The sequence below is a fragment of the Atopobium sp. ICM42b genome, assembly GCA_000564995.1.
Taxonomy (GTDB): domain Bacteria; phylum Actinomycetota; class Coriobacteriia; order Coriobacteriales; family Atopobiaceae; genus Lancefieldella.
Map to the genome: position 1 here is coordinate 57672 of JDFH01000014.1, position 57671 is coordinate 115342.

Consider the following 57671-nt stretch of genomic DNA (forward strand, 5'->3'; position numbering starts at 1 on the left):
GTATTTGGCTCAGCAGTACTTTATTGATCAGACCATAGATCAGATGGAGTTCTTTAAAAAGTTTGCTATTGCTGCGCTTGCGCCACTGCTTCTTATTTTGGCCCAGCCAGACAAGGGCTCCACACTGATTATTGTGGGAACACTTTTGGTCATTGGCTACCTCGCCGATGTTGACCGAAGGGTTCTGGCAACTATTGCTGTTGCTGGCTTTATTGGCTTTGCCTTCTTATCTCTTAAAGATGATTATTCTCGTGCTCGCGTTGTGACTATGTTCAACCCTTGGGCTGATTATTACGGTGCAGGTTATCAGCTTGCACAGGGCTTTTATGCCTTTGGCTCTGGCGGTATTTTTGGTGTTGGCTTTGGTTTTTCTCGCCAGAAATATTCCTATCTTCCTATGGCTCACAATGACTTTATTTTTGCGGTCATTGGAGAAGAGCTGGGCTTTATTGGCGTTTTGGGCCTTTTGGCTGTATTTGGCGCACTGGTGTGGGCAGGCTTTAAGATTGCTCGCTATGCACCAGATTTGACCGGTAGGCTTATTGCTGCAGGTTGTACCTCTATGTTTATCATCCAGGCCTTTGTTAACATCGGTGGTGTTTTGGGCCTTTTGCCTCTTTCTGGTAAGCCTCTGCCGTTTATCTCATACGGCGGTTCAACCATCATGTCTAGTATCTTGATGGTTGGTCTTTTGATGTCTGTTTCAAGGCAGTCAAGGCTTCCAGAAACCGAGTACGATAGGCAGCGTGCTTCTTGGAGCATAGCTGAAGAGCAGGATACCTTTGATGCTCCAGGTTTTGCTGGTCTTACCATGGTTGATGGTGGAGTAGGAGTAGGCATGCCACTCCCACGTTCTTCTCGCCCTAAGAGCAGTGCACAAAGCTCCGCGCGTCCATCACGAGGCGTTTTGCGCTCAAGAGATGACGACGCTCCTCAAGGCCGTATTACGACAGATGCCTCCGGAAGGCGCAGGATTGATTTGGGACCTTCTGCATCGGACAGGCTTCGTGGAAACAACAGGGCTCGCCGATAGCTGATTTCTAGGAGATGGATTGCATGGCAGAACAGAAGAAACTCTCTGTTGCAATTGCTGCAGGTGGAACCGCTGGTCACATTAACCCAGCTCTGGCTCTAGCTGAGGAGCTTCGTGAGCGCGGCCACCAGGTTACGTTTTACGGTCAGCCCAACAAGCTTGAAGGTACGCTGGTACCTGAGGCAGGATTTGAGCTGGTATCTATCCATGTAAATGGCTTTGATCGCAGACGTCCTTGGACGCTCATAAGTGCGGCATACAATCTTGAGCGCGCAAAGATGCAGCTGCACAAGCGCTTTAAAGAGCATGGTGCCCCCGATGTTGCTATTGGCTTTGGTGCCTACGTAGAGCTGCCTTTGCTTCAGCTTTGTGCAAAGCTACACATCCCCTATTTGATTCACGAACAGAACTCAGTAACCGGTCTTGCTAACCGTGTATCTGCTGGTAAAGCATCTAAGGTGTGCATTGCGTTCCCAGAGGCTCGTAAGGCTTTTGAGGGTCACGTAAAGGCTCAAGACACCATTGTGGTTACCGGTAATCCTGTACGTAAGAGTGTTCTTTCTGCTGACAGAGCCGCCTCGAGGCAGGAGTTGGGTATTGCAGACAACCAGACATTGCTGCTCATCTTTGGCGGTAGTTTGGGCGCTCGTAGTATCAACGAGACGTTTGCTGCGCTTAAGCAGGAGCTTCTTGCCCGTCCTAACCTGCGCATCATCCAGTCAACAGGTCAGAAGCTCTACGACGAGGTTGTCTCGCTTATGAAGCTTTCTGACGAGGAGGCTGCTCGCTGGGAGGTTAAGCCCTACATTTCCAACATGGGTGCCACCCTTGCTGCGGCTGACCTGGTGGTTTCTCGATCCGGAGCATCTTCTGTAGCCGAGATTGCAGCGCTTGAGCTCCCCAGCATTTTGGTGCCGTACCCTCTGGCAACAGCAGATCATCAGACTACTAACGCACACCTGTTGTCGGACGCGGGAGCAGCTATTCTGGTGCCAGATAACCAGGTGGGCACCACGACCTTCTCGACAGCTCTGTTTGAGCTGGTAGATAACGCGGACCAGCGCAAAAAGCTTTCCGAGGCAGCCGCTACACTTGACCAGCGCAGTGCCGCATCTCTTGTGGCTGACGCTGTGGAAAGTGCCGTTTGTGGCGCATAAAACATTCGGTTTTGCGTTAGAGTAAACATGTCTTGGAATGTCCAAGACTCAAACGATAACAATACTTGGAAAGGCTCTCTTATGGCAGATTCCATGGGCGAGAAGACCATCTCGCGTGCACATTTTATTGGAATTGGTGGCGCAGGTATGAGCGGAATTGCGCTTGTTCTGCACGAGCGCGGCTGCACCGTTACCGGCTCCGATCTAAAGAGCTCGCATTATGTTAGAGAGCTTGAAGATGCAGGTATTCAGGTAAGCATCGGCCACACCGCAGCCACTATTGACGCTGTGATGCCTGATGTCATTGTTACCTCTACCGCAATCCCAGAGACAAACCCAGAGGTCATTCGCGCACGTGAGCTTTCCATTCCTATTTGGCCTCGCGCTAAGATGCTCTCGTATTTGTCGCGCGGCCGCAAGACCATTGCTGTTGCGGGCACTCACGGCAAGACCACCACATCTTCTATGGTTGCTACCATGCTGGACAAGCTTGGCGCTGATCCATCATTTTTGATAGGTGGCGTTGTTGAGGGCTACGACACCAACGGTAAAAACGGTAATGGCCAGTATTTTGTCTGCGAAGCGGACGAGTCTGACGGTTCGTTTATGTTCCTTAACCCTAACGTGGTTGTTGTCACCAATATTGAGGCAGATCACCTTGACCACTACGGCTCTCTAGAGAATATCGAGAAGACCTTCTGTGAGTTTATGAGCTTGCTTGATAAGGAAGAAACTGTTGTTATCAACGGCGATAATCCTCATTACGTTGAACTTGCTCAGTCAACTGGTAGGCACGTAGTAACCTACGGCTTTGATTCAAGCTGCGATTTTGTTTGCACACAGGAGGAGAGAAAAGCTGGTATTGAGAATCCTCTTACCATCAAGACTCCTTCTGGTCAGACTATCTCTGTGGTACTTCCAGCTAATCCTGGTAAGCACAATGTTGCAAACGCAACCGCTGCAATTGCTGTTGCTGATGCTCTTGGCTTTGATCTTGACCAGGCCGCAGCAGCGCTTTCCCAGTTCAAGGGCGCACGCCGTCGCTTTACACACGTAGGCGACATCAACGGTATTACCGTCGTAGACGATTACGGCCATCATCCAACCGAGATTGCAGCAACCATGTCTGCAGCTCTTCCTCTTGGCTTTAAGCGTGTTGTTGTTGTTTTCCAGCCACACCGCTACAGCAGAACGCAGGATTTGGCGGATTCGTTTGCCCATGCGTTTGACGGCATTGACGTTTTGCGCGTCATGGATGTCTTCTCAGCAGGTGAGCTGCCTATTCCAGGTGTCTCGGGCAAGACTGTCTCTTCAAGGGTTGAGGCTGCTCATACTGTTTCTGACGTGCGCTACATTCCTTCTCGCCGCGATCTTATCGCAGACCTTCTTGATACGGTTAAACCAGGAGATCTGTTGATTACTCAAGGCGCAGGTGACGTCACTCAGATTGGACCAATGTTTATCCGCGCACTCAAAGAGCGTCTTCAGAACCACTAGGACCTCTGTCGTGAGCTTGTTTAACGCCTATGTAAGCCTTTCTGGGGCCCTTGATGCAACAATCAAGCAAGATGAGCCGCTGAGCCACCATACCTCCTTTAGGATTGGTGGTAAGGCGTCGCTTTTTGCTGCTGTTCACAGCCACGTGGCGCTGGTGCGTGTGCTTGAGGTGCTTGCAGCTAATCGAGTTGATTGGGTGCTTTTGGGCAAGGGTTCAAACATCCTTGTCTCTGATAAGGGCTACAACGGCTGCGTTATTGTGCTCGACGATGAGCTTTCTACCATTTCAGTTGGCGAAAATAACCTCATTACTGCAGGTGCCGGTGCGCTTATGGCGCGCGTTTGCAATGAGGCCATGAAAGCAGGTCTTTCTGGTCTTGAGATGTGTGCTGGTATCCCCGGAACTATCGGCGGCGCTCTTTCGATGAACGCAGGTACCAGGCATGATTGGATTGGTAAAGCCGTCCGTGATTGCGTGGTACTTAAGCCTGGCAAGGGTCTTGTACGCTACGATGCCTCCGAGATTGAATGGGGTTATCGCTACACTACGTTTGCACCAGATGAGATCATTCTTGAGGCAACGTTTGCGCTGACAGCATCTAATCGTCCTAAAGTTGCTCTTGGCATGGATACACTCTTGCAGCGTAGAAGAAATACTCAGCCAACTGGTCAGCTTTGCTGCGGTTCTGTTTTTAAGAACCCAGGCAGTAGGTCTGCTGGTGCACTTATTGAAGAATGTGGTCTTAAGGGAGTTACTGAAGGCGGCGCACAGATTTCTGATGTTCATGCCAACTTTATTGTGAATACCGGTAACGCCACCGCCTCAGATGTCATTGCACTTATGCGCAGAGCACACGATGCGGTCCAAGAAAAGTTTGACATTGATCTTCAGCCAGAGGTTAAACTTCTGGGTTTTGGGGCATAGGGAAGATATGGCAGAAGATACTTCAAAGCAAACAACGCGCCGTAAGGGCACAAAAAGGGAACCTTTATCGTCTGGTGCTGCTCAGACGGCAGGGGCTACTAAGCCTTCTTTTATGAGTAAGGCCTTTAAGCCTAAGCTAAAGGTTGAGGCTACAGCTTCTGATGCCAAACCTTCTGCTAAAAAGATTTCTGCCAAAAAGCCAAATAACGCTACAAAAACTGCTGCTCAGGCTCGTGCCGAGCGTATTAAACACAGCAGAAAAGTATCGTTTAAGACAGTTAGAACAGTTCTCATTGTTTTGATGAGTCTGGCTATTCTTGCTGGCATCGCTTTTCTCGTCCTACGCTCTTCCTCAGTCTTTGCCATTACCAACATTCAGGTTGAGCCAACGGAGCACGTTACTAACGAGCAAATCCAAAAGCTCATTGCAGTAGAAGAGGGAACAACGCTGCTCAATATGGACGAGTCCCTTATCACTGAAGAACTCCAGAAAGATCCTTGGGTGGCGTCCGCAACGTACGAGAGACAGTTCCCTAATACGCTGCGCATCACCATCACAGAACGTAAGGTCACAGCCATAGTGGCGCTTTCTTCTGGCCCTGTTGCATGGTATTTGGGCGAGAATAACGTCTGGCTTGAGGCAGATCAGCTCAACGTTCCAGAAGGAAAAACTACCGCTACTGTTGCGCTTGAGAAGGCAACCTCAGAGGGCGAGCTGCTTATTACCGATGTTCCTGCAACGGTTTCTCCGGTAGCAGGTACCACGGCAACAGACGCAGAAATTCAAGCGGTTATGCAGTATCAGTCTACGTTCTCGTCAGAGCTTACCTCACAGATTGTGAGCTACTCGGCTAGTAGCGTTGATGCAATTTCTGTCACCCTCACTAATGGCGTACAAGTTGCCCTTGGTTCTCCAACACAGATTGCAGACAAAGAAAAAGTGATTCTGGCAATGCTTAAGCAGTTCCCAGGAGAGCTTACGTACTTGAACGTAAGAACACCTGCAAGCCCAACCTATAGGCGAGTTTCTACCGGAAATGTTCAGTCTGGCTCTGGTGTTTCGTAGGGAAACGCGGTACTACCACGCGCCGTTAGGCTATTTTTTCCTACCGTTTACCAGGTTTCTTCACAATTTCTACATATTATTTGACTTGCATGGGTGAGTTGTGCAAATATACCCCGCTTTGCATGAAGCGTAAGCCTTAACTTGAGGTTTAGGGTTTTATACAGCGGTTCTGCGAGCGCATAAACGTAGCCTAAGCGCAGTCGCGCTCCGGGACAAACGGGCACAAGCGTGCCTCAAGGAGGAAGACATGATTAAGGACACCGATACCCTTAACAACTATCTTGCTGTTATCAAGGTTGTTGGCGTTGGTGGCGGCGGAACTAACGCTGTCAACCGCATGATTGAAGAAGGCATCCGTGGCGTTGAGTTTGTTGCTGTAAACACCGATGCACAGGCTCTTGCAATCTCCGATGCTGACATTAAGGTTCACATCGGTACTGACATTACCAAGGGTCTTGGTGCTGGCGCTAACCCTGAGGTTGGTAAAGAGGCAGCAGAGGATAGCCGCGACGAGATCAAGGCTGCACTTGCTGGCGCTGATATGGTCTTCATCACTGCTGGCGAGGGTGGCGGTACTGGTACCGGCGCTGCTCCAGTTGTTGCTGATATTGCAAAGAATGACGTTGGCGCACTGACCGTTGGCGTTGTTACTAAGCCATTCTCCTTCGAGGGCCGTCGTCGTTATGGTTCTGCAGCTGACGGTATCAAGACTCTTTCCGAGAATGTTGATACGCTCATTGTTATTCCAAACGATCGTCTGCTTGATCTTTCTGAGAAGAAGACCACCATGCTTGAGGCATTCCGCATGGCTGACGACGTTCTATGCCAGGGCACCCAGGGTATTACCGACCTCATCACTGTTCCTGGCCTGATCAACCTCGACTTTGCAGATGTCTGCACCATCATGAAGGGCGCAGGTAGCGCAATGATGGGCATTGGTATTGCTGCTGGTGATAACCGCGCTGCTGATGCTGCAACCGAGGCAATTTCTAGCCGCCTGCTTGAGAGCTCCATCGAGGGTGCAACCCGCGTTCTTCTCTCTATTGCTGGTAATAAAGACCTTGGTATTCAGGAGATTAATGAGGCAGCTGACCTGGTTGCTAAGAACGTTGATCCTGACGCAAACATCATCTTTGGTACTGTTGTTGATGAGTCCCTGGGCGATCAGGTTCGCGTAACCGTTATCGCAACCGGCTTCAATGACTCTAACGTTCAGCAGCAGCTTCCAACCCTGAACACCCAGAGCGCAAGCCGTCCAAGCCGTCCTGCTCAGCCACAGCCAACTCGTCCTGTAGCTGCTCAGCCACAGCCTGCTCGCACCAACAACTCTTCTAATGAGAAAGAGTTTGATATTCCAGACTTCCTTAAACGTAGCCGCATCTAAACATGTGCGCGCTGAATAGACAGTGCTTACACGGCGTGACCCTGCTCATGGATCCTGAGGTTCCATGCGGGGTCACGCTCGCATTTACTGAGCGTACTGGCGGTTTTTCAGAAGGGGAGTTTGCATCCCTCAATCTGGGCAGCAGGTGCGGAGACAATCTGCAACAGGTGCAAAAGAATCGCCAGCTAGTCTTAGAGGCTCTTGGAGCAGGCGAGCACTTCTCGCGACTCCTTATTCCTCATCAGGTGCATGGAAGCAAGGTAGTTTGCCTGACTTCTGATACACCTGAGGCTTTTGAGCAGGCTCAAACTGAGGCAGAGGCTGGTGCGGACGCTATCGTGTGTACCGTTCAAAATACGCCTGTGATGTTGGCTTTTGCTGATTGTGTGCCGGTAATTCTTGTGGCTCCCGGTGGATTTGCGGTAGCGCATTCTGGCTGGAAAGGCACAATTGCTCGCATTTCTGCACGAGCAACAGAGGCGCTTTGCCAGGCAACTGGCTCCACACCCTCCGAGGTCAAAGCCTATATTGGCCCGCATATTGGCAGTGCTGATTACGAGGTTTCTCCTGAGCTTATTCAGATGTTCTCAAAAGAGTTCGGTTCAGGCGTTGTAGACCGCGCATCTGGCGAGAGGTACTTAGATCTTGGATATGCTGTCAGAGCTGCACTGGTAGATGCTGGTGTACGAGAGTCTGCTATTGAAGAGGTTACTGACTCGACGGCCTCTACAACTGAGAGATTCTTCTCGTACCGTGCAGAGCATGGTAAGTGCGGAAGGCATGCAGCTGTTGCTTACATGGCTGCAAAGTAGGGTAGAAGACGTTTAGCGCTATCGGAGAGGGCGTTTAGCACTACAGAGAAGCGTTTAGGTTTATAGAGAAGTGTTTATCGTTACGTAAGATATTGATGTATTCACCGCAAGAGATGATGGCTATGACGTACGATTCAGACGAATATCTTGAGTTTATAAAGGCTCGTAGAGCTCAGATTGAGTCGCTTGTAGCGGATGCTGCAGAAAAGTCCGGCAGAAGCGCCTCTGAGATTGAAATTGTGGCCGTCTCTAAAACAGTACCTGTTGAAGCTGTTCTTGCGGCTTACAAGGCAGGCTATAGGGTTTTTGGCGAGAATCGCCCACAAGAGCTGACACACAAACTGACAAGTTTATCTGAAACTCCTTTTGCGTCTGAAATAACGTTCGACATGATTGGTAATCTTCAGAAGAACAAGATTAACCAGGTAGTTGGCAAGGTTCGCTACATTCATTCAATTTCTTCTGAGCATCTTGCAGAGGCGGTTTCAAAGCGTGCTGAGGTAAAGGGTACTGAGGAGTCTGTTCTACTTGAGGTAAACGTCTCCGCTGAAGCCTCAAAATCGGGTTTCTCGCCAGAAGAAGTGTCTGAGTCTATTCAAAAGATTGTTGAGCTTCCGCACATTTCTGTTGTGGGTCTGATGACTATGGCACCAAAAGATGATCCAGAGCGCGCCAAGAGAACATTCTCAGGACTTCGAGAATTGCGTGATCGCTTGAGCCAACAAGTTGGTTTGAAGTTAGATGTTCTTTCTTGTGGCATGAGTGATGACTTTACGTATGCCATTGAAGAGGGTTCTACGACTATTCGCCTGGGTCGAGTATTGTTTGACCCAGCCTATACGTTGAGTGGGCACTAAAATAGTTGCAAGTTTTTGATACAGTAGTAAGAAGTTACGTGCGTTACAGAAAGGCACAATGATGAGCATTCTTGATACGCTAAGAGCAAAACTTCGTGGTGGTCAGGACGATGAGTACTACGACGATGAGTATTATGGCGACGAAGGCTATGACGAGGTAGACGAAGCTTCTCCACGTTCGTACGATGATCGTGCACAGCAAGGCTCTTCCAATAGACTGCTGGGTAATCCATCCAGACCAGAGGCAGAGAGTGTTTCTGTGTATACGCGCTCTGGCAAGCCAATCAGCACCAATCCAGCCGCTTCTTACAATCCTCAGCAGGATATGCGCTCCCGTGCTTCTGCGTATGCATCTCGTCAGGAGCCTTCTGGATACACTCCTTCTTACGAGCATACTGTGAGTCCAAATCTGCCAACTCCTGGTGATATTGGTCTTCGTCCTGTGAGCCGTACAAGCTATTCCGGACAGCTGCCACCATACGTTCTTCGTCCTGTTTCTTATGACGATGTTCAGTCGGTAGTTCGTCGTGTTCGTACTGGTCAGCCAGTTGTCCTTATCTTTAAGAACACCAACATTGAGGTTGCTAAAAGAATTTTGGACTTCAGTTTTGGTCTTTCTTATGGACTTGACGGCGCTGTTGAAGAAGTTGCTGACCGCGTTTTTGCTGTACTTCCTCATGGCATTTCTTTATCTCAGTCTGATCTGGATAAGCTTGCTGATGAGGGCGAGATTACCAGGTAACTGGAGGTTTTTGTGTTTTCGTATTATGTCTTGAACTCGCTCTATACTTTGTTGAGGATTTACAGCTTCTGCATTGTGGTATGGTGCCTGTCCTCTTGGATTACCGTTTCAAATGATTCGGTTAAGAACATTCTTGAGGCAATTGGCAAAATTGTTGAGCCATATCTCAGTGTGTTTAGGAACGTAATTCCTCCAATTTCTGGCGTTGATCTCTCACCGATTGTTGCACTTTTTGTGCTTAATCTTGTGGGACGTTTTGCCATTTCGACGCTGGGCCTTATACTAATATAGAAACTAGTTTGTCTTTGATTACAAACTGAGTAGTTATGATGTGTGGTACGTCTACTCGCAGACTGAAAGGGAACAAAGATGGCAATCACACCAGCAGACATCGAGCAGCAGACATTCTCTCCTGCTGAGACCGGCTACAATCCAGAGGAAGTTGACGCATTTCTTGAGCAGCTCTCTTCTGAGGTTGATGCAATGCTTCAAAAGATCGCTGACCTTAAGGGCCGTCTGACCAGCACTGAGCAGCAGCTCGCTGCAGCACAGGCTCAGGTTGCAAACCTTGAGGAGAACGCAAGCGTTCCTTCTGTTGAGGAGACAAACGCTGCAGCTATTGCTGCATCTGAGCACCAGATTTCTCAGGTCCTCATTGTTGCTCAGCAGAGCGCAGATAAGCTTGTTGCAGACGCTCGTGCAAATGCAGAGCGCATTCGCAACGAGGCAGACCAGAAGGCTCGTGAGGTTATCCGTCAGGCTCTTGCAGAGAAGCAGACTGAGCTTGATGAGATTGATCGCCTCAAGCAGTCCCGTGAGGACTTCCGCGCTGAGTACCGTAAGCTCCTCCAGCACTTCCTGGATGACGCAGACTCTGTCTTCCCAGAGACTGTTCTTACCAACAATGCTCCAACTGGTTCCCAGAATGCTGCTCAGCCTGCAGCTCAGCAGACTCAGATTTCTGCACCTGCACCTGCAGCTGGTGACTTCAACGACCTTGACTAAGTCTTAGGCCATTACCTTTGTACTGATAAGCGCTCAGCTCTGCTGGGCGCTTATTTGTTATCAGTCGTCTTAAGCGGCAGCTTTATAACCCAGAAGTAAGCTCTTTGCAGAATGTTTGCTTTTGTTCTATATGATGCACATCCTTTCTGTTTTCTCGTCCCTGATAGCGAATAGGTACGCCTTGGCTACGCGCAGCTTCTGCATTTGTGCTTGCAGTGAGTTCAGGGAGCCCTTGCCATACGCGTTTTGGCATCCAATGGGCGCGCAAGTCATATCCTCTTTCTGCAGGCCCGCGACCCTCTAGACCAACTCCCTCATAGAAGCGCCTCCACATGGCTTGCACGTATTTCTCATCAGTTGCAAGGTCTGTTCTAGAGAGCAGTTCTTCCAAAGAGGCATCGTCCAGCTGAATGGTTCCAAAGGTCTTCATTTCTGGTGCATAAAAACTGACTATATGATGAGCTGGATCAACAATAAAAAACCGCTCTGTACTCATCCGTTTGACAAAGTAATTGCAGGTTAGTGGCACTACGTTTGCATTAGGCTGAAATACAGACATAAAAGAGCCATCTGACATACGAGAAAACCGCACAAATTGCCGCGTATGCTCTCGTTCAGTTTCTACCTGTCTAGCCAGCGCATTAAACTCTGCCACGGTTGGGTCTGCAATATCTTCAAGGGCTCCTACACCATAGGAGAATGCAAGACGAATGTATCGATGCACAATCTCCGGCATAGTATGAGCATCTGAAGCACATGCCAAAACAATGCGACGTGTTATTTCTCTTGTGCCTACTTTCTTCTCTAGTCCAGTTAGAACTCGTTTAGCCAAGGCTACTACTGAGTCATCAGAAGGGTCTGGTCCACAGAGAACATGCTCCCCAAGGCTAGGCTGACAAAAGCTTTCTCTAACAAGACGCACGTGTGCCGGGTTAGCATGTGAGAGATAAGTGAGCCCTACAGCCCCTACAACGCCTTCTAAGCTTGGATTGCAGGAGATAACAACCTTCTGAGGCTTGGAGAGTCTTGTAAGCCTCTGAACAAGTGAGACAAGCTCTACGCTCTGATCAGAAGAGCCTGAGTTGAGAGGACTCAATACGGCGTCTTGTTTTGTTGTACGAACTTGCTTTGGCATCAGCAATTACCCTCTGTTTAATCAGTTCTTGGTCAAGTGGAGCTGAGGCATCTCTTACGCCACAGCAGGTGAGAAAGTGATGAGATCGTTTGAGCTGTATTCCCAGCCGTTTCAGATCATCAAAGGTGAGGCGAGACCGTCTTCTTGCAGCAATAATTCTTCGTGCGCCGGTGGGGCCAATACCGGGCACTCGTAAAAGTATTTCTAGTGGAGCATCCATAATCTCTACAGGAAATTGATTAAGATGTGCCAGCGCCCATCCAAGCTTTGGATCAATTTCTAAATCAAGCCAAGGTGCTTCCGGAGAAACTAGCTCATCAGGAGAAAACGCATAGTAGCGCATAAGCCAATCAGCCTGGTAAAGACGGTGTTCTCTACGCAGGGGAACAGGAGTGTCCAACTCTGGAAGACGATGGTCTTCTATAACAGGAATATAGGCAGAGAAGAATACTCGTTTCAATTCAAATTGTTGATAAAGCGCTTGCGATAAGTGCAATATTTGATTGTCTGATTCTGGAGAAGCTCCAATGATAATTTGCGTTGATTGTCCAGCGGGCGAGAAGGACCTCTTGCCTGAAGATACCCTTGATGAGCGCATAAAGGTATTCTTCAAGCAGTTTGAACGAAGAGCTAAACCTTCTTTTATGATCTGCTTCTGAGTAGGAATAACAATGCCCTTAGATTTGCCAGCAGACTTCACAATGCCCTTTGATGCATTTTTAGCTTCAAGCAATTGCCTTTCTTCAGAGACACGTAGGCGGTGAATGAAAGACATGGGTTTAGTAACCGTTTCTGCGTTTTTGTGAGGACAAAGTTTAGTAAGTGAGGTTGAGCTAGGTAATTCCAGATTGACAGAGAGTCTATCTGCTAAGCGGCCAATGGCATCAATAAGATCTGGATCTGTTCCGGGAATTACTTTTGCATGAACATAGCCGTTAAAGAGCAACTCATTCCTAAGGTAGGAGAGACATTCAATCATGAGTTCTGTGGTGTGGTCTGGCGATCCTATAACACCTGAGGAAAGAAAGAGCCCCTCTATGTAATTTCTTTTATAGAAATCTACGGTAAGCTCTGCTAATTCCTGTGGTGTAAAGGTAGCCCGCTTGGTTTGTGCAGAAGATCTATTGACGCAGTAAGCACAGTCATAACAACAAGCATTAGAAAGTAAAACTTTTAGCAGCGTAATACAGCGACCATCAGGGGTAAATGAGTGGCAACAGCCGGCCGCTGAGGCCATTCCTACCTTTCCTGCCTGCGGATCTCTGTCTACACCAGAAGAAGTGCACGCCGCGTCAAATTTGGCTGCATCTGCAAGTATGGCGAGTTTATCAAGAGTATCCATGGCAGCAACTTTCTACTTGAAAATAGAACGCCTGTTCGTATACTTAGACTATCACGAATGGAGAAGAAGTAAAGAAAAATCTAGAACAAACGTTTGTCATTTTAAAACCGCAGGAAGGATGTGAATGACGTGTGAAGGATGTATACTTTTCCCATCAGCAACTGCGGAAGGAATGGCTATGAGCATACAGAAAAACAGCTCTTCACCATGCCTTTCTCGCCCCGTGAATTTACAAGTTCCCACGTATGCCTTGCGTGCATTAGAAGTTCTTGAAGATGCCGGATTTGAGGCGTGGATTGTGGGTGGCTGGGTGCGAGACGCCCTACGCGGCTCATTTGCCCATGATATTGACATCACAACATCGGCAACGTGGCAGCAGAGCAAAGCGGCTTTTGAGGCTGCAGACATTCCTGTGCATGAAACAGGTATTGCATATGGAACCGTTACTGCTGTTGTCGAAAAGCACCCTATTGAGGTCACAACGTATCGCTGTGACGGAGAATATCTTGATGGTCGTCGTCCTGATTCTGTGCAGTTTGTCTCTCGTATAGAGGAAGATCTTGCTCGTAGAGACTTCACTATTAATGCAATGGCATATCACCCAAAGAGGGGATTGCTTGATCTTTATGGCGGTCAAGAAGATTTATCTGCAAGTGTAATTTGCGCTGTTGGGGAGCCTAAGGTTCGCTTTACAGAGGACGCTCTTCGCATGCTGCGTGCCTTGCGGTTTGCATGCAGGCTCTCGTTTTCAATTGAGGAGAAGACACATCAGGCACTTACTGAGTGTGCGCCGCTACTCTCTCAGGTTGCATCTGAGCGCATTGGCTCGGAAGTGGCTCAAATTGTTGAGGCTGGTCATATTGCCCATGCTATCAAGCTGGGATTTCCTGTTTTAGCGGTAGCAATTCCAGAGCTCTTACCACTTCAAAACTTTGATCAAAGAAGTCCGTATCATGCTTATGACGTGCTGGAGCATACAGCTCGAGTCTGCTCTGCAACAGAAGCCTTTACTGCAGGTACTGCAACACCTGCGCTTAGGTGGGCGGCGCTTCTACATGATATTTCAAAGCCAGAAATGTTTAGCGTTGACGCAGACGGTAGAGGCCATTTTTATGGTCATCCAGAAAAAGGTGCAATCGTAGCAAAAGCCTTGCTTAAACGCTTGGCTTTATCGCAGCATTTGAGTAATGAAGTTTGTGCTCTTGTAGCATTGCATGACTATGACGTGGATGTTACAACGGCGTCGCTTAGGCATATGGTTGCCCTGTTAGCCGAGGCGAGTAAATCGGACGGCATTGCTCTTGCGTATGACCTCTTGACGTTAAAGCAGGCAGATGCTCTGGCAAAGGCAAATCCTTATCGTAGCTATGCGGTAACGCTTGAGGCTATGAGGACCCTTCTCTTACATGAGGCAAAACGGGGAATTGCTCAGCGTCCACAAGAGTTGTGCGTTTCGGGCGCAGAAATTATGGAAGTGCTTTCTCTTCAGCCAGGACCTGCTGTCGGTGTGTGCCAACGTAAGCTCTTTGAGCTTTATTTAGCAGGTCAAGTGGAGAATAGGAAAGAAGATCTTCTCGCCATTCTTGCTCAGGGTAATTGGTAAAAATAATAAAGAGTGCCAGATTTAATCAATAAAAAAGTAAGGCCTTTGTATTTTTATAGGTTCGGTAAAACGGTATAGTAGGCATAAAAAATTATCAGAGAGGCGTCATTTTATATGACGGATAGTGTCGTATGGGGGAGTTCATGGGCGAGAAGCGCGATTATATTACGTTAGAAGTCATACATCACAATGCTTATGAACAGCAGCCTACAGAAGAACCCGAGACTCCAGCGCCTCCTATTTCTCATATTCGTGCCGAAGCTCGTACTAAGAAAAGCGCAGCTACACGCAAGCGTATTATGCACGAGACAACCAAGCTCATGCTTGCTCGTGGAAATACCAATTTCAAAATGAGTGAGATTTCTGATAGAGCTCGTCTTTCAAAAGGTGCGCTGTATTACTACTTTTCCGATAGAGAGGCCCTTTTGCAGGCAATCTTTGACGAGAGTGTTGATGAGCTTGCAAAAGATATTGCGCATACCATTGGTAATAAGCCCGCCTCAAAAGAGACGCTTCATGCAATCATCGCTCAACTTGCTGCTCATATTCTGCCTGACTCACCTTTGGTTTTGGCTTTAATTAACAAGCTTGCAAGCTCTGAGCAGGCACTTATTACCAACATTGAGGGACCGCTTTCTCGCGTGGTTGTTCTCCTTGCTAATCAGCTTGAGATGGGAAAATTGCAAGGCTTTATTCGTCAGGGTGTTGATTCAAGACTTGCTGCCTGTTCTATTACGGGTGCATTGGTTCTCTCGGCCATTGGTCTGATGGGAGAGCGCCACGGTGCAGAGGGCTCTGACGAACTTGCACAGAATCTGCTAGATATGACACTTGCTGGTATTGGAATAGACGAGTAATCATACGAGTTTTTGCATAATGCCAGTTTAACTATGCAATTTAAAGAGCGCCCTTGTGGTGCTCTTTTTACAATTTTCTTGACTGATCCTGCTCAAAAGTGTCTTTGGTGGGTATAGTAAGAGTGGTTGCGCGTAGAAGAACGCAAATATTCTGCATACGCAGAGAAGCCATGCGTGAAAGGACAGTTCATGGCACACAAAAACTATTTGTTTACCTCAGAAAGTGTTACTGAGGGACACCCAGACAAGGTTTGTGATCAGATTTCTGACGCAATTCTTGATGCAATCCTGGCAAAAGAGGCGGAGCTTGAAGAGCGTGGATACGTTTCTCCAAGTGGTGTTCCAGCTTGCTTGGATAACGTTCGTTGTGCATGTGAGACCTTTGCTACTACAGGAACTATTGTGGTAGCTGGAGAGATTCGCACTCAATCCTACGTTGATGTCCAGGAGATTGTTCGTAATACCCTCAGAAATATTGGCTACGACCGCGCTAAGTATGGTTTTGACTGCGAGACCTGCGGCGTTTTGAGCCTCATTCACGAACAAAGCCCCGATATTGCTCAGGGCGTTGATCAGTCTTTTGATACGCAGGCAGGACGTACTACCGATCCACTTGATCTTATCGGCGCAGGCGATCAGGGCATGATGTTTGGCTTTGCTTCTGATGAGACCGATGTCCTTATGCCAATGCCCGCTTACCTGGCTCAGCGTCTGGCTCAGCGCCTTTCAGAGGTGCGTAAGTCTGGCGAGGTTGAGTACTTGCGTCCAGATGGCAAAACTCAGGTTACCGTTCGTTATGAGGACGAGAAACCCGTTGAGGTCACCGCTATTGTTGTTTCCACGCAGCATGCTCCAGAGATTGAAGACATGTCCGTCATCAAGCAGGACATGATCGACCACGTTATTGCACCTGTTATGGGTGAGGTCAACATTGCTTGGGATAACGCAGACATTTACGTTAATCCAACTGGCCGTTTTGTTGTTGGTGGACCTATGGGAGACACAGGGCTTACCGGTAGAAAGATTATTGTGGACACCTACGGCGGTATGGGTCGTCATGGTGGTGGTGCTTTCTCCGGAAAGGACTGCACTAAGGTTGACCGTTCAGCAGCATATGCAGCTCGTTGGGTTGCAAAGAACGTGGTAGCAGCTGGTCTTGCCAAGAAATGCGAAGTTCAGCTTGCCTATGCTATTGGTGTTTCTCATCCACTGTCTATCATGGTTGATACCTTTGGCACTGGCATCGTTGACGATGCTGTTATTGAGCAGGCTATCGAGAAGGTCTTTGATCTTCGTCCTGGTGCCATTATTAGAGACCTTAAGCTGCGCCGTCCTATCTTCTCTAAGACAGCAGCATACGGACACTTTGGCCGCAAAGACCCAGACTTCACATGGGAAGCAACTGATCGTGTTCAGGAGCTTAAGGACGCAGTTTCTGCACTTCAGGCATAACGTTCTTACAAGGTAATCTTGTACAACCTCATAGAACCTTCTTCCAGCACCACCTCAAAACCTGGGGTGGTGTCTGTTATTTGCGTGATACCTCTGAAGGTTCCAGGTTTGTAGGTACTGGTAACAGCGTTGGAGTAATCAACAACGTTGTTCAGAATAAGGACGTATTGTACGTTAAGGTCGCGTACCGTCTGAAGCACTTCAGGGTCGCTGGCAATGCGATTAAGGCGTTTACGAAGAATTGCACTCGCAGGACGTTCTGAAGCGTCATAGCCGTTAGGAAAACGCCAGAGCACATGTAAGTCGTTAGTGCCATACGCCCAGAGACTGCCATCTTGAGGTAGGTTTGCAATAACAGCACCTGCAGGAACGGTAAGCTCCACGCGACGTAAAAACTCCAATTCTTCCGATGTCAAAATGTAGTGATCACCATAGGCCTTCTCGGAAGCCTGTTTAAAGGCAGTAACGGCAGGAATTGGCTCTTCCGATTTAAGGTTTGGCATAGGAACCACATAGTTGAGCACAACCACACACGCAATAACTGCGCCAGCAATCAGAGGTTTAGCCCAAACAGTACAAAAGACGCAGGTCTGAGCTTTGGTCTGAGTCTGAATTTGGTGCTGAGTAGCTTTTTCTCGCCAAGAGGCAAACGTTTCCAGAGCAGCCCCGGCAAGGGTGGCCAGGCCAAGCGCTGCTAGCGGAATTGCCATAATGACGCAGCTTGCTGCAATGCGGAATGGATCGGTATACCAAAATCCCGAGAGATATCCCTTGAGTGGAACGTCAAACGTAATAATAAAAATGCAGAGTATAGACAGGTACATAAAGGCAGATACCATCCATCGAGCCTGCTTGTGCTTAAACGTCCATACAGCACCTACAAGCACGCAGATTGAAAGTATCGGTTGTGGAGAAACAAGCTCTCCACCTGCGTACGACTGTCCAATAAAGTCCATGCCAAAGGCGTGCAGAATAGCATCTTGCAGGCTAGAGTAGGCGCTCCACCAGAAATTGAGAGCCACGCCTCGCACAATCAAAACGTAGTAGAAAACAGACCAAATAACCAGCGCAAAGATAAAGAATACGTATGCCAGCGTGACAGGCTTGATTTGTTTTCCAAAGAGAACAACTCTGCGTTTTGATTCTCCAATGCGCGCAAAACTCCAAGGCAAAAGCACAACAATTGACGAGAAAATCGTGGAAGGATGCAAGATAAAGAGGGTAATCAAGCCAAGAACAAATATAACAATAAGCCAGATAAGGTCGTGTTTTGGTGTTTTTGAGCGAGTCATCTGCATAAAAATCCACCAAATAGAAGGCATTACACAGAAAGCTACGGTGTTAGGAAAGATTGGTCCATAGATGAGAAGCGACCAAGGGAAAACAAAAAATGCTAGGCAAACAAAAGCTCCACTGATAAGCGCAATGCGATGTTTAGGAAGAACTTTTGCAATAACCGAGCAGATTGAGAGCGGAAAGATAATTGCTGCACTGACAAAGTTGAGTGCATTACCTGCAATAGGAACGGTTGTAGAAACAAGCTGCGTTGTTAGTGCAACAATGATGTTCCAGCCTGAAGGATAAAATCCTGAAGAGCCCGGTTCCCAAGGTGTAATTGAAGCTTCTACGGTGCTGTAGAAGTCATAGTGAATTGATGAGTACTTTTGAGACTCAATCATTGCCTGCGTGACATCTAAGTGATGCACAATGTCCCAGCCCTGAACAAAGGAGCTGGCAGAGGGCAGGGTTGGTAAGAAGAGAAACCCTACGGTAAGAAGACCAATTACAACGTACAGAAGAGGCATCCAGAAAGGGAGTTCTTCGCAGATAAATGCTGGTACAGGGCTAGTTGATTGCTTGCCAGTGCGTATTGCTTCGGATTTGAGGAGTTTCTCGCTCCTGAAATCCTCTTTGTGTTTGGGTGCAACATAATAAACGTAGCCATTGACTAGAACTGCGATAAGCAGCGGGACAAGAACCATGACAGCCAAGGGGATGGGGATGTTCAGTGCGCTAAAGATTTCTCCCTCAATAAAATAGAGTGCGCAGCTTACCAAAGGAGCACTAACAAGTGCCCAGGGCTTTGGCATGCCGGAAGCATGCAACAAAATGACGCCCGGTACGTAAAGCAGGGCAATAATGACAACTACACTTTGGAAGAACTCAAGCCACATCCTGATCCAATCAAGGTGTTAGTAAAAATTCTTATACTTCTGGGTCACACGACTGGGCGTGACAGTTATTTCAAACAGACTGGTCTATTTTACGATAGAAGCAAAAGTGGTGTTGAGATAAACAAAAAGGACTTCCGAAGAAGTCCTTGAACATTTGGTAGCCCGTACCAGATTCGAACTGGTGATCTCCGCCTTGAGAGGGCGGCGTCCTGAACCGCTAGACGAACGGGCCATGTATGACTGGGAGGACATGGCTGGGATAGAGAGAGTCGAACTCCCGTTGACGGAACCAGAATCCGCTGTCCTACCACTAGACGATATCCCAAGATGTCATCCGTGCGCATCAGCGCGAGAAATAACTATAAAGGAGACTCGTCAGAGATGCAAGCAATAATTTCAAGAAATTCTGTTTGCAGCAAAAAATATTATACAAAACGCATCTCTAAGCGCAAGGAACGTCTCTAGTATTTGAGCTGAGCATGCGTTCTGCATCAATAAGCGCCTGGTCAAGAGGGGCACAGCCGGTGCAACTTGCGCATGCGGTAGGAGCGCTTGGAGTTGCGGCAAGACCACCTTTAGCTGTTTCTCTGAGAGAAACAGGAAGCGCAGCGCCAACTTCTGCCATAGCGTGTGCAACCTCATCAAACGGAATTGGGTTACCAACGCCCGCAAGAGCAAGCTGAGAAGAGCTTACGGCAGCAGCTACGCCAATAGCGTTTCTATCTTGGCAAGGATACTCAACCAGTCCTCTGACAGGGTCACAGACTAGTCCTAGAAGGTTAGAGATGGCAATAGAAGCAGCGTCCAAGCACTGTTGAGGAGTGCCACCCAAGAGCTCGGTCAGTGCAGATGCGCTCATGGCAGCAGCTGATCCAACCTCTGCCTGACAGCCGCCCTCAGCGCCAGAAACACTTGCGTTGGTGGTTAGAATGGCTCCAATAGCACTTGCATTCCAAAGCGCAGAAATAACTTGCTCGTCGGTGGCACCAATCTCTTCTGCTACCGAGATAAGCGATCCTGGTACAACGCCAGAAGCTCCTGCAGTAGGAGCGGCAACAATGACACCCATGGTTGCCGAGCGCTCAAGCACGGCCATAGCATAGGCAACGGCTCGTGTTTGCGTGGTGCCCATAAGCGCACTTGAGATTGCAGCCGGGGTTTGTGCTACGGTCTTGGCCTGGCCGTTGAGCAGACCACCAATGGACTGACGAGGCGTCTTGATAGTGTCGTGAACCTCATTGCGCATAATCTCAAGAACGTGAGCCATCTCAGCATCTACGTCCGCATCTGGTCGCAGGTCCTTCTCGCGCTGGCGCATAATCTGGCCAATAGAAGCTCCCGTCTTGGAGCACCTGGCGAGAAGATCTGCGCCGTTGTCAAAGGCTCCTGAAAGCACGTCGTTTGTGACCTGTGGAGCTGCTCCTGGAATGGAAACCTGAGCGGCATACGAAACGTGAGGTGCCAGCTGGAAGAGGTCGAGGACTTTCTGCTCAATAGGCTCGTCAATCTCAAAGACAGTGTGGGCAAAGCCGCCACGCTCTGAGCGGAAGGTGCGCATAGTTGCAACATTGATGTTTTGCGTGGCCAAAATAGTAGTGAGAGCTGCAAGAACACCGGGTTTATCGCGATGTGAAACAAAAATAGTGGGCATATCGCCAGACATGCGAATGCGTACGCCATTGACGCCAGAGATGCGAATACGGCCGCCACCAACAGACTCGCCCATAACAGAAACGTGAACGTTATCTGCGCCATAGAGGTGAATTTCTACGGTGTTTGGGTGCAGAGTCTCGTCGTCGCCCTTTTCAATAACGCTGTAGTTAAGATGGGCTTCTTCTGCCAACATGAGCGCTTCACGGACGCGCGTATCGTCTGGAGCAAGGCCTAAGATTCCTGCAATCAGAGCATAATCAGTGCCGTGACCAAGGTGGGTATGAGAGAAGGAGTTGTAGAGCCAAAACTCAACGCGCTCCAGCTGCTTTGGTGCAAGCGAGCGTGCAACCAGAGCAATGCGCAGGGCTCCTGCTGTGTGCGAGGAAGAAGGACCCACCATAATGGGGCCTAGGACCTCAAACGCAGACATAGAAATCATAGCTACTCCAAAACTAAACAAACGATAACGATAAAAGAGCTGCAAAACCATCTGTTTTACAGCTCTTGTGTGGTTTTACTTTTGATACCCACTTACGCTTGGAAGAATACGCGGCAGGCGCGCATTCAACGCGTTATTTGCAAAGCTCCAGAGCGCGGTCAAGGCGAGCAAGGCAAACCTCACGACCAAGAAGCTCCATAGACTCTCCAAGAGGAGGGGAGACCATGTTGCCGCACTCAGCAACACGAATGGACTGGAAGACAATGCGTTTCTTAAGGTCAAGCTGCTCTGGAAGCACCTCAAGGGCAGCGTCAATTGCTGCAGCCTTCCACTCGTCCTCAGAAACGCCCTCAAGAGCAGTCTTTGCAGCCGCAAGGACGGTAGCACTCTGAGCAGCGTCTTTGGTAAGACCCTTCTCAACGCTCTTTTGATCAAGGGTGACGTTTGCGCCTTCATACAGGAAGCGGGACTTCTCAATGACGTCTGGGCTTACTGTGGTACGAGGACGAAGAATCTCGGAGAGCAGGTCATACCAGCCTGGACGAGTTGCGTAAATCTCATCTGCATCAGTTGCGTTGCCTTGAACGGGCTCAAGACCTGCGCCCACAAGCTCTGGAATCAGAACAGTCTTTGCAAAGGTCTGGCTGTCCATATTGGCAAGGTAGGTTGCATTAATCCAGTTCAGACGCTCTGGGTCGGACTTAGCAGGGTTCTTGGAAACGTGGTCCAGAGAGAACTGAGATGCCAAAACGTCACGAGGAACAATGGTTGTCTCGCCATCAAGTGACCAGCCGAGAAGAGCCAGGTAGTTGACAAAGGCATCTGCAAGATAGCCCTGGTCACGATACTCCTCAACAGAGGTTGCTCCATGACGCTTGGAGAGCTTCTTGCCGTCAGGGCCCAAAATCATGGAGATGTGTGCGAAGGTTGGAACAGGTGCGCCCAGAGCCTCGTACACCATAATCTGACGAGGAGTGTTAGACAGGTGGTCATCGCCACGAATGATGTGGGTAATGCCCATGCCAGCGTCATCAACAACGGTGGCAAAGTTATAGGTTGGGGTGCCATCAGAACGGAAGATGATAAAGTCATCAAGCTCGCGAGCGTTAAAGGTTACGTCACCGTGAACAGCGTCGTGGACAATAACGTCGCCGCGGTCCAGAGGAACCTTGATACGGATGGTATAAGGCTCGCCAGCATCAATGCGGTGCTGTGCCTCTGCAGGATCAATGTTTCTGCAGGTACGCTGATAGCCCTGGAAGGGGTCGTGACGCTCCTCTGCGGCCTTCTTGTCTTCAGCAAGCTTCTCTGGCGTGCAGAAGCAAGGGTATGCCTTGCCCTCTGCCAGCAGTTTGTTTGCTGCCTCACGATACAAATCAAGACGCTCGGTCTGGCTATAAGGACCGCAATCGCCGCCCTTATCTGGACCCTCGTCCCAATCAAGACCAAGCCACTTCATGGCGCGCAGAATAATCTGAGTGTTCTCCTCAGTTGAGCGCGTAGGATCTGTGTCATCAATACGAAGAATAAACTTGCCACCATTTGCGCGAGCAAAAGCCCAGTTATAGATAGCAGTACGTGCACCTCCGATGTGCAACTTACCTGTTGGGGATGGCGCAAAACGTACTCTAACCTGCTTCTCTGACAAAACTCCTCCTTGGCAGTTATTTTCTAGCGAGAAAATCTAGTTTACGCATTCTTTAGTATAACGCTTGAACACAGGTAACCGACAACGTTGCCTAGTCTTCAAACATATTGTGGTCTGCAAATTCTGCTTGAACGGTACGAATCATAAGGTCTACGTCTTCAAGTCCCAAGTGACGTTCCTTCTCGTCCGCTGCGAGCGTGTGCCTACGACGTGCCCAGTTCTCAAGTGCGGCAGGGGAAGACTCACGGGGAAGAGACCTAATTTCTGGGTCCAAACGACGGCAGATGTCGCGGGAGTCAATGACAATAATCTTGCCCGCTTTTCTAGCCTCTGCGTAACCATCAATGTTGAACATGAACCAAGAATCCTCAAAAGCAGCATTGTGAGCCATAAAAGGAATCTTTTTCATAGTTGCCAGTAGGGCCTCTTGGGCTTTTTTATCGTCTCTAAATGATTTTTTGCCCTCAACATCTTTCCAGGTAATCTGGTGAATATCGGCAAGAGGGACACCTTTTTCTTTGTACATCTCTGGGATTCCAAAGTAGGCAGTGTGAGGCTCTACGGCAACGGTGTTGCGACCAAGATTCCAGAACTCAAAGCCCACGTTAACAATGTAGCCCAGCTCAGGGAAGCGCGAGGTGGTCTCAATATCAATGCCCAAAACCGTGCCAGAAACGCTCTTCTCGACATAGGCAATTTGCAAGTCGTTAAGAAGAGGACCTGCGGTTTTAAAGACAGCCTTAGGACGACGACGCTGCATCTTTGCAACGGCAGCCGCAAGATCGTCGTTTGAAAGACCGCGAGAAAGTCCAACGCCTCGATGGTTTCTGAGTCTCTCCACGCCGTAGGTATCGCAGAGCGAGCGCGTTCTATCTGCAAGTTGTTGAATGACAGAAAACTCTACCGGCTCTTGGCCAAGTGGCGCTTCCTTCCAGGCATCAAGCAGCGTTTTAATGGCATCACAGTTTTTGTTGACCTCGCCGATGATGGACTGATCATCAACAAGAAGGCCAGGTATGACAAACGCATTTGCGTGCTCAATAGCTTGATTGATATCCATACACTCTCGCTTTGGTGGGTGAGAATTAGTTCGACATATAAGTATCTACCCTGAAGCGCGTATTCTTTGCGTCATTTTCTAGAAAGTGCGCGCCTCACTAAAAATGCGTGCTAGGCTGTTGAGTGCAACACAGTTCTATGAAAGGTTTTACGCATGTCTGATTTGAATGAGTCACTTGCTCTTTCTGAGGAGCTCCTTGCTTTTATTAAGCAGAGCCCTTCTATGTTTCATACCACACAAACCATCAAAGAGTACCTGCTAGAGAGCGGTTTTACCTATCTATCCGAAGGATCTTCTTGGGATGTTCAGCCAGGCGGCTTTTACTTTACCACGCGCAACAATTCTTCAATTGTTGCCTGGAAAGTTGGCGAGAAGTACCGTGAGTCCCAAACCTCAAACGCTGATGCTCCTTATCATTTCCAGCTTGCTGTTGCCCATGGCGATTCTCCAACCTACAAGGTAAAAGCTCAGCCAGAGCTTACCGGTGAGGGCAACTCGCTACGTCTGAACACCGAGGCATACGGCGGCATGCTTGATCACACGTGGTTTGACCGTCCTTTGGGTATTGCCGGTCGTGTGCTGGTCAAGGTAGGAAACAAGGTAGAGTCCAGGCTGGTCAACATCGAAGACGACGTTGTTATGATTCCAAGCTTGGCTATTCATCTTGAGCACAAAAATGGTCTCTCGCCAGAGTTCAATCGCGCTAAAGATCTGATGCCACTCTTTAGTGCTGGAGAGCTTAATCCCGGCGCCTTTAACGCCCTGGTAGCTGATGCAGCAGGCGTGTCTCAAGAGGACATTCTTTCTCGCGATTTGTTCTTAGTTGATCACACGGGCGGCCGTATTTGGGGTGCTAAGAAGGAGTTTGTTTCCGCTGGTCACCTGGATGACCTTCAGTGCGCCTTTGTAGCACTTAAGGCTTTCCTTGCGTCTTCAAATGAGCAGGACATTTCTGTGTATACCTGCTTTGATAATGAAGAAGTTGGTTCAAATACCAAGCAGGGCGCAAAGTCTACGTTCCTTAAAGACACGCTGCAGCGCGTTAACGCCACGCTTGGCTTTACGCAAGAAGATTACTACCGTGCGCTCTCGGCGTCTTTGCTGGTAAGCTGCGACAATGCTCATGCGGTGCACCCCAATTATCCCGAGAAGCACGATGCGGTCAACAAGCCGTATCTCAACGGCGGCATGGTTATCAAAGAAGCAGCACGTCAGTCGTACTGCACCGATGCGTTTAGTCGCGCCATTGTCGAGGCAATTTGGAAGCAGCAAAACGTTCCTTACCAGGTCTTTGCTAACAGAAGTGACATGCCAGGTGGATCAACGCTGGGCAACCTCTCCAACATTCAGGCCAGTATGCACGCCGTTGACGTGGGCCTGCCACAGCTTGCTATGCACTCCGTGTACGAGACCGCGGGCACCAAAGACACGCTTTTAGGGTACCAGGCGCTCAAGGCGTTCTATGACACCTGCGTCTGCATCACCGATGCCGATTCGTTTGAGTTGAGGTAGTACCTGGCGAGAAACCCCGTGTACTAGCTATACTTACGTACGTCGCATACAACACATTACTTGAAGGAGCTCCATGTCAGAAAAACAGCTTACTGCTCATGATATGGAGCTCCTAACTTGTGCAGGTATTTATGTTGAACCTCAGGCACTGAATGGCCCTGCGTTGGTATTTCCTATTTCAGATGGTGAGGGTGGAGAAATACGTGTGTTGTGGCAGGGCGGCGCCTATGAAAGTGCAACGTACACAGATTCAAGAAAGAACCAGCTGGTATTTCCTTATCTTGAGCTGTACGACTTGCTGTTTGAAGCTGCGTGTCCCGTGCATTCAGTTTTGATGCTGGGTGCCGGCGGCTGTTCGTATCCTCGTTATTTAGTGGCTCATCATCCAGAGGTTTCTTGTGATGCACTGGAGATTGACCCTAAAATTGCAGCTCTAGCTCATAGCTATTTCTTTGTGGATGAGGCTATTAGAGAGAGCAATGGTAGGCTTCAGGTACAGGCAGCTGATGGCGTTGAGTATATAAAGAGCCTAGCTACCTCTGATAATAGGCGCTATGACGCTATCTTAAACGACTGCTTTAGCGGAGAAGTTCCACCTACAGCTATGATGACCAGTGAGTGGATGAGTCTGGTGGCACACTGCCTTACTCCTGGCGGAAGATATCTCACAAATGTAGTTTCTGCACAGATAGGAGAGGGAGCGCATCAGCTTGAAGTGCTCCTAGATGCTGCTCACACAGTGTTTGATCAGGTAGAAATTGTACCTCTGGATCCAGAAGCAGACCCAAGAGAGCCAGATAACCTTATACTCGTTTGTCAGCGCGCTTAAGTGCGGTGAGCGCTAGGGCAAGACAGCTGCTCATCAGTACAATGCCAATGCCAAAGAGCACTAAGAAACCGTGGGCTGAGCCGTCTACAATTAGGCTCCAAATAATGAGCGCACAGGCAGAGACAAAGCTGCTGACACCTGCAATTCTTGAGTAAATAAGAGTGGAATCTTTTTTACCAAAGACCGCACGTACCAAAAGTGGCGAGCCGACCGTTGTAAGGGCATAGGCAATTCCAAAAAGGAAGGTTCCCGCAAGTAAAAGCGGTAATACTGGAAGCTTAATCCCCAACATAAGTAAGCCAACAATACCCGAGAAAATTCCTACAAAGCAAGCAAGCTTCACGGAGATATCGCTTAAAGCACCTAGAAGCACTTTTCCAATAGCTTGACCCAGCATAGTTGTTCCAGCAAGAAGGCCTGTGGCAGCAGCAATGGCAGGAGCAGTTTCTGCAAAGGTTGCTGCATAGCTTGGGAAGTACTGAGAGATTTGCTGGTTAAAGGTAATGAGCGCGTAAAACGCAGCAACCATATAAAACTCTGGATATTTCATTGCGTCATCAGCAGAGATGTCGGTTGAAGAAGTCTCTGCAACCTCAATGTTTTTCTCGTCAGTAGAGGAGAAGGTAAGAGGGGTAAGGCCAAGGTCTTGGGGTTTCTCGCGCACCACAAAAAGGGTGAAGGGGAGTGTTCCTACAAGCATAACCAGCGCAAAAATCAGATAGCAAGCGCGCCAACCTTCAGGACCAGACGAAATAATGGCAGATCCGATGGGGTTAAAGACAGTGCCGCCAATACCGGTAAATGCAAAGCAGAGACCCATAAAAGTACCAACGCGCTGGTCAAACCAATCATTAATGAGGGCGGGGACGCACAAAAACATGAGAGCTGGTACGCCAATGCCAAGTCCCACTGCACAGAGATAAAAATGCCACATTTCTTGAGCTGCTGACATAGCTCCATATGAGATTGCACAAATGATAACGCTTGCAGAAAGCACGAGGCGCGTGTCGTGTGTTTTATAGAACTTGCCTATGAATGGTAGAACTACCGTCATAGCAATGCAGAGTACCGAGAAGACCGCAGAGAAGGCAACGCGGGGAACGCCAAAATATTGTGAAACTGGTGTGATAAAGATGCCAAAGCACGTAAGGATAATGGCGCACGGCAAAAACATGATGACAATACAAGTTGCAACGATGGCGTATGCATATTTAGTGCCGAGTAAACGATGTAGCACTGAGGCTCCTCTCTTTTGGCCAGAAATAGTGTAGGCGATGTGCCTTAAAAAGGACACATCGCCTACCAAGTCGTACAAAATTTTTAAGAGGCAACTCAGGGTTTTACGCGCTCAAGATCTTAGCTGTCAGAACCTCTGCGGTTCTCGCCCTCAAGAGCACGGATTGGTCCGATGTCCTGAGTGGTCTCAAGAGCGCCCAGGTAGTTACCCTCTTCATCGCGAACAGCAAAGTAACGGACGTAGAGGAACTTATCTCTGACCTCAAACCAGAACTCGGAGGAGTCGCTACGACCGCTCCTGAACTCGGTGAGGATGCGACGAACAGCTTCCTGGCTCTTTGGTGGATGGCAGTCATATACGTCGCGGCCAAGGCAGCTCTTAGGACGAGGGAAAGCACGGGTGTCGCCGTGGCTGAAGTAACGTGTCTTGTCATCTGCATCAACAAAGGTAATGTCAAGCGGAATGGTTGCAAAGACAGCCTCAAGCTGCGGAATGGTGAACTCACCGGTAGAGAGCTTGACCTTACCGTCAGCAGAAATTGCTTCCTCTTCTGCTTCAGCGTTATTCTCGTCCATAGCGGCTGCGGCTTCCATCTCTTTAAGCTTGTCGTTTGCAAGCTCAAGAGGATCTGCGTGCCATGAAGGAGGATTGACGCCAAATGCGTGGCCAAACTCGTTCTCTTCAGCAGCAATCTGGGTCCACTGGGTAGCGGTTAGGTGCTCAAGGGAAAGTGGAATGAGGACGTTTTCTTCCTTGGATGCCATGGACTCAGCACCCTCAATAGCCTCATCCAGGTAGTCAGCAACGGCAGCCATAAGGCCTGCATCATACTGGCCGTATGCAGTCTCGAGCAGGGCCTCTGCGCCGTTAACAGCGTTTCTTACCTCGTCGTCCTTACCCCACATAACCTTTGAAGGACCAGTGATATCGTGGCGCTCAAGATGAGGGAAGAGCAGCTCTTCCTTGCGCTTGTAGTGAACAAAGACCTCGTCAAAGGCGTCCATATCAGCCTTTAGAATTGCTGCAACACCAGCGCACTCTTCGTTGCTGGAAGACTCGGTAAGCGTACGAGCACGCTTCACATCTGGAGCAACGCGGTCGTGGATAAAGGCAAGAATGCGGTCGTTCTCTTGGCGCATGGTCCAAACAGGATGGCCAGGAGTCTCTTCAACAGCGCCTGTTGGTGCGCAAGAAACCTTGCCTTCAAAGAGAGCGGCATGAACGTCACAGAGCTTGAGGACCTTCTCCATAGGAACGCCGCCAGCAATAAGCTCCTGCTCAGCGTTAGAGATCTCTGAGCCAGAGACGTCCTTGAAGTTACGGGTAAAGTCCTCGCGAACAGCCTCGACGTCCTCACCGTCGTTGAGGCGCTCAAGGTACTGGGCGATAAGAGCTTTGCGCTCCTCGGGGGTCTGAGCAATAGGTGCGTCCTCTGCCTCTGCCTCTGCGGGTTTCTCGTCAGCTGGGGTTTCTGCTGCTGTAGGCTCCTTATCACCAAGAATGGTAAAGCCGTGAGAGCGGAAGATTGCTTTGAGCTCCTCAAGGTCTACGCCTTTGTGGTCGCAACCTTTAGGGATGGTCATAAAGCGTCCCATGGTCTGAAGACGGCCTGGCTCGGTAATCTCGGCAAAGCCATTTTCTGCCATGAGGCCTTTAATAACGGGATACTTAGTGCAAATCTCATAAACGGATTTGCTTAAATCAAGAACCTGTGCCATACGGGCTCCTCTCGGATGGGTTTAGAAAGTCCACTTTGGCTTACTTTATACCCAAAGTGTGACAGGAGTTCCATATGGCTTTTGTTGTGGTTACAACAAAACAGAAATTATTCTTTACTCTTTAAGGTAAAAGACAGAAGAACCGGGTTGTGGTCTGAGTAAGCAAATTGCGTGTCAATGTTTCTGGCGGTTGCAACAACGTTATCCGAGACAATCCAGCCATCAACTGTGGTGGTGTACGTCTTGTCCTTCTCGTATGGGATGTCATCTCCACGGCAGGTAGGAACGTTGGTAAGGTTGTCTGGAGCTACAACGCTAAAGCCTTCTGGCAAATCAGAATCTTTGAGTTCTGCTACCCAGTCTGGTACCTGCTGAACAGAAGGGTAGAGTGTAAGCGAGCCCAAAATGGCATGATTCCAGTCGCCACCCGCAATAACGTAATTGCCCTTAGCGCGCTCCTCAGACATTATTTTGGTTAGAAGTGCAAGCTGCTGCGCGCGACTGGTGCCACCTTTGTCGTAGGCAGACATGTGGCTGTTAATAAGTACCAGCTCATGACCATCGCTGGTAGGATAGCGTGTAATCATAAAGCAACGGTCTAGGTCAAAGAATTTTGTTGGGAACGACTCGTCAATGGGGTAGGTACGACGAGTTGCGCTTGAAGCAAGTACGTTTGAAAGCGTCAGAATTCCAGAGTTAGAGGTTCCGTGGAACTCCGTAAGTGGATAGGCGAGAAACGCGGTGTGGAAGTTCTGCGCAAAATATGATGCGTAGGATCCAAAGCGGCTCTCTGCTTCAGAAACTTGATTCACATGCCAGCTTCTGTCAGATGAAGTATCAATCTCTTGGAAAAGAATAAAGTCAGGGGCTGTACCACCATTCAGAGAAGAAACGGTGTTCAGGGCACCGTTTGTGGTGTAAAGAACGGAGTTTCTGCTGACAGCACGGCCGTGAGTTCCCACGGTGCGTGTGCCATCCTGCATGATGCCTTCATCCATAAAAAAGGTGTAATCAGGGGTGTAAGCACCAAAGCCAATGTTGTAGGTCGAAGCTGTGTAGGTTTGGCCTACCTGTACAGTTGTAGCCTCAGGAGAAGCACCTTGATTGGATACGGGAGTATTGTCAGGAATGCGATAGTAATTAAGCTGCAGGTAGAGGGCATATCCACCAAGAACCAGTAAAGCTAGAACAAAAAGCCCACCTACAAATTTGAAAAGTGGTGCAAGAACCCTTTTTAGAAGGCCAATAATAAACTTAAGGCCAAGAGACAAAACTCTTTTCATGCGAACCTCGTATCAATCAAGTGTCGTATGATTTAAATGATAACTATTATGGATTGAAATTACTTTGAGGAGTTTGTATGTCGCTATCAAGAAATACAACACTAGAGCTTTTCAAACCCTCTGGTATCAGGCGTTTCTCGGCACTTGCTGCTGCAACACCAGGATGTATTTCTTTAACTATTGGAGAGCCGGGAGAAGACACTCCAGCTCCTATTTGCAACTTAGTAGACAGAGAACTTGCAGCTGGAAACACGCATTATCCACCCAACGTTGGTACTCTTGAACTTAGGGAGGCCATTGCTGCCTGGGAGTCTGCTCGTGGTATGAAGGTAGGCCCAGACGGCATTGTAGTTACCGTGGGAGCTGCGGAAGCCATTTCTGCAACTATGCTGACCCTTATGAATCCAGGCGATGAAGTTATCATTCCTGAACCAGCGTATCTGGTATACAAAACACTCTGCCAGCTTAATCGTGGTGTAGTCGTGCCGCTTGATACCAGCACCAATCATTTCCAGATTGATGCTGAGCAGCTTAAATCAAAGATTTCAGAGAAGACAAAGCTTATTGTGCTGACGTCTCCCAACAATCCTACGGGATGTGTTTATACAAAAGAGTCGCTTGATGCGGTAGCTAATCTTGCGCGTGAACACGGCTTTTATGTGATGTGTGATGACGTTTATAGAGAGCTTGCCTATGTTGAGGACGTCCCACGTTTTGTTGAGCTCTACCCAGATTTGTCTGATCGCTGCATTGTGACAAATAGTTTCTCCAAACCATGGGCAATGACGGGCTGGAGACTTGGCTGGGTTGCCACTTCTGACGAGCTTGCGACAGATATTGGAAAGGTTCACGCCCAGCTGGTGTCTTCTGTTCCTTCATTTTTGCAGCCAGCTGCTCTCTATGCACTTTCTTATGATGTCACGCCTATGCGCACAAACTATCAAAAGCGCAGGCAGATTGTACTTTCTGCGCTTCAAGATATGAAACTTCCTGTTGAAGAGCCAGAAGGTGCCTTCTACGCATTCCCATCAATCAAGGAATTTGCCCTTGATTCTGAGCCGTTTTGTGAGCGAGCAATCAAGGAGTTTGGTATAGCACTGGTACCTGGTGTTTTCTTCGGCGCCGAGGGCTATGTACGTATCAGTTATGCTGCTTCTGACAAGAATCTGACAGAAGGCCTTTCTCGCCTTAAGACTTTTGTTAATACTTTGCGAGAAGAACAAAACTAGCCCAAATACAGAGCTTTCTGTGGTAGGGTTTTACTGTCAATAGAGGAGCGAGCACGATGGGTTCTGGGTTAGTCGGCAGGCAGTGACCCCAGAAGGAGGCGAGGTTCGCCGAACTTGGCAATCAGGCGTGGTTGTCAGGTGGGCTTGTATGAAATACATGCAAGACTGTCCGAGATTTCGGGGGTGCTACTTTGACGGTGTATTGCGCCCCCAATTTGAGGGGGAGCTTTGAGTAAGAAACCGTTTGTTTCTGTAGATGCCCTAGAGGCAATCACTAAGACGTATCCAACGCCATTTCACCTGTATAACAAGGAAGAGATTGTTCGCCGAGCAAAGCTTTTACAAGAGGCTTTTAGCTGGAACGCTGGATTTAAAGAGTACTTTGCGGTGAAGGCTACGCCAAATCCATACATTGTGAAGTTGCTTGCAGAGCTTGGTTGTGGCTGTGACTGTGCAAATGCCACAGAGCTCACCCTAGCAAAAGCCTGTGGAGTTACCGGCCAAAACATTATGCTCTCGTCAAATGACACTACGGTGCTTGACTTTGCTCGTGCTCATGAGCTGGGAGCTATTATTAACTTAGACGCTGGCGGCGACATGCTTGCAACGCTTGAAGAAGCGGTGGGAAGCAACATGCCGCAGGTCATGTGCGCACGCCTTAATCCTGGTGGTGTGTTTGAGTCGCAAAACGGCATTATTGGAAATCCCGATGATGCTAAGTTTGGAATGACAGAAGAGCAGCTATTCCAGACGTTCGCGTATCTTAAAACCAAAGGCGTGACTGAGTTTGGCCTCCATGCCTTCCTAGCTAGTAACGCTCAAGAGGAAGATTACTATCCAAACCTTGCGCGCGTCCTTTTTGAGCTTGCCGTTAAGCTGCACAGAGAGCTTGATACTCATATTGGATTTATCGATCTTTCTGGTGGCATTGGTGTGGCGTATGAGCCAGATCAGGTTGAGCCTGACGTCTTGGCCATTGGTCAGGGTGTAAAGCGTGCCTTTGAAGAGGTCTTAGTTCCTGCTGGTATGGGAGACGTTGCCATTTACACCGAGCTTGGACGCTGGCTTTTGGGTCCTGCTGGCGCACTTGTTACTCGCGTCTTGCACCAGAAAGAGACGTATCGTCACTACCTTGGTGTAGACGCTTGCGCGGCAAACCTTATGCGACCCGCAATCTATGACGCCTACCACCACATCACCGTTATGGGTAAAGAGGATGTTCCCGCAACACATACGTACAACGTTGTAGGCGGACTTTGCGAGAATAACGATCAGTTTGCAAAGAACCGCCAGCTCCCAGAGGTGTCCGTGGGTGACCTTTTGTTCATCCACGATACGGGCGCTCATGGTTTCTCGATGGGCTATAACTACAATGGCCGTCTGCGCTCCGCTGAGCTGCTGCTTCTAGAAGACGGATCCGTGCAGCTTATTCGCCGCGCTGAGACAGAAGCCGATTACTTTGCAACGCTTGCATTTGATGGCTCCGATTTTTCTGATCTTGCACAACAAACAACTACAAACACCACACATTAGAGGGCGAGAAAAACTATGGACATGAAAAATTTGACTGGTGCAATCACCGCTTTAGTAACCCCATTTGATGCTCAGGGAAATGTTGACTTCGAGGCACTTGAGCGCTTTGTAGACTTCCAGATTGAGCAGGGAATTGACGGCATTCTCGCTCTTGGTACCACTGGCGAGTCCTCAACCATGACAGATGAGGAGGACATCGAGGTAGTTAAGGCAATCCTTGCCAGAGCTCAGGGCAAAGTTCCTGTTATTGGCGGTGCTGGCTCCAACTCTTCTGCTGAGTCTTTGCGCAAAGCAGAGGCTCTAGAGAAGGCGGGTGTTGATGGTCTGCTTCTGATTACTCCTTACTACAACAAGAGTAACGAAGAGGGCATCTACCAGCACTTCTCGTATGTACTCGACCGCGTTGATGTTCCTTGTATTTTGTATAACATTCCTGGTAGAACGGGCTGCTCAATTTCTGAGCGCAATGTTCAGAGGCTTGCGGCACATCCAAATGCATGGGGCATTAAAGAGGCTTCTGGAGATATTTCATACGCAACAAAGGTTGCTCGTTATCTGAGCGATGATTTTACTATGTGGTCTGGAAATGACGACATGATTGTGCCGCTGCTTTCTCTTGGCGCTTCTGGTGTTATTTCTGTTTGGTCTAACCTTGATCCAAAGATGGTTCATGACCTGGTTACTGCGTGGCACCGCGGAGAGGTCTCTCTTGCCCGTGAGCTTCAGCTTCAGTATCTTGACCTGGTTCACGCCCTCTTCTGCGAGGTTAATCCAATTCCTGTTAAGGCCGCTCTGGCTCGTATGGGACTTATGGAAGAAAATTATCGTCTACCTTTGTGGAAGATGACTGATGAGCACGCCGAGGTGCTTGAAAACGCTATGAGAAAGGCTGGTCTTCTTGATGCCTAGTGCAGTAGTAATTGGTACCGGCAAGATGGGAAAGCTCATTGAGCAAACCCTGATTGCTCACGGCTTTGAGGTACTTGGTGCGTTTGGTCACGAGAATATCAATCAGCTAAGCTCCGTTGCACAGACGCCTGATGTGGTTGTGGATTTCTCTGGCGTTGCTGCTTTTGAGGCTGTTGTCGGCTTTGTGCGTGAGCGCGGGTGCGCACTTGTTTCTGGTACCACGGGTTTCTCGCCAGAGCAGCTTTCAGAGTTGAAGCAGCTGGGGGAGAGCGTGCCGGTGATTCACGCGGCAAACTATTCGGTGGGCGTTGCCGTGTTGAGACGCGCGGTAGCTATGGCTGCTGAGGCGCTTGATGGCTGGGATACCGAGATTGTGGAGACGCACCACAACCAGAAGGTTGACGCTCCATCTGGTACAGCAAAGCTGCTGCTTGCTGCTATTGATCCAGAGGGAACTCGCCCGGTTGTTTCTGGTCGCGAGGGTTTCTGTGGAGCTCGCACCAAAGATGAGATTGGCGTGTTTGCACTCAGAGGCGGCACGGTGGCTGGCACTCATGAGGTGCATTTCTTTGGACAGGATGAGGAAGTATGTCTGACTCATCGTGCAACGTCTCGTCAGATTTTTGTGAACGGTGCCGTTGCGTGCGCTGAAAAATTGCTTACAAAAGCTCCAGGTTTCTATACCTTTGAAGAGTTGATTTTTGGATAACCGCATGTGCTGGCTTATATAGGTCAGCATCTGTTTGATTGAGAAAGGACGTGCATGGACGCCCAGGAAATTATTAATTACATTGCTACTTCAGAGAAGAAAACTCCCGTTAAGCTCTACGTCAAAGAGCGTGAGGGCGCTTCTGTGTCGTATGGCTCTTCTCGCGTGTATGGTGAGGGCAACTCAAAGGTAGTCTTTGGCGATTGGTCCGAGCTCAAGAGTGTTGTTGAGCAGAATGCAGACGCATTTGAGTATTTTGATATCGAGAATGACCGTCGTAACTCAGGTGTTCCTCTGCTGAATATGAAGGACGTAAACGCACGTATTGAGCCAGGTGCACTGATTCGTGAGCGCGTTGAGATTGGTAACAATGCCGTCATTATGATGGGTGCTGTTATTAATATTGGTGCTGTTATTGGTGAGGGCACCATGATTGACATGGGCGCTGTTCTGGGTGGACGTGCAACCGTTGGTAAGAACTGCCACATTGGTGCCGGCACTGTTCTTGCTGGTGTTGTTGAGCCTGCATCTGCTACGCCAGTTATTGTTGAGGATAACGTCCTTATTGGCGCAAATGCCGTGGTTATCGAGGGCATTCGCGTTGGAGAGGGCGCTGTTGTCGCAGCAGGTGCTGTGGTAGTTGAGGACGTTCCAGCAAACGCTGTGGTAGCGGGATGTCCTGCACGTGTGATAAAAATGAAGGACCAGAAAACAGAGGGCAAGACAGCTTTGGTTGACGCTCTCCGCACGTTGTAATCGAGGTTACATGCCAGACGGCTCCAAAAAAGCACAGGGTTTTACCACCAACATTTCCTGCGTACACACAGAAAATTGGGCAGAGAAAAAAGAAGATTCTTGGTTTACCTACGAACTTCTCGCCGAAGATCCTAAGACGCACGCACGCGCCGGCATCTTCCATACTCCTCATGGTGATATTCCAACGCCTATTTTTATGCCGGTTGGTACTAAGGCAACCGTTAAAGGTTTGATGACCGATACCGTTCGTGACCTTGGCGCCAAAATTATTCTGGCAAATACGTACCATCTGTCTCAGCGCCCAGGAGATGAGCTGGTTGCACAGATGGGTGGCTTGCATGACTTTATGCAGTGGCATGGACCAATTCTGACGGATTCAGGCGGATTCCAGGTCTTTAGTCACGAGGAGTTCATGAAGCTCTCTGACGAGGGCGTTAAATTCCGTGCAGTAGATTACGATGGCGCATGGTCGTACTGGACGCCAGAAACTAATATGCAGATTGCGCAGAACCTTGGTGCAGACATTGTTATGCAGCTTGATCAGTGCGTAGGCTATCCTGCCGGGCGCAGAAAAGTTGAGCGCGGAGTTGAGCTTTCAAGCGCATGGGCCGAAAGGTGCTTTAAGGCTCATACCCGTCCTGATCAGGCGCTCTTTGGCATTGTTCAGGGCGGCATGCATCTTGATTTGCGCAAGCGCTCCATTGAGCACCTTGAGTCGATTGGCGATTTCCCTGGTTATGGCATTGGTGGCTATTCCGTTGGAGAGCCTCACGAGGTCATGTTTGAGACGCTGGCGCCACTTTGCGCCGATTACATGCCTCGCAATAAGCCTCGCTACCTGATGGGCGTTGGTAATCCATCCACGCTGATCCGCGGTGTTGCTTGTGGCATTGATATGTTTGACTGCGTGCTTCCAACGCGCACCGCACGTATGGGTACCGCGTTTTCCCATGAGGGTCGCATGAACCTCAAGAACGCAAAGTACTTTGCAGATGCAGGCCCTATTGATGCCAAGTGCACCTGTCCTGTCTGTACGGGCGGATATTCTCGCGCATATATCAATCACCTGGTTAAACAGCACGAGATGCTGGGCGGTCAGCTGCTTTCTATGCACAATATTTACTTCTTGCTTGAGCTGATGCGTCAGGCACGAGAAGCAATTCTTGCAGGTACCTACAGCGATTTTGTTGAGGAGTGGGAAAACTCTGACGGCGTGGTTGATTTCTAAGTTCGCCTGGCGAGAACCCCGTCTTCTTGATAGCCCTGCGCAAGCAACTTTGATAGCCCTGCGCAAGCAACCTTGATTTAAATTTTTTATGACTAGCTCACTAATTTGTGGGCTAGTCATTTTTTGTCCGGTGACACGGGTAGAATGAAAGAGATAAACATTCGCGGGCGCCCGAGGTGCCCCTGGCTGGCTCTGCCGCCACAGAAAAGAGGACATGATGCCCGGCATCGAGAAAAGCACTCGTTGGAGTGTTCTTACACAAGACGTATATCTAGAGTCGCTGTTTAAAAAAGAATTGCACGTTACGCCACTTGTTGCTCGTGTATTAGTAGCACGTGGATTCACTGATGTAGCCACAGCTCAAGAGTTTCTCTCGCCGTCCTTGCAAAGGGATTGGCTTAATCCACAGTGTATTCCTGGAATGGCTGAGGTTGCCGCCCACGTTCATAAGGCAATTGTTGAGCATAAAAAGATTGCCGTTTTTGGTGATTTTGATGTTGATGGAATGAGTTCAACGTGTTTGCTTACTCTGGCTTTACGTCGATTGGGAGCAGATGTTTTGCCGTATATTCCGCATCGTTTTGGTGAGGGATACGGACTTTCTAAAGAGGCTCTTGCAAGAGTTTTGCAAGATAGAAAGCCAGATTTAATTATTACGGTAGACAATGGCATTGCTGCCGCTCAAGAGGTTGCTTGGCTTTTGCAGCAGGGGATTGATGTTGTTGTTACCGATCATCATGAGCCCGCAGATCTGGTGCCCCAGGGTGTTCCAGTCACTGATCCAAAGCTTGTTGAAGATTGTCCTTCTAGAGAGCTTGCTGGTGCAGGCGTTGCCCTTAAGCTGGTGCAGGTTTTAGGGCAGCTTCAAGATCAGCCTCAGCTTTGGCTTGATTATATTGATGTTGCCATGTTGGGCACACTGTCTGACATGATGATGCTCAACAAAGAGAATCGTGCGCTGGTCTCTGAAGGTGTTAAGCGTCTCCAGAAAGGTCTTCGTCCAGGTCTTGTGGCTCTAGCTGCTGTTGCTGGTCAAGATATTGCCCAGATTTCTGCAGATAATCTGCCGTTTTCTATTATTCCTCGCCTTAATGCAGCAGGGCGCATGGGTACTACTGATATTGCGCTTGACCTTCTTCTTACAGAAGACGCTGAAGAGGCAACCATTCTTGCTGGAAAACTAGAAGAGATTAATGCCGAGCGTCGTGCTATTGAGGCAAAGCTTACCGATGAGGCACTTGAGCAGGCAAAAGAAATTTACGATGGCGGCCACGCAATTGTGCTTGCCAAAGAGGGTTGGCATGAGGGCGTAAAGGGCATTGTTGCTTCAAGAATTGTTAATCGCTATCACGTGCCTTGCATTCTGTTTACCATCCAAGACGGCGTAGCTCGCGGTTCTGGCCGCTCTGTTGGCTCCGTTGATTTATTTCACGCCGTTGAACAGTGTGCAGACCTTACTGTCCGTTTTGGTGGCCACCAAGGAGCCGTTGGCGTAACGGTAGAAACAGCAAAGATTGACGCATTCAGAAAGCGTTTATCAAAGGTTATGGCAGAGCTTCCAGAAGAAGAGTTTGAGGCTTCAGGAGAAGTTACAGCACTAGTAAACCTAGATGAAATCACCATCAACTCTATCGACGCGCTTGAGGCATTGCAGCCATTTGGTCAGGGTAATAAAAAGCCGCTCTTTGGCGTCAAGGGTGTAGTGATGAAGAATCGCTCGCGCGTTGGCGCAGGCGGAGCTCATCTTTGCTTTATGGCTTCAAATGGTATTTCTTCAATTTCATCCATCATGTTTAGAACGCCTCATGTTGAGGCGGCAGCTGAGTATGACGGAGCTGTTGATTTGATTTTTGAAGCAGTTAACGAGACCTGGCAGGGCAGAACTAAGCCAAAACTCATGGTCAGAGATATTCTCTACAGAGACTTTACCGATGAAGATGACGGCCCCATTGAAGCAGATCTTCTCGGCAGCGCTGCTGACTTGCCCCTTGTGGTTACCAAGGAGACTACAGAGGCTGATGAGGCCTCCCAAGAACAGGCGCAGCAAAAGCGCCATGAGCTGGAGAGTCTTTCTTCTGAGGATCTCACTCAGACCTTGGTCACGTCCATGATTGGTTCAAGAGAGCTCTTGCCTCTGCAAAAGAAAACACTAGAGGTTCTCTCTCAAGGAACGTCTTGTCTCTCTGTCATGGCAACAGGTAGAGGTAAATCGCTTATCTTCCAGGTTCATGCTGCTCGTGTTGCGTTGCTGCAACATAAAATGAGCGTGTTTGTCTATCCGCTGCGTGCCCTCATTAACGACCAGGTTCAAAGCATAAAAAACACCTTTGAGCCTCTAGGAATTTCTGTCGAGGTACTCAATGGAGAAACAGACCTTTCCAGCCGAGAAGACCTGTTTGCTCGCATGACAAACAATGAGCTTGATATTGTGCTGACTACTCCAGAGTTCTTCTCGCTCCACGCTGATCAATTTGCCAAGGCGCAAAACATCTCATTTGTAGTGTTTGACGAGGCACATCATGTGGGCATGAATGCTTCTGAGGGTAGACTTGCTTATGCACAAATGCCACAGGTACTAAAGATGCTTGGGAGTCCGCAGGTACTTGCCACAACAGCTACGGCTACCACGCAGTCAGCTCAGAACATCTGTGAGCTTCTCTCCATTGAAGCAGAGCATGTATACAAAGATAAAACGGCTCGTACTAACCTTGAACTCAAGGACCTTCGCGGTGCTAAGGATAGGGAATGTGCGCTGCTTTCTCTTGTGTCAGATGGCACAAAAACGGTTGTCTACGTCAATTCAAGGGAGCAAGCGCAGGCACTGACGCGTATGTTGCGCCATCGTATTCCAGAACTTGGTCATAAGATTGCGTTCTATCATGCGGGTCTAACGCCTCAGATACGCAAGAACGTTGAACGCGCTTTTAGGCGTGGAGACGTTTGTTGCATCATTGCTACCAGTGCGTTTGGCGAGGGTGTCAACATCTCCGATATTCGCCAGGTTATCCTATATCACCTGCCGTTTGGTCGCGTTGCGTTCAATCAGATGAGCGGACGTGCAGGTAGAGACGGTAAGCCTTCTAAAATCCAGATGCTATTTGATGCGCATGATATGCGTGTGAACGAGCGCATTCTTTCTTCTCATGCACCACAGCGAGAAGCCCTGGTTGCTGTCTATCGTGCTCTTACAGCGCTACAGTCAAAGCTTAGTGCACAGACAGCTGATTCAATGCTCACTGATGAAGACATTGCGCAGATGGCGCTAGAAATTGACCCACGATCTAAGGCTGACGAGCAAACCGTTCGTGTTGCACTTGACGTTTTTGCTGAGCTAGGGTTTATTAGCATTGAGGGATTTGATCAAACGAGAACAATTTCCGTCAATAGTCAAGCTTCGCACATGGACTTGCTGGAGTCTGCACGCTACGCTGAGGGGCTTAAAGCGCACGCTGAGTTTGAATCATTTGCTCAGTGGGTACTTTCTGCTTCACCAGAAGAGCTGGCAGATGCTATAACAAAACCCATCGTTCCAGAAATTGGTTCAACGTTTGATGGGGGAAGGGAGTCCTCTGATGAGTGACGAGAGGACCAAAAAAGAAGCTAAGGCGCCAGGCGCAGATAATTACCGCCTGCTTGAGGGAGCTGTGCGCACGTATCTGCCTGAGGAGGCTCAGGCAAAGATTGCTGCTGCGTATGCCTTTGCTGCTAACTATCACAAAGACCAGCGTCGTCGTTCCGGCGAGCCTTATATCAACCACCCAGTTGAGGTAGCCCTTATTCTTGCGCACGATCTTCACATGGATGAAGACACCATCTGCGCTGCTCTTATGCACGATACCGTAGAAGATACGTCTGCTTCACTAGATGAAATCTCTTCTCGCTTTGGTGAGTCAGTTGCAGAGCTTGTTGATGGCGTCACAAAACTTACGTCTATTGAGGTCAGCTCAATGGACGAGAAACAGGCACTTAACCTGCGCAAAATGTTCCTTGCCATGTCAAAAGACATTCGCGTCGTTATCATCAAGCTGGCTGACCGCCTCCATAACATGCGTACGTTGGCAGCACTTCCACCAGATCGTCGCTTGTTCAAGGCGCGAGAAACCATGGATGTGTATGCACCACTTGCTGACCGCTTAGGTATCTCTTCGGTTAAGTGGGAGCTTGAGGATTTGTCTTTCTTCTGGCTTGAACCAGAGGAGTACCAGCGTGTTGCTCGCATGGTATCTGACTCTCGTGCACAAAGAGAGAATGACCTTAACAACGCTAAGAAGACTCTGACTGATGAGCTTAATGCTGCCGGTCTTACTGACTTCCAGATTACGGGACGCCCTAAGCACCTGTGGTCCATTTATCAAAAGATGGTCCGCAAGGGCAGAGAGTTCTCCAACATCTACGATCTTATCGCTCTGCGTGTTATTACTAAAAACGTAGGCGATTGCTATTCAGCACTTGGCGCTATCCATGCGCTATGGCATCCAATGCCTGGTCGTTTTAAGGACTATATTGCAACGCCAAAGGCAAATCTCTATCAGTCTTTGCACACAACGGTCATTGGCCCTGATGGTCGCCCTATTGAGATTCAGATTAGAACTGCCGAGATGCATGAGGCATCTGAGTACGGTATTGCTGCTCACTGGCTGTATAAGGAGCAGGGCAATTCAAAGGGCAAGATGTCCTCTGAAGACAAGCTTATTGATTCAACTATCAACTGGATTCGCCGCAGTCTTGACTGGGCCGTTGAAGACGATATTGACGATCCCCACGAGTTCTTGGATAACTTGCGCGTAGACCTCTTTGAGCATGAGATTTTTGTTTTCACCCCAAAGGGCGAGGTCATGAGCTTGCGTGTCAATTCAACACCTCTGGACTTTGCTTACGCTGTTCACACCGAGGTGGGCAATCACTGTGTTGGTGCGCGCGTTAATGGCTCCGTAGTTCCACTGACGCATACGCTTCAGATGGGTGACCGCATTGAGATTTTGACTAACAAGAACGCTCGCCCTTCTCGCGACTGGATGACGCTGGTAAAAACGCCGTCTGCACGTGCAAAGATCCGCAAGTATTTCTCGCAAGAGAACAAGTCTGACGATGCTGAACGCGGTCGTTCTGAGCTTGCAAAAGAGCTACGTAAGCGTGGCTATGGCATCAGCGCTACGCGTACGGTTAAGGCGCTTGATCAGCTCACCGAGCAGTTTGATTATCGCAGCGTAGATGACCTGTTTGCGGGAATTGGTGCAGGTAATCAGTCTGCTAAGCAGGTTGTTAATCGCGTGAGTGAAATATTAGAGGAGAAAAATCCCGAGGTTGTTACTGAGCAAGAGCGTAACGCGGCGCGCCTTCAGGAGAAGAACAAGGCAATTGCAAACGATCAGCCTTTGGTTCGCTCCTACGTTATTTCTCGTACCGCCAAAGGTAGTCGTCCCAAGAAGTCTAACTGCGGCGTTGTGGTAAACGGCGATCCAGATTTGCTTGTTCATCTGGCGCATTGCTGCAATCCTGTTGCGGGTGACGATATTGTGGGCTTCATTACACGCGGTCGCGGTGTGTCTGTTCATCGCGCCAATTGCCCTAACGTTAAAGACCTGCTCAACGACCCAAAGCGTATCATCCCCGTTTCTTGGGATGCCAGCGGCGCTACTGAGTTTAGGGTAGAGATTGTCGTTGAGGCAACGGACCGTATGGGCCTTCTTAAGGACGTCACGGTTGCGCTGTCTGACGCGGGTGCAAACATTCTTTCTGCAGCTACACAAGTGGGTGAGCAGGGCGTAGTACGTATGCGTTTCTTGGTTTCTATCTCTGATACCAGCTTGCTTGATACCTTATTTGCATTTGTAACTCGCGTGCCTTCTGTCTACGACGCTCGTCGTATTATGCCAGGTGAAGGCGCTAATCAGATGAGAAGGAGACTCTATGGCTAATCAAAATGAGGGCTGCTCTTGCGGCCATAATCACGAGGAAGAGCACGGCCACGGTGGCTGCTGCGGTCATCATGGCGAGCATGGCCATGGTGAGCACGGTCATGGCGGTTGCTGCGGCCATCACGGCCACGGTGGTTGCCATCACGCAAAAGACCAGATTGGAGTCTTTAAAGTAGGTCCTCTTGAGACTAACTGCTACATTTACGTTTCTGGTAATGAGTGCATGATTATTGATGCTGGTGCATCGGGTGCAGAGATTGCTGCACAGCTCTTGAACCTTGAGCTTAAGTACATTGTTGCTACTCACGGCCATGCTGATCATGTTGGCGGCGTTAAGGCTTTGAAGCTTGCTGTGCCTGGCGCTCAGTACCTCATCAACGAAGCAGATAATGAGCTTGCACAGAGGGCTCATAACTCAAACGAGATTTATGATGATGCTCCAGAGCCAGACGGTTTTCTCCACGAGGGAGATATTCTGACCATTGGAACTGCACAGTTCAAGATTATGGAAACTCCTGGTCACACTCCTGGTGGCATTGTTTTGGTGGGTGAGGGAACTGCTACTGGCGCCGTTTTTGTAGGCGATACGCTTTTCCAGGGCTCTGCAGGAAGAACAGACCTTCCAGGCGGCAACTTTGAGACACTTAAGGCTTCTTTGAACCGTATCAAGACAGAGCTTGATCCAACCTCCATTATTTTGTCAGGACATGGAAATCAAACGTCTCTTGAGGCAGAGATAGCAACTAACCCTTTCTTACAGGATTAAATCAGCTATAACTTTGATGATTTAGCAAGACAGATTTGCATAGGTGCGGTATAGTACCTATGCAAACTTTTTAGCCCGAGTGGCGGAATGGCAGACGCGGAGGTCTCAAAAACCTTTGAGGAAACTCGTGTGGGTTCAAGTCCCACCTCGGGCACCAGCTAAAAGTTTAAGCTAGATGTGAATTTCTCGTCATATCTAACTTGGTACTTGTAATGTCTTCTTGTTAGAGGTAACCTTACAAGGTACTTTTGAAGCGGGATTGAACGTGAGTCCCCACCTACACAGCGCAAAAGCAGCTGTCTGGTCAGACAATTTAACCTTCGCACTCTACCTGTGCGTATTGTCTCCCAGTTGCTTGTGCACTGGGTTTTTTATTGTCGGACAAGCAATTGTCCAAGAGGGAAGGTGTACAAGATAGCCAAGAACGATGGTCCTCGCATTAATGAGGAAATCACTGCTCGTACGTGCCGTCTTATTGACGCTGATGGTAGTCAGCTTGGTCTTTTTGGCGTCAATGATGCAATGAAGAGAGCTCGTGAGCACGGTCTTGATCTCGTAGAGATTGCTCCAAATGCCGAGCCTCCTGTATGCAAGATTCTTGATTACAGTAAGTTCAAGTATGAGCAGGCTCGCAAGGCCAAGGCAGCTCGCAAGAACCAGGTCAAGATCGAAGTCAAAGAGATGAAGTTCCGCCCAAAGATTGATGTGGGCGATTACGAGACCAAGAAGGGTCACGTACTGCGCTTCCTCAAGAAGGGAGCACGCGTCAAGATCACCATCATGTTCCGTGGACGCGAGATGGCTCACCCAGAGCAGGGCCGTATTGTACTTGATCGCCTTGCTGAAGATTTGAAGCCTTTTGCCACAATTGAGCAGAAACCGCTCATTGAAGGCCGTAACATGCACATGCTCGTTGCTCCAATCAAGGGAGCGTTTGACGAGAAGCCCGAGGGTGCTGAGGATGGCACCACACAGGAGGAGAAGTAGTATGCCTAAGATGAAGACGCACAAGGGTTCGGCTAAGCGTTTCCGCCGCACCGGTACTGGCAAGATTATGCGTGCTAAGGCTTTTAAGAGCCACATTCTTACCAAGAAGTCCCAGAAGCGTATCCGTGGCTTCCGTAAAGAAGCTGTTCTTTCCGCTGGCGATGCAGCAGTAGTTTCTCAGCGTATGGGCGCTAAGAACTAAGCGCGCCACCCACCAGATCAAATAACAAGGAGTGATTAGATATGGCAAGAGTTAAGCGCGCAGTTGCTGGTCGCAAGAAGCGTCAGACGCTCGTCGAGCGCACAAAGGGTTATTACGGAACTTCCTCTCGTACCTTCCGTGGTATGAAGGAGCAGGCACAGCATTCTGGTCAGTATGCTTACCGTGACCGTCGTAACAAGAAGCGTGATTTCCGCGCACTGTGGATTCAGCGTATCAACGCTGCAGCACGCATCAACGACCTTTCTTACAGCAAGTTCATGCACGGCCTCAAGCTCGCTGGTGTTGAGCTTGACCGCAAGGTTCTCGCAGAGATTGCTTACTCTGACGAGCAGGGCTTCGCAGATCTTGCAGAGATCGCTAAGAAGGCTCTCGCTGAGTAACCTCAGTTTGAGGCTTCAGCCAAGCGATTTCTTCGCAGCTAGATAGCTACACCCCGTACATCCCGGATGTGCGGGGTTTTCTTTTGGCAAAAAACTGGTTGCGCACATGGTGTTCCGTTGAGGTCCTGGCGAGCCTGATTTTCTCGCCATGTCTGAGCAATTTGCCGGAAAAGTACATGAAGTCTGAGTAGTTTTGCCGGTTTTTCTCGCCATGTCTGAGTAAATTCACTCAGACATGATGCAGCTTTCAGGCTCAAAAATTCTAGGGCCACGTAGTCTATCTTTCATGCGCCTGATTTCTGCAAAGAATCTGTAAATTTTGCCTAAAAATGCAAAAGAAACTGTGGATTTGCCTGATTTTGTCAAAGAATCTGTATCTAAAGTACAGATTCTTTGCACTTTTTAGGCGCGTGCGTTGTTATGGAGTACCTGGCGAGAAACCCGTGCAGCCGCAGCCGCAGCCGCAGCCACAGCTCACGTAAACGAAACCGCGAGTTCACGGAAAGTTGGCTTGCGAGCATCCGTTTCCAGCTTATTCGCTCTTGTGGTCTCTGTGAATGAGTTCTTCGATGTGCTCGTGTTCTTCTTCGTGGAGCTGCTTAATCTCTTCATCGAAGCCTGGATCTTTAGGGGTAATGAGTTCATCTTCACCAGTCTTTGGATCAGTATGGTGAAGCAGAACAGGCTCAAAGAGGTGCAGGTACTTTGCAAAGAAAGCAGACATAGTAAGTAGCATGACAAAAATTGCAATACGAGGCAGCGTATTGACCTGCGTCATAATGAGCGAGCCAACGCACAGAAGGGCAGTCCAACCGTACATCAAAAGTACCGCTTGGCGCTGATTATAACCGTGAGCCATTAAGCGGTGATGGATGTGTCCGCGGTCGGCAGTAGCAAAACTGACGTGTGCGCGGGTACGGCGAACAATTGCGGAGAAGGTATCGATGATTGGAATACCTGCAACGACGAGAGGAACAATGATGGTTGTGAGTCCCGCCCAACGAGTGACAGACAAAAGCGAAATTGTTCCCAGAGCAAATCCCAAGGTTAGCGAACCAGAATCGCCCATGAAGATTGTTGCAGGATAGGAGTTGTGAACTAAGAATCCCAGTGTGGTGCCTGCGATTGCTGCACTTAAAAGAGCTGCGTCAAAGCGACCCGCCCAGATAGAAAGCACAAACATAGTGGTAGAGGCAATGCAGGTAATACCTGAAGAAAGTCCGTCAAGGCCGTCGATAAGGTTAATGATGTTGGCGTAAGCAACCAGGTAAATGACAGTTGCTGGATAGGCGAGCCATCCAAGATCCACAAAGCCGTACGCGGAAAACGGATCAACAACGTTACCGATAATCAGACCGCTTGCAGCCGCGATGCTTGCTGCAATTACCTGACCAGCGAGTTTCTGAATAGGCTTGAGAGAAAAAATGTCGTCAAGCAATCCGGTCAAGAAAATTACCGCAAAGGCTGCGCCAACAACCCAAAAATTAACGTTCAGGTAATAGCGAGAAGAAAGCGTAATCTCGGCATGTCCAAGGATTGCTTCAACGCCATAACGCACCAGCATAGCAACGGCTAACCCAAAGAAAATTGCAACGCCGCCCATGCGAGGAATAGGCTTTTTATTGACTCGACGAGCAGAGGGTTTATCGACAACTCCAAGCTTCCAAGCCAGTTGACGAACGGCAGGGGTAATCAGAGCTGAACCAAGACCAGCCGAGAGGAAAACACAAAACATGGTTACCCAGAGGTTCAAGCCGTATACCCTCCAATAAAAAACAGTATTTAACTGCTAAAATCCATACCATTTAATTGTGCTGCTCATTAAAAAACAAGTCAAGACTTTAATCTTTTTATAATCTCTTTATAGTAAGAATTGTCCTTCTCCCGCGGTCTAAACTGGGTGAACCGACAAGTTTTTTCAGGGAGCCTAATCTCGTGTTCAGTACAGGCATCCTTCGTTGTTAAGGAAGCTGGAACGCCCGAGTGCGGCGCCCACCTTATGAAGGTGGGTTCATAGATGACTGCGGGGAAGGATATTTTTCTGCCTCGGTAGCCTGTGTTAAAGCTCTGACGGCTCGCGGAAGAGTTGCGATGGTCTGCGGAAACGCCACGAGCCTCCTCGCAAGCCTACAGCCGCTCATTCCGCCCGCATAATCATTGACATACCTGCCCCTGATTGCCACAATAAGTACCGCAACGGGGATATAGCTCAGTTGGGAGAGCGCTGCCTTCGCAAGGCAGAGGCCGAGGGTTCGAATCCCTTTATCTCCACCATGACTTTGACGCGCGCAGAGACCCTGCGCGTTTTTTATACCACCATCTGCCTGGGCAGATACGACGGGAGGCGAGAAACCCTTGGGTAGTGCACCATCACCTCATGCCCTTACGTTTTCTGCCTACGACGTCTGTGAACTCTGCCCAAGGCGCTGCCATGCTCAAAGAAACGCTGGTAAAGCGGGCCTTTGTGGAGCTTCAAGCACTATTCGTGTGGCTCGTTCAGCGCTGCATTTCTGGGAGGAGCCTCCCATCTCGGGCGAGGCCGGATCAGGCGCAATTTTCTTCACGGGTTGCCCGCTCAGATGCGTGTTCTGTCAGAACCATCAAATCTCGCAAGAAGGTTTTGGCAAGCCAGTCACAACCGAGCGCCTAGCCCAGATGATGCTTGAACTGCAAGCTCAGGGTGCGCTCAACATCAACCTTGTCACTCCCTTGCACTTCTCGCCACACATAATTGAAGCAGTGACGCTGGCAAAAGAAGCGGGACTTACGCTTCCGATTGTGTGTAATACCTCGGGATATGAGTTGCCAGAGGTGGTACAGAAAGTCTCGAGCGTCATTGATATTTGGCTGACGGACGTCAAGTACGCAGATCCCGCGCTGGCAAAAGAGCTCTCGTACGCAGCAGATTATCCAGAGATGTCTATGGCGGCACTTGAGGTTATGCATGACTCAGTGATGAGTCGCGGCGGTCGCAAGCTGGACGACGACGGTCGCATGTTGCAAGGCATCATTGTGCGCCACCTGGTCATGCCCACGCACGCGGACGATTCCTGCGAGGTACTCAACCGCGTCTGGATTCTTTGTCATAATGATGTAGACGTATCAATCATGAATCAGTACACGCCCAACGAGCGCATGCGCGCGGCTGGCGGACCTCTTTCTGGAACGCTTTCTGACGAGGAGTACGAGTTGGTGCTCTGTCATGCGGATGACCTGGGCTTTGAGAACCTGTGGTGGCAGGAGGGTGGAACCGTCTCCGAGAGTTTTGTGCCAGCCTTTGACGCAACAGGCGTTGAGGGTCCCGCGCTCAAGCTTCGCATGGCACACGGAGATGCCGCCAACGACGCCACCACCAGCACCTCCGACACACTAACTGAGGAGTAACCATGTCTGTCGAGAAACCCGAAGAGCTCCAAACCACCCCAGCGCCACAGGCGGCTGCGCTCACGGACGCGGAGCGCGCCGAGCTGGAAGCGCTCCGCGCAGAGAAAGAGCGCAGGGAGCTCGAGGCTCTTCGCGCAGAGAAAGAGCGCGCTGAGCTCGAGGCGCTTCGTGCCGAGAAGACCCGTGCAGCCCAAGCAGAAGCGCTAGCGCAAGTAGAGGCAGCTGCCGCTGAAGATGCTCAGCTTGTTGCAGATCAGCAGCGTGCTGCACGTCAGGCAGTTCAGCAGGAGGCCGAGCAAATTCGTCGCATTCAGGAGCAGCGCGCAAAGGGCCGTGCTCTCATGGAGCCAGACGAGGACGACGAAGACATCAAAATGCCTCTGGGGCAAAAAATTGTTATTGGAACTGTGGTAATTCTCGCAGTTATCTTTGTTGTAAGCCAATTTATTTTGTAGGACTGCTACTCTAGATATATCGTCTCACTGTCAGTTTTTGACCAATCGAAAAGAGCAACTATGTCACTCACTGATCGTACCAAACCCTCAGACGTTAGCCTTAATACAGACTTGTATGAGCTCACGATGGCTCAAGGTTATTGGGAAGCCGGTCTTGTTGATGCAGAGGCATGCTTTACCGCATTCTTCCGCGAGAACCCCTTTAATGGTGGATTTGCAATTTCTTGTGGAACTGGTCAAATTGCTGACTTAGTTGAAAACTTTATCTATGAAGACGACGATATTGACTACCTGGCAAGCATTAACTCTCCTGGTGGCGGTCGTCTCTTTAAGCCAGCGTTCCTTGAGTTTTTGCGTAACCACAAGCTCAATGTAACCATTGATGCAATCCCCGAGGGAGAGCTTGTTTTCCCACGCGAGCCTATGGTCCGCGTTGAGGGTTCCATTGTTGATTGCCAGCTCATTGAGACCGCCCTGCTTAACCTGGTCAACTTCCAGACTTTGGCAGCAACTAAGTGTGCTCGCGTTATCAAGGCTGCTCAGGGCAATCCTGTCTCTGACTTTGGCCTGCGTCGTGCGCAAGGTCCAGATGGTGGCTTGGCAGTTGCTCGTGCTTCCTATATTGCAGGTGCTTCAAGCACTTCAAATGTCCTTGCCGGCAAAATTTATGGCATTCCTGTTTTTGGTACCCATGCACACTCTTGGGTAATGTCGTTTGACTCAGAGCTTGATGCCTTCAGAGCATTTGCAAAGTCCAGTCCAACTAACTGCTCACTTCTGCTTGATACCTATGATGTTCACGAAGGCATCAAGAACGCCATCATTGTGGCAAAAGAGATGGAGGAGCGCGGCGAGCGCTTGAATGCTGTTCGTATTGACTCCGGAGACCTTGCACGCCTTTCTAAGGAAGCTCGCAAGGCTTTTGACGAGGCTGGCCTTCCTTACATCAAGATTTCTGTTTCAAATGATCTTGACGAGTACACCATCCAGTCGCTTTTTGCTCAGGGAGCACCTATTGACGCCTTTGGTGTTGGTACCAAGCTTGCTACCTGCGATCCTCAGCCTTCGCTTGGCGGCGTCTATAAGCTCACCGCTCGTCGTCAGTCTTCCACTGAGCCTTGGACTCCTGTTATCAAGCTGTCTGAGATGGCTTACAAGCGTACCGTCCCAGGCATTCAGCATATTCGCCGCTTCTACGATGCAAACGGCTGCCCTGCAGGCGACATGATTTTTGACCCAGATTACCTGGTAACCAAGAGTCCAGAGTCTAAGGCAACTGTTGTCGACATCATTGACCCGTATTCAACCCACAAGCTTGAAGGAACTTCTCGCGAGCTGATGGTAAGGCTGGTAGAAGGAGGTAAGCGTGTAGGGGAGAGCGAGTCTATTGAGGTTGCTCGCGATCGCTGCCACGCTGCGCTTATGCGCCTGGATGCAGCGTATACACGTTTCTTGAACCCTCAGATTTATCCTGTGGGTCTCGAGCGTGGCCTGGCCAATTTGCGTCATGAACTTGCTGCTCAACATCAGGTAAAATCTTCCGAGGAAACTGAGTAGCCCTTCAGAAGCTACACAACCAACTACGTAATTGCGCTGCACACGTGCACTAAATTTAAAGGAGAACCATGCGCGAGAAGATCGAGGAACTTGTACGTCAAGCCTTGGCAGATGCCCAGGCTGCGGGTGAGTTGCCTGAATTCCAGATTGATGATGTGGGACTTGAGCGCCCACAGGACTCATCAAATGGAGACTGGTCTTCTACGGTTGCAATGCGTTCTGCAAAGCTGGCACACAAAGCACCGCGCGATATTGCAGCAGCTCTTGTAGCTCATATTGCCAAAGATGCTCAGATTGAGCGCGTTGAAGTTGCCGGTCCCGGCTTTGTAAACTTCTATCTGTCTACCGCTGCGGGCAATGAGATTTTTAATACTGTTCGTGAGCAGGGCGCAGACTTTGGCCGTTCTTCTTTTGGCGCCGGTCAAAAGGTCCAGGTAGAGTACGTTTCTGCAAACCCTGTTGGTCCTCTGCATATTGGACATGGCCGCTGGGCTGCTCTTGGAGACTCTCTCAGCCGCATTCTTGCCTTTGCAGGCTATGAGGTTGAGCGCGAGTACTACGTCAACGATCATGGCTCTCAGATGGACGTCTTTGGTCACTCCATATCTAAGCGCTACCTGCAGCTTATTGACATTATGCAGAAGCGCGGCATTGATGCTGACGCAGCTGCTCAGGTGCTTGCAGAAGATCGCAATGCTTACATTGCAGATGAAGAGGATGCACATCCAGAGGAGCATCCATTTACTGACGAGTTCATTAACTCTCTTGGCGGCAATGCATACGCTGGAGACTACATTGTTGACCTGGGTCTTTTCTTCCTTAAAAATGACGGAGAGATCTGGGCAGACAAGTCTGAAGATGAGCGCATGGCAGAGTTCCGCGAGCGCGGCTACAAGATGATGCTTGAGTCCATCAAGAATACCTGTCATACCGCCCGTTCTGACTTTGACGTTTGGTTCTCTGAGCGCTCTCTCTACGTTAAGGATGACCAGGGTAAAGACGCTGTTGACCGCGCACTTGATGCCCTTGATAAGCTTGGATACCTCTATCGTTCTGATGAGGGTGCACTGTTCTTCCGTTCCACTGATTTTGGTGACGATAAGGACCGTGTACTCATCAAAACAAATGGCGAGTATACCTATTTTGCTTCCGACGTTGCGTACCACTGGAACAAGTTCCAGCGTGTCGACCACGTTATTGATATTTGGGGAGCAGATCACCACGGCTATATCCAGCGTGTTCGCTCTGCTGCAACAGCTCTTGGTTACCCAACTCAGTTTGAGGTTTTGCTTGGTCAGCTGGTTAACCTGCTCAGAAACGGCGTTGCCGTCAGAATGTCTAAGCGCAAAGGAACTGGTATCCATTTTGACGAGCTTCTCGCCGAGGTTGGTGTTGATGCAACGCGCTACACCCTTGTTTCAAAGTCTTCCAACCAGATGATTGACTTTGACATTGAGCAGGTAAAGCGTCAGGACAGCTCTAATCCTGTGTATTACGTTCAGTATGCCCACGCTCGTATTTGCTCTATTTTGCGTCGCGCTGCTGGCGTTGACCTTGATGAGGCAAAGGCACTTGGTATGGACGCTGTTGCAGATAAGGCTATTGGATCTGAGGTTGATCTAGGTCTGCTCTCTGAAGACGCCGAGCAGGCGCTTGCTCGTAAACTCTTTGAGTTCCCAGGCCTTGTTGAGGGTTGTGCTCGCGATAGGGCACCATTCCGCATTACGCACTACATTGAAGAGCTTGCCGGTCAGTTCCACGCATTCTATACCGTTTGCCAGGTACTTCCTTCTGAGGGACGTCCACTGGACGCAGAGCTTTCTAAGGCTCGTCTTGCTGCGTGTGATGCAACTCGTCGCGTCCTTGCAATTGCTCTTGATCTGATTGGTGTTTCTGCTCCTGAGTTAATGTAAACGATAGCTAACTATGTTGTTTTGTCATGATACCGTGCAAGTATTGAATACCTGCACGGTATCTTTAGTGAATTCCTCCAGATAATTTCCACATTTCTGCGTTATGTAAAAAATTTTTTAATGTATAAAAGAGATAATAAAATTAATATTTATTACTTAAATTTTATATTTCAGCATATAAAAGCCTATTTTGATGTCATATAAGCACCATTTTCTAACATATTTTTGACTAACTATTGTTTTGTCCCCACGTTAACACGTGTTTTTTAGGGGTATACTCATTATGCGAGCAAATAGTAAATGGTTCGGGCATAAGAGTGGAGGTCTCTATGGAACTTCGCGAGTACATGTCCATTCGCAGGTCTTACAACTTGGTTAGAAGAGTGGTGCCTGCTAACAGACGACTCACGTTTGAAGAGTTTGCTATTTTGTGTCGCCTCAATGTGAAGGGTGCTCCTGTTAAGACTTCAGAAATTGCCGAGTATCAGAGTGCTCTTCGTCCTACGATTACTCATCGTACCTCGCACCTGGCAAGGCTTGGTTTCATCAAGAGAGATGAAGGCGCCATTGATCGACGCAACGTAGTGTGTATCATCACAGAAAAGGGTGTAGAAGCAGTTGAGGAGCTGTCCAAGCTTACCTGTGCTCGTATTGCACCCGGCCAGGCGCTTTCACGTACTTCGTTTGAGCGTATTGTCATGTATGTTGACGCTATGGGAGCTCTGTATTGCAGGGCAGCAGATATGGTCCTTCTTGCAATTCTAGATTCTCCTAAAGACGCTCTTTCAATTACAGAGATTGTTGACGCACTTGGTCTTTTGCAGCCAACGGTTTCTATGTCTCTTACTGCTTTGGCAGAAAGTGGTTTGGTACAGCGCAAACATGACGATGCTCTTTCCAGAAGAGTAACTATGGTTGAGCTTACGCCTCAAGGCAAGACGTATATCAAAGAAATCGTTCAGCAAATTGAAGATATTGTTGTAAAAAGAAAGAGCCGTACAGCTGTTTAAATGATTTATGCAGATTAAAGAAATCTAGAAGATGGATTTCTCGAGGTTTAAGGGTTAGTGGTTATAAATCCCCATTTGCCCGTTTTATGGTGAATTTTATTTATTTTTTCATCATAAGGCGGGCATTTTCGTGGTATATTCCTTTTGGATTTGCACCTATTTGATTTTGTTTGTTATCCCTTCATCATATTTCTCACGTATTTTTACAGATTATTTTGATGAGCAAACAGAGAGGTTTGTACATGTCGGACGAAACATCTTCGGTCCAAAATGATTCTTTAAATGATGTAGAAAATACTCCAGCACCACGTAGACGTGGTAGACCTCGTAAGAGTGAAAATAGTAATTCAGAAAATTCAACTTCAGAAAATATCAATTCTGAGGCAACTGAAGAAAAGGCCTCTAATTCATCTGCTGCAAAGCGTCGTCGTGGTCGTCCAACTAAAAAAGAGACTGAGGCGCGTCGTGCGGTAGAGGCTGTTGTGGCAGAGGCTATGAACGCAGCAGGCATTACAGAGCCACCAAAGCGTCGTCGTGGTCGTCCTAGTAAAGAAGAGATGGAAGAGCGTGCTCTTCATGAGCGTGCTCTTGAAGTTGCACAGGCAGAGGTTCTGGCTCAGGTCCAGGCAGGCGGCAAGGTTTCTTCTGACGTTGTAGACACTAATCGCCTTACCAAGATTGTTCAGGACGCAACTCAGCCTTCTGCGGAGGTAACCCCGGCTCCTGCCTTTACTAAAGCAGAGGCAGAGGGTGCAGCTGGCCAGAATACCAATAGGGCTCAGAAGAACTTTGCTGAAGAGCAGGGTAGTGTTGAGCAGCAGGATGGTGCAGCTCAGGAGCAGGCTTCTGGTGCAGTAGCAGATTCCGATGCAGCTCCAGCAGAGCGTCCAGGGCGTTCTCGTACGGGTGCAGCACGTCGTCGACATCGTAATGCCGAGCTAAAAGAAGCGGCTCAGGAGGGCGAGAAGACACAGGAAAACGCACACGCCAACAACCAGGAGCGTCCTTCTCGCGATCGTAGACAGAACAACCAGCGCAACAAGAATCGCAAGCAGGGCCAGGCAAGCGAGCCATCGCTTTCCAAAGAGGCTCTGCAAGAGATGAAGCTTTCTGAGCTTCGTGCTAAAGCAACTGAGCTGGGTATTGAGTACGCAGGCGTTCATAAGTCCGATTTAATTGAGCTTGTATACGCTGCATCTGCAGCTGCTGAGGGTTTTAAGACTGTTGAGGGTATTCTTCAGATTAGTAACGAAGGCTACGGCTGGATTCGTACAGGCAATTATATGGAAGGCGATGACGACGCCTTTGTCCACCAGCAGATTATTAGAAATCTTGGTCTGCGCCCGGGTGATAGCGTCTTGGGTATGGTGGGACCTGCACGCGTAAATAGCAAGTATCCACCACTGCTTAAGGTTACCCAGGTCAACGGTGGGGAAGTTGAGGGTCTTAAGGACCGTCCTCGCTTCAAAGACCTGACCCCTATTTTCCCAGACCAGCCTCTTACTATGGAGCACGGTAAAGACTCCATTACGGGCCGTGCAATTGATCTGGTGGCTCCTATTGGTAAGGGTCAGCGTGGTTTGATTGTCTCGCCTCCAAAGGCAGGTAAGACCACCATTTTGAAGCGCATTTGCCAGTCTATTACCACCAACAATCCTGAGGTCCACCTCTTCTGCCTCTTGGTAGACGAGCGCCCTGAGGAAGTTACAGATATGGAGCGCTCCATCAAGGGCACCGTTGTTGCTTCAACTTTTGATATGCCAGCAGAGAATCACACCGTTGTCTCGGAGCTCGTCATTGAGCGAGCAAAGCGTCTGGTTGAGATGGGTCAGGACGTTGTGGTTATTCTGGACTCCATCACACGTCTTGCTCGTGCATACAACCTGGCTATTCCTGCTTCTGGCCGTATTCTTTCTGGTGGTGTTGATTCCGCAGCTCTGTATCCACCAAAGAAGTTTTTGGGTGCAGCTCGAAATATCGAGAACGGCGGCTCGCTCACTATTATTGCGTCTGCCCTGGTAGATACAGGCTCCAAGATGGATGAGGTTATCTTCGAGGAGTTCAAGGGCACTGGTAACATGGAGCTCAAGCTTGATCGAGACCTGGCAGATCGCCGTATCTTCCCAGCTATTGATCCTGTTTCTTCTGGTACTCGTAATGAGGATCTGCTTATTAAGCCAGAGCTTCAGCCTATGGTATGGGGCGTTCGCCGTATTCTTGCAGGCTTCAATAACACTGAGCGTGCAACTACTGCTCTTATCAGTGGTCTTAAGCAGACCGACAATAACCAGGACTTCCTGATTAGATCTGCAAAGAAGGCTGCACAGTCTGACTATCCACAGAATTAGTCAGATTTAAAGATGACGCAAGAAGTGCTTTCCAATCTATGTTGGGAGGCACTTCTTTTTTCTCGCCATTTTTGTTGAATAACTGCCGAAGAATTATGAAAAAGTTTTAAAGACGCTGTAAAAAATAATGAATTACGCTATAGTCATTTCTAACAGCACAATTATGTGTTGCAGCGGATTACACAAAGATGAAATGAAGCCCACCCGTTGCTCACGTCGCCCGTATTGGGTTTAGTAGCATATGCAAATTTAGCGTGTGTCTTCATACATCTTCTTAGCGTTTGTAGGGGGAGTTTGTATGACAGAAGGTAGGAATCCGGCAGTAGTCGCCGGCCTGCTCAGTGGACTGGTTCTGGTAGCAGAGCCAGCATCTGCGTATGCCCTTACCGCTAATGAAATTCGTCAAACGCCTCTTGGTGCAATCTTTACAGGCATTGGAGTGGGACTTGCTGCGGTTGCTGTCATTTCTGGCGCTGCCTTGGTTGTTTCTCGTGCGGTAAATCGTGGCGAGAAAATCGATGAGGTAGAAGCAAAGAGCCAGTCAGCTGCAACGTTCCAGAGCTCAGATGAGGCTCTCTCTTCAAAGCAGGTCTCAGCTGCATCGAACTTCTCGCCAGAAGAGAGCATTGTGATTCCGCTGGACTCTTCAAGGCGCTCGATTGCTGCGTACAAGCCAAAGCACATGAGGGCTTCTCAGTGGGATATGACTGGTTCCATTCGTGTTCAGTCTGCTAAGCTGTCTGTTCAGCCTGCCGAGTCACCTGCAAAGAAGTCACAGGTTGTAAGTACGTCCGCAGAGGGCGTTCTTCCCGTTCGCGCAAAGAAGGCTCCTGCACACTCTACAAACGACTACGCGCAGATTGCAGAGAACTACACCAAGCTTTTGAGCTGGCGCGAGCGTACCGTTGCACGTGCAAAGGGTGCTGCTGCGGTACTTCTTGAGCGCCTGGGGAAAGATCCTATGGACGGTCTGCCCATTATCGAGCGTGCTGACGGAACAGTTGGTGACGTTGGCACAGCTTGGTGGACTAAGGCTGTGGGTGAAGAGTCCATTACGCGCGATTTTGGTATTGCTGAGATTGGTGCCGAGGCTATTCCTGAAGACTTTACCAACCATGCTGCTGATATTTCTAGCCGTATTTCTTACGTTGACCAGGGAGTCTTCCCTGAGAAGCGCACGATTGACGAGCTTGAGCATGCTGATGATTGGACGCTTGCACTGGCTGCAATGGACGAGCACCTAGCTCGCCATGATCAGCAGCAGATGCGCAAGTATCATCCAGTGCAGTTGCCGCTCATTGGTCAGGTTGCTGCTGAGGCTGAAGTTGCAAGCTCGGTGGAGTTGTCGGGTGCAAAACCTGCTGCGTCTCACAAGGTTGCCGCAGCTCAGATGTGTCCTTCTCGCGAGCCAAACTACGCTGGTGTGGTTGCACAATCAACCGCAATGCCGCTGGTCAAGGCTACAAACGATACGTCATCGCATGTTCAGGACATCTTTGACGCGGTTGAGCGTGAGATGGCAGCTGAGCTTCAGGCGGCTGACGAGAGACCAACGCGCGAGCTGCTTCGCCTGATTGAGGGCGGTACCAGCAAGATGAAGAAGATTTCTTCGCTTGATCTTGGCGAGAAGACCAGCGCAGACAAGGCCTCTTACAAGCCTCGTCACTTTGCTGGTGAGCTTCCGCTGGTACGTGAGGCGTAGGTAGCACACGTAGGCCGGCTGCGGGTAGTCAGAAGACAACCGCGCAACCGTCGCGAAAGGCTGGAGCTCGTAGAAACATCCGGTTTCTCTAAAATTATTTCAAGTTAGATAACATTTTTTGGCTGTAGTTCTTTTTTAAGAGCTACAGCCATATTGTGTTGTGTCATATATTCAACGCTATGGAGAAAAGGAGATGAATATGGCACATAAGCTAACGCGACGACGCTTTTTGGAGGTGGCCGGG

At 49.2% G+C, this 57671-nt stretch carries 46 protein-coding genes, 4 tRNA genes and 1 riboswitch (2 of these 51 cut by a window edge); of the genes, 38 read left to right on the forward strand and 12 right to left on the reverse strand.

Going from position 1 to position 57671, the window contains the following annotated elements; all coding sequences use genetic code 11:
• The 11 genes from ftsW to HMPREF1493_RS04180 all read left to right on the forward strand — a co-directional run.
• Window positions 1–1033, forward strand: the 3' portion of a protein-coding gene (ftsW, locus tag HMPREF1493_RS04130; RefSeq protein ID WP_035428050.1) for a putative lipid II flippase FtsW. 494 nt of this gene lie to the left of the window's left edge; only the last 1033 of its 1527 coding nucleotides appear in the window; its start codon lies off the left edge, out of view; the stop codon is at window positions 1031–1033.
• 23 nt (window positions 1034–1056) lie between these two features.
• Window positions 1057–2190: an undecaprenyldiphospho-muramoylpentapeptide beta-N-acetylglucosaminyltransferase gene (gene murG, locus HMPREF1493_RS04135; protein ID WP_035428052.1), complete on the forward strand. Its 1134-nt coding sequence runs from the start codon at window positions 1057–1059 to the stop codon at window positions 2188–2190.
• Window positions 2191–2271: 81 nt separating this feature from the next.
• Complete coding sequence (murC, locus tag HMPREF1493_RS04140; RefSeq protein WP_051485269.1) at window positions 2272–3687, forward strand: UDP-N-acetylmuramate--L-alanine ligase; 1416 nt, start codon at window positions 2272–2274, stop codon at window positions 3685–3687.
• A gap of 10 nt (window positions 3688–3697) precedes the next feature.
• Complete coding sequence (gene murB, locus HMPREF1493_RS04145; protein ID WP_035428054.1) at window positions 3698–4612, forward strand: UDP-N-acetylmuramate dehydrogenase; 915 nt, start codon at window positions 3698–3700, stop codon at window positions 4610–4612.
• A 7-nt stretch (window positions 4613–4619) separates the two neighbouring features.
• The gene (locus HMPREF1493_RS04150) at window positions 4620–5678 is read left to right on the forward strand and encodes a cell division protein FtsQ/DivIB (protein ID WP_035428056.1); all 1059 of its coding nucleotides are present in this window, start codon (window positions 4620–4622) and stop codon (window positions 5676–5678) included.
• 247 nt (window positions 5679–5925) lie between these two features.
• On the forward strand, window positions 5926–7062 hold the full coding sequence (ftsZ, locus tag HMPREF1493_RS04155) for a cell division protein FtsZ (protein ID WP_198013755.1): 1137 nt from the start codon (window positions 5926–5928) through the stop codon (window positions 7060–7062).
• A 47-nt stretch (window positions 7063–7109) separates the two neighbouring features.
• Window positions 7110–7874, forward strand: coding sequence for a purine nucleoside phosphorylase YfiH/LACC1 family protein (locus HMPREF1493_RS04160; protein WP_084058326.1), 765 nt, complete (start codon window positions 7110–7112; stop codon window positions 7872–7874).
• Between the two features lie 122 nt (window positions 7875–7996).
• Window positions 7997–8731, forward strand: a complete 735-nt coding sequence (locus tag HMPREF1493_RS04165; RefSeq protein ID WP_035428140.1) for a YggS family pyridoxal phosphate-dependent enzyme — start codon at window positions 7997–7999, stop codon at window positions 8729–8731.
• 61 nt (window positions 8732–8792) lie between these two features.
• A complete protein-coding gene (locus tag HMPREF1493_RS04170) occupies window positions 8793–9473 on the forward strand; it encodes a cell division protein SepF (protein ID WP_035428059.1) in 681 nt (226 codons plus the stop codon).
• A 12-nt stretch (window positions 9474–9485) separates the two neighbouring features.
• Window positions 9486–9764, forward strand: coding sequence for a YggT family protein (locus HMPREF1493_RS04175; protein WP_035428060.1), 279 nt, complete (start codon window positions 9486–9488; stop codon window positions 9762–9764).
• A 78-nt stretch (window positions 9765–9842) separates the two neighbouring features.
• Window positions 9843–10478: a DivIVA domain-containing protein gene (locus tag HMPREF1493_RS04180; protein WP_035428061.1), complete on the forward strand. Its 636-nt coding sequence runs from the start codon at window positions 9843–9845 to the stop codon at window positions 10476–10478.
• A gap of 82 nt (window positions 10479–10560) precedes the next feature.
• On the opposite strand, the gene HMPREF1493_RS04185 is transcribed toward HMPREF1493_RS04180, so the two are convergent.
• Entirely contained in the window at window positions 10561–11574 is a 1014-nt protein-coding gene (locus HMPREF1493_RS04185) for a TIGR03915 family putative DNA repair protein (RefSeq protein ID WP_035428062.1), read from the reverse strand.
• Window positions 11546–12955 (reverse strand): putative DNA modification/repair radical SAM protein, encoded by a 1410-nt coding sequence (locus HMPREF1493_RS04190; RefSeq protein ID WP_035428064.1) that lies wholly within the window; start codon window positions 12953–12955, stop codon window positions 11546–11548. Before HMPREF1493_RS04190 ends, HMPREF1493_RS04185 begins: the two co-directional genes overlap by 29 nt.
• A 178-nt stretch (window positions 12956–13133) precedes the next feature.
• On the opposite strand from HMPREF1493_RS04190, the gene HMPREF1493_RS04195 reads away from it, so the two are divergent.
• The 3 genes from HMPREF1493_RS04195 to metK all read left to right on the forward strand — a co-directional run bounded on the left by HMPREF1493_RS04195 (window position 13134) and on the right by metK (window position 16867).
• Window positions 13134–14558, forward strand: coding sequence for a CCA tRNA nucleotidyltransferase (locus tag HMPREF1493_RS04195; RefSeq protein ID WP_232215505.1), 1425 nt, complete (start codon window positions 13134–13136; stop codon window positions 14556–14558).
• A 131-nt stretch (window positions 14559–14689) separates the two neighbouring features.
• Entirely contained in the window at window positions 14690–15415 is a 726-nt protein-coding gene (locus HMPREF1493_RS06865) for a TetR/AcrR family transcriptional regulator (RefSeq protein WP_232215506.1), read from the forward strand.
• Window positions 15416–15604: 189 nt separating this feature from the next.
• Window positions 15605–16867 (forward strand): methionine adenosyltransferase, encoded by a 1263-nt coding sequence (gene metK / locus HMPREF1493_RS04205; protein ID WP_035428142.1) that lies wholly within the window; start codon window positions 15605–15607, stop codon window positions 16865–16867.
• Window positions 16868–16872: 5 nt separating this feature from the next.
• Here metK and HMPREF1493_RS04210 read toward each other — a convergent pair whose 3' ends face one another.
• From HMPREF1493_RS04210 to HMPREF1493_RS04235, 6 genes are all read right to left on the reverse strand, one after another.
• On the reverse strand, window positions 16873–19041 hold the full coding sequence (locus tag HMPREF1493_RS04210) for a DUF6541 family protein (RefSeq protein WP_035428066.1): 2169 nt from the start codon (window positions 19039–19041) through the stop codon (window positions 16873–16875).
• Between the two features lie 155 nt (window positions 19042–19196).
• Window positions 19197–19273: transfer RNA gene (locus tag HMPREF1493_RS04215), tRNA-Glu, on the reverse strand.
• Between the two features lie 19 nt (window positions 19274–19292).
• Window positions 19293–19366 (reverse strand) — tRNA-Gln (locus HMPREF1493_RS04220).
• 117 nt (window positions 19367–19483) lie between these two features.
• Complete coding sequence (sdaAA, locus tag HMPREF1493_RS04225) at window positions 19484–21133, reverse strand: L-serine ammonia-lyase, iron-sulfur-dependent, subunit alpha (RefSeq protein ID WP_035428068.1); 1650 nt, start codon at window positions 21131–21133, stop codon at window positions 19484–19486.
• A gap of 133 nt (window positions 21134–21266) precedes the next feature.
• Complete coding sequence (gene gltX / locus HMPREF1493_RS04230) at window positions 21267–22781, reverse strand: glutamate--tRNA ligase (protein ID WP_035428070.1); 1515 nt, start codon at window positions 22779–22781, stop codon at window positions 21267–21269.
• Window positions 22782–22872: 91 nt separating this feature from the next.
• Window positions 22873–23841, reverse strand: coding sequence for a 3'-5' exonuclease (locus HMPREF1493_RS04235; protein ID WP_035428071.1), 969 nt, complete (start codon window positions 23839–23841; stop codon window positions 22873–22875).
• 153 nt (window positions 23842–23994) lie between these two features.
• On the opposite strand from HMPREF1493_RS04235, the gene HMPREF1493_RS04240 reads away from it, so the two are divergent.
• Both HMPREF1493_RS04240 and HMPREF1493_RS06870 read left to right on the forward strand, forming a co-directional pair.
• Window positions 23995–25353 (forward strand): M18 family aminopeptidase, encoded by a 1359-nt coding sequence (locus tag HMPREF1493_RS04240; protein ID WP_198013756.1) that lies wholly within the window; start codon window positions 23995–23997, stop codon window positions 25351–25353.
• 73 nt (window positions 25354–25426) lie between these two features.
• Entirely contained in the window at window positions 25427–26182 is a 756-nt protein-coding gene (locus HMPREF1493_RS06870) for a spermidine synthase (RefSeq protein WP_051485263.1), read from the forward strand.
• Here the strand turns inward: HMPREF1493_RS06870 and HMPREF1493_RS04250 are convergent.
• From HMPREF1493_RS04250 to HMPREF1493_RS04260, 3 genes are all read right to left on the reverse strand, one after another.
• Window positions 26157–27419, reverse strand: coding sequence for an MFS transporter (locus HMPREF1493_RS04250; RefSeq protein WP_035428072.1), 1263 nt, complete (start codon window positions 27417–27419; stop codon window positions 26157–26159). The two genes, HMPREF1493_RS06870 and HMPREF1493_RS04250, sit on opposite strands and share 26 nt — an antisense overlap.
• A gap of 119 nt (window positions 27420–27538) precedes the next feature.
• Entirely contained in the window at window positions 27539–29137 is a 1599-nt protein-coding gene (locus tag HMPREF1493_RS04255) for a DUF438 domain-containing protein (protein WP_035428073.1), read from the reverse strand.
• A gap of 107 nt (window positions 29138–29244) precedes the next feature.
• On the reverse strand, window positions 29245–30420 hold the full coding sequence (locus HMPREF1493_RS04260) for an endonuclease/exonuclease/phosphatase family protein (RefSeq protein WP_156921393.1): 1176 nt from the start codon (window positions 30418–30420) through the stop codon (window positions 29245–29247).
• A gap of 77 nt (window positions 30421–30497) precedes the next feature.
• Between HMPREF1493_RS04260 and HMPREF1493_RS04265 the strand changes: the two genes are divergently transcribed.
• The 13 genes from HMPREF1493_RS04265 to rplT all read left to right on the forward strand — a co-directional run bounded on the left by HMPREF1493_RS04265 (window position 30498) and on the right by rplT (window position 45058).
• On the forward strand, window positions 30498–31649 hold the full coding sequence (locus tag HMPREF1493_RS04265; protein ID WP_035428075.1) for a pyridoxal phosphate-dependent aminotransferase: 1152 nt from the start codon (window positions 30498–30500) through the stop codon (window positions 31647–31649).
• Window positions 31650–31681: 32 nt separating this feature from the next.
• Window positions 31682–31846, forward strand: a riboswitch (Lysine riboswitch).
• Between the two features lie 31 nt (window positions 31847–31877).
• Window positions 31878–33182 (forward strand): diaminopimelate decarboxylase family protein, encoded by a 1305-nt coding sequence (locus HMPREF1493_RS04270; protein WP_035428076.1) that lies wholly within the window; start codon window positions 31878–31880, stop codon window positions 33180–33182.
• Between the two features lie 15 nt (window positions 33183–33197).
• Entirely contained in the window at window positions 33198–34091 is an 894-nt protein-coding gene (dapA, locus tag HMPREF1493_RS04275; RefSeq protein WP_035428077.1) for a 4-hydroxy-tetrahydrodipicolinate synthase, read from the forward strand.
• Window positions 34084–34800: a 4-hydroxy-tetrahydrodipicolinate reductase gene (gene dapB / locus HMPREF1493_RS04280; protein WP_035428078.1), complete on the forward strand. Its 717-nt coding sequence runs from the start codon at window positions 34084–34086 to the stop codon at window positions 34798–34800. The genes dapA and dapB overlap by 8 nt, the downstream gene beginning before the upstream one ends.
• A gap of 54 nt (window positions 34801–34854) precedes the next feature.
• Window positions 34855–35556 (forward strand): 2,3,4,5-tetrahydropyridine-2,6-dicarboxylate N-acetyltransferase, encoded by a 702-nt coding sequence (gene dapD / locus HMPREF1493_RS04285; RefSeq protein WP_035428080.1) that lies wholly within the window; start codon window positions 34855–34857, stop codon window positions 35554–35556.
• A 10-nt stretch (window positions 35557–35566) separates the two neighbouring features.
• Window positions 35567–36784, forward strand: a complete 1218-nt coding sequence (tgt, locus tag HMPREF1493_RS04290) for a tRNA guanosine(34) transglycosylase Tgt (RefSeq protein WP_035428081.1) — start codon at window positions 35567–35569, stop codon at window positions 36782–36784.
• 217 nt (window positions 36785–37001) lie between these two features.
• The gene (gene recJ, locus HMPREF1493_RS04295; protein ID WP_035428083.1) at window positions 37002–40364 is read left to right on the forward strand and encodes a single-stranded-DNA-specific exonuclease RecJ; all 3363 of its coding nucleotides are present in this window, start codon (window positions 37002–37004) and stop codon (window positions 40362–40364) included.
• The gene (locus HMPREF1493_RS04300) at window positions 40357–42702 is read left to right on the forward strand and encodes a RelA/SpoT family protein (protein WP_084058331.1); all 2346 of its coding nucleotides are present in this window, start codon (window positions 40357–40359) and stop codon (window positions 42700–42702) included. Before recJ ends, HMPREF1493_RS04300 begins: the two co-directional genes overlap by 8 nt.
• Window positions 42695–43468 carry an MBL fold metallo-hydrolase gene (locus HMPREF1493_RS04305; protein ID WP_084058333.1) on the forward strand — a complete coding sequence of 258 codons (774 nt, stop codon included), beginning with the start codon at window positions 42695–42697 and terminating at the stop codon, window positions 43466–43468. The genes HMPREF1493_RS04300 and HMPREF1493_RS04305 overlap by 8 nt, the downstream gene beginning before the upstream one ends.
• A 73-nt stretch (window positions 43469–43541) precedes the next feature.
• Window positions 43542–43625, forward strand: a tRNA-Leu gene (locus HMPREF1493_RS04310).
• A gap of 248 nt (window positions 43626–43873) precedes the next feature.
• A complete protein-coding gene (gene infC, locus HMPREF1493_RS04315; RefSeq protein ID WP_035428086.1) occupies window positions 43874–44455 on the forward strand; it encodes a translation initiation factor IF-3 in 582 nt (193 codons plus the stop codon).
• A gap of 1 nt (window position 44456) precedes the next feature.
• Window positions 44457–44657 (forward strand): 50S ribosomal protein L35, encoded by a 201-nt coding sequence (rpmI, locus tag HMPREF1493_RS04320; RefSeq protein WP_012808612.1) that lies wholly within the window; start codon window positions 44457–44459, stop codon window positions 44655–44657.
• Window positions 44658–44698: 41 nt separating this feature from the next.
• Entirely contained in the window at window positions 44699–45058 is a 360-nt protein-coding gene (rplT, locus tag HMPREF1493_RS04325) for a 50S ribosomal protein L20 (protein WP_035428088.1), read from the forward strand.
• A 532-nt stretch (window positions 45059–45590) separates the two neighbouring features.
• Here the strand turns inward: rplT and HMPREF1493_RS04330 are convergent.
• Complete coding sequence (locus tag HMPREF1493_RS04330; RefSeq protein ID WP_051479340.1) at window positions 45591–46793, reverse strand: glycosyltransferase family 4 protein; 1203 nt, start codon at window positions 46791–46793, stop codon at window positions 45591–45593.
• 463 nt (window positions 46794–47256) lie between these two features.
• Between HMPREF1493_RS04330 and HMPREF1493_RS04340 the strand changes: the two genes are divergently transcribed.
• The 9 genes from HMPREF1493_RS04340 to HMPREF1493_RS04380 form a co-directional block, all read left to right on the forward strand.
• Window positions 47257–47332: transfer RNA gene (locus tag HMPREF1493_RS04340), tRNA-Ala, on the forward strand.
• A gap of 81 nt (window positions 47333–47413) precedes the next feature.
• Entirely contained in the window at window positions 47414–48442 is a 1029-nt protein-coding gene (locus tag HMPREF1493_RS04345) for a radical SAM protein (protein ID WP_035428093.1), read from the forward strand.
• 2 nt (window positions 48443–48444) lie between these two features.
• Complete coding sequence (locus HMPREF1493_RS04350) at window positions 48445–48897, forward strand: hypothetical protein (RefSeq protein ID WP_051485264.1); 453 nt, start codon at window positions 48445–48447, stop codon at window positions 48895–48897.
• A gap of 60 nt (window positions 48898–48957) precedes the next feature.
• The gene (locus HMPREF1493_RS04355) at window positions 48958–50454 is read left to right on the forward strand and encodes a nicotinate phosphoribosyltransferase (protein ID WP_035428094.1); all 1497 of its coding nucleotides are present in this window, start codon (window positions 48958–48960) and stop codon (window positions 50452–50454) included.
• A gap of 68 nt (window positions 50455–50522) precedes the next feature.
• Window positions 50523–52367: an arginine--tRNA ligase gene (gene argS, locus HMPREF1493_RS04360; RefSeq protein ID WP_035428096.1), complete on the forward strand. Its 1845-nt coding sequence runs from the start codon at window positions 50523–50525 to the stop codon at window positions 52365–52367.
• 329 nt (window positions 52368–52696) lie between these two features.
• Window positions 52697–53377, forward strand: a complete 681-nt coding sequence (locus HMPREF1493_RS04365) for a MarR family transcriptional regulator (protein ID WP_035428097.1) — start codon at window positions 52697–52699, stop codon at window positions 53375–53377.
• Between the two features lie 242 nt (window positions 53378–53619).
• Window positions 53620–55725, forward strand: a complete 2106-nt coding sequence (gene rho / locus HMPREF1493_RS06875; protein ID WP_051485265.1) for a transcription termination factor Rho — start codon at window positions 53620–53622, stop codon at window positions 55723–55725.
• A gap of 298 nt (window positions 55726–56023) precedes the next feature.
• Window positions 56024–57427 carry a hypothetical protein gene (locus HMPREF1493_RS04375; protein WP_035428099.1) on the forward strand — a complete coding sequence of 468 codons (1404 nt, stop codon included), beginning with the start codon at window positions 56024–56026 and terminating at the stop codon, window positions 57425–57427.
• Window positions 57428–57626: 199 nt separating this feature from the next.
• A protein-coding gene (locus tag HMPREF1493_RS04380; RefSeq protein ID WP_035428100.1) for an ABC transporter substrate-binding protein crosses the window boundary here: on the forward strand, window positions 57627–57671 show its 5' portion. The gene runs 1137 nt beyond the window's last position; 45 of the gene's 1182 nt are visible here — the first part of the coding sequence; the start codon lies at window positions 57627–57629; the stop codon falls past the right edge of the window.

What these genes read in the sequence shown, in the direction of transcription:
- HMPREF1493_RS04305 (WP_084058333.1), top strand. Translation starts at nt 42,695, where the DNA reads ATGGCTAATCAAAATGAGGGCTGCTCTTGCGGCCATAATCACGAGGAA.
- tgt (WP_035428081.1), top strand. Translation starts at nt 35,567, where the DNA reads ATGCCAGACGGCTCCAAAAAAGCACAGGGTTTTACCACCAACATTTCC.
- HMPREF1493_RS04350 (WP_051485264.1), top strand. Translation starts at nt 48,445, where the DNA reads ATGTCTGTCGAGAAACCCGAAGAGCTCCAAACCACCCCAGCGCCACAG.
- argS (WP_035428096.1), top strand. Translation starts at nt 50,523, where the DNA reads ATGCGCGAGAAGATCGAGGAACTTGTACGTCAAGCCTTGGCAGATGCC.
- recJ (WP_035428083.1), top strand. Translation starts at nt 37,002, where the DNA reads ATGCCCGGCATCGAGAAAAGCACTCGTTGGAGTGTTCTTACACAAGAC.
- HMPREF1493_RS04355 (WP_035428094.1), top strand. Translation starts at nt 48,958, where the DNA reads ATGTCACTCACTGATCGTACCAAACCCTCAGACGTTAGCCTTAATACA.
- murC (WP_051485269.1), top strand. Translation starts at nt 2,272, where the DNA reads ATGGCAGATTCCATGGGCGAGAAGACCATCTCGCGTGCACATTTTATT.
- HMPREF1493_RS04150 (WP_035428056.1), top strand. Translation starts at nt 4,620, where the DNA reads ATGGCAGAAGATACTTCAAAGCAAACAACGCGCCGTAAGGGCACAAAA.
- HMPREF1493_RS04190 (WP_035428064.1), bottom strand. Translation starts at nt 12,955, where the DNA reads ATGGATACTCTTGATAAACTCGCCATACTTGCAGATGCAGCCAAATTT.
- dapB (WP_035428078.1), top strand. Translation starts at nt 34,084, where the DNA reads ATGCCTAGTGCAGTAGTAATTGGTACCGGCAAGATGGGAAAGCTCATT.
- HMPREF1493_RS04365 (WP_035428097.1), top strand. Translation starts at nt 52,697, where the DNA reads ATGGAACTTCGCGAGTACATGTCCATTCGCAGGTCTTACAACTTGGTT.
- HMPREF1493_RS04165 (WP_035428140.1), top strand. Translation starts at nt 7,997, where the DNA reads ATGACGTACGATTCAGACGAATATCTTGAGTTTATAAAGGCTCGTAGA.
- HMPREF1493_RS04235 (WP_035428071.1), bottom strand. Translation starts at nt 23,841, where the DNA reads ATGGATATCAATCAAGCTATTGAGCACGCAAATGCGTTTGTCATACCT.
- metK (WP_035428142.1), top strand. Translation starts at nt 15,605, where the DNA reads ATGGCACACAAAAACTATTTGTTTACCTCAGAAAGTGTTACTGAGGGA.
- dapD (WP_035428080.1), top strand. Translation starts at nt 34,855, where the DNA reads ATGGACGCCCAGGAAATTATTAATTACATTGCTACTTCAGAGAAGAAA.
- ftsZ (WP_198013755.1), top strand. Translation starts at nt 5,926, where the DNA reads ATGATTAAGGACACCGATACCCTTAACAACTATCTTGCTGTTATCAAG.
- HMPREF1493_RS04160 (WP_084058326.1), top strand. Translation starts at nt 7,110, where the DNA reads ATGGATCCTGAGGTTCCATGCGGGGTCACGCTCGCATTTACTGAGCGT.
- rplT (WP_035428088.1), top strand. Translation starts at nt 44,699, where the DNA reads ATGGCAAGAGTTAAGCGCGCAGTTGCTGGTCGCAAGAAGCGTCAGACG.
- HMPREF1493_RS04195 (WP_232215505.1), top strand. Translation starts at nt 13,134, where the DNA reads ATGAGCATACAGAAAAACAGCTCTTCACCATGCCTTTCTCGCCCCGTG.
- HMPREF1493_RS06870 (WP_051485263.1), top strand. Translation starts at nt 25,427, where the DNA reads ATGTCAGAAAAACAGCTTACTGCTCATGATATGGAGCTCCTAACTTGT.
- HMPREF1493_RS04300 (WP_084058331.1), top strand. Translation starts at nt 40,357, where the DNA reads ATGAGTGACGAGAGGACCAAAAAAGAAGCTAAGGCGCCAGGCGCAGAT.
- HMPREF1493_RS04330 (WP_051479340.1), bottom strand. Translation starts at nt 46,793, where the DNA reads ATGTTTTGTGTTTTCCTCTCGGCTGGTCTTGGTTCAGCTCTGATTACC.
- dapA (WP_035428077.1), top strand. Translation starts at nt 33,198, where the DNA reads ATGGACATGAAAAATTTGACTGGTGCAATCACCGCTTTAGTAACCCCA.
- HMPREF1493_RS04375 (WP_035428099.1), top strand. Translation starts at nt 56,024, where the DNA reads ATGACAGAAGGTAGGAATCCGGCAGTAGTCGCCGGCCTGCTCAGTGGA.
- HMPREF1493_RS04180 (WP_035428061.1), top strand. Translation starts at nt 9,843, where the DNA reads ATGGCAATCACACCAGCAGACATCGAGCAGCAGACATTCTCTCCTGCT.
- HMPREF1493_RS06865 (WP_232215506.1), top strand. Translation starts at nt 14,690, where the DNA reads ATGGGGGAGTTCATGGGCGAGAAGCGCGATTATATTACGTTAGAAGTC.
- HMPREF1493_RS04255 (WP_035428073.1), bottom strand. Translation starts at nt 29,137, where the DNA reads ATGGCACAGGTTCTTGATTTAAGCAAATCCGTTTATGAGATTTGCACT.
- murG (WP_035428052.1), top strand. Translation starts at nt 1,057, where the DNA reads ATGGCAGAACAGAAGAAACTCTCTGTTGCAATTGCTGCAGGTGGAACC.
- HMPREF1493_RS04260 (WP_156921393.1), bottom strand. Translation starts at nt 30,420, where the DNA reads ATGAAAAGAGTTTTGTCTCTTGGCCTTAAGTTTATTATTGGCCTTCTA.
- rho (WP_051485265.1), top strand. Translation starts at nt 53,620, where the DNA reads ATGTCGGACGAAACATCTTCGGTCCAAAATGATTCTTTAAATGATGTA.
- rpmI (WP_012808612.1), top strand. Translation starts at nt 44,457, where the DNA reads ATGCCTAAGATGAAGACGCACAAGGGTTCGGCTAAGCGTTTCCGCCGC.
- HMPREF1493_RS04210 (WP_035428066.1), bottom strand. Translation starts at nt 19,041, where the DNA reads ATGTGGCTTGAGTTCTTCCAAAGTGTAGTTGTCATTATTGCCCTGCTT.
- HMPREF1493_RS04240 (WP_198013756.1), top strand. Translation starts at nt 23,995, where the DNA reads ATGTCTGATTTGAATGAGTCACTTGCTCTTTCTGAGGAGCTCCTTGCT.
- HMPREF1493_RS04170 (WP_035428059.1), top strand. Translation starts at nt 8,793, where the DNA reads ATGAGCATTCTTGATACGCTAAGAGCAAAACTTCGTGGTGGTCAGGAC.
- HMPREF1493_RS04265 (WP_035428075.1), top strand. Translation starts at nt 30,498, where the DNA reads ATGTCGCTATCAAGAAATACAACACTAGAGCTTTTCAAACCCTCTGGT.
- sdaAA (WP_035428068.1), bottom strand. Translation starts at nt 21,133, where the DNA reads ATGATTTCTATGTCTGCGTTTGAGGTCCTAGGCCCCATTATGGTGGGT.